Here is a 55,298-nt window from a genome sequence, read left to right as displayed (position 1 = left end):
GGCGATGCAGGCCATGGCGATCAGGAACGCCGGTGACGTCGGCGTCGAGGCGCGGGCGCCGGCGACGACGTAGGCGGCGGTGTTGGGGATCGACCCGAGCCCGGTCGCCAGCAGGAAGGGCAGCAGGCCCATGCGGGAGACGGCCGCGCAGTAGTTGGCGGCGGCGAACGGCACCCCCGGGAACAGCCGCGCCGCCAGCATCGAGCGGAAGCCGTGGCGGCTGAGCTGCCCGTCCGCGGCCTTCAGCCACTTGCCCCGCAGCAGCGGACGCAGCGCCTCCTGGCCCAGCACCCGGCCCAGGCAGAAGGCGAGCCCGGCACCGAGCACCGTCCCCGCCAACGCCGAGGCCAGGCCCAGCTGAGATCCGAACAGGGCGCCGGCGGCCAGGTTCAGCAGCGGACGCGGCACGAAGGCGACGGTGCACAGCCCGTACGCCAGCGCGTAGGCGACCGCTGCGGCGGCTCCCCCGAGCTGTGGCGGCCAGCCGTTCGTCAGCAACCGCTGCGGCTGGAACAGCACGACCGCGGTCGCGGCCGAGGCCAGCAGGGCGACGAGCAGGGAGAATCGGGACCACGGCGAGAGCAGGACTCTCGTGACGCGGGCGGCGAAGCCGGTCGGAGCGGCCGGTGGGACCGGTCCGGCGGCTGTGGCGACGGCGAGCTCCGTCGCGGCGGTCCGGGGAGAGACCGTGGCGGTGCCCCCAGAGCGGGTGGTGGCATCGAGCATCCGGTGACACTAACCGACAAATGTGTGTGATCGCCGTATGGTGCGTCTCATGAGCGTCACGAACACGGGAATTCTGGACGCGCCGCACAGCTCCTTCGCCGACACCGTACTGGAGCGGCTGACCGCCGTGTACACCGCCGCCGCCGATCCCGAACAGGCAGTGGCCATGCGGGCGTACATGAAGGACGTTGCTCCGTTCCTGGGTCTGACCAGGCCCGTTCGCCGTGCTCTGTCCCGCACGGTCCTGGACGGCCTGCCCCGCCCCGGCGAGGCGGACTGCGCCGCGGTCGCGCTGCGCTGCTGGCGGTTGCCCGAGCGCGAGTACCACTACTTCGCCGTCGATCTCCTGCGCCGACATGTGACGCACTGCTCTTCCGGTTTCCTGCCCGTGGTCCGGCATCTGCTCACCACCGTCCCCTGGTGGGACACCGTCGACCTGCTCGCCGCGCACGTGGTCGGAGGGCTGGTCGCGGCCGACCGCGCCCTCACGGCCGACATGGACGCGTGGATCGCGGAGGAGGACCTCTGGCTGGTCCGCACCGCCCTGCTCCACCAACTGCGCCACAAGGAACGCACCGACACCGACCGCCTCTTCGGCTACTGCCTGCGCCGCTGCGGCCACGCCGACTTCTTCGTTCGCAAGGCCATCGGCTGGTGCCTGCGCGAGTACGCCAAGACCGACCCGGACGCCGTGCGCGGCTTCGTGGCCGAACACAGGGAACGACTCGCGCCGCTGTCCGTGCGGGAGGCGCTGCGGAACACCGGCCCGTAGTGGACCGGGGCAACCTTCGAACTCCTGTGCCATAAAAAACCATTCGACGTGGGGCAGGGCGTCGGCAAGGATCGGCGTCATGTTCCGGTACGCCTTCCACCTCGCAGCATCCGCGGTCGCGGATGCCCCGAAGGCTGCCGTCCCCTTCTTCCCGGCCGCCGCCGACGGCGCCCGAAGCTGACCCTCCCCGGATCGTCCGGCGGACCCCGCAGGGGGAGGGTCGGCCGGCCCCCGGGGTCCCCACCACCGCCACGAGGCTTCGAGGTACCGCCATGTCCAAGACGGCGTACGTCCGCACCAAACCACATCTGAACATCGGCACGATGGGCCATGTCGACCACGGCAAGACCACCCTGACCGCCGCCATCACCAAGGTCCTCGCCGAGCGCGGCGCCGGCACGTTCGTGCCGTTCGACCGCATCGACCGTGCCCCGGAGGAGGCGGCGCGCGGCATCACCATCAACCTCGCGCACGTCGAGTACGAGACCGACACCCGGCACTACGCGCACGTGGACATGCCGGGCCACGCCGACTACGTCAAGAACATGGTCACCGGCGCCGCCCAGCTCGACGGGGCGATCCTCGTCGTCTCCGCGCTGGACGGGATCATGCCGCAGACCGCCGAACACGTCCTGCTCGCCCGGCAGGTGGGCGTCGACCACATCGTCGTCGCGCTGAACAAGGCCGACGCGGGTGACGAGGAGCTCACCGACCTCGTCGAGCTGGAGGTCCGCGAGCTGCTCACCGCGCACGGCTACGGCGGAGACACCGTGCCCGTCGTACGGGTCTCGGGGCTGAAGGCCCTGGAGGGCGACCCGCGGTGGACGGCGTCCGTCGAGGCGCTGCTCGACGCCGTGGACACCTATGTGCCCATGCCCGAGCGGTATCTGGACGCGCCGTTCCTGTTGTCCGTGGAGAACGTGCTCACCATCACCGGCCGGGGCACGGTCGTCACCGGCGCCATCGAGCGCGGCACCGTCCGCGTCGGCGACCGGGTCGACGTGCTCGGGGCATCCGTCGAGACGGTCGTCACCGGCCTGGAGACCTTCGGCAAGCCGATGGATCAGGCGCAGGCCGGGGACAACGTGGCGCTGCTGCTGCGCGGTGTCGCCCGCGACACGGTGCGCCGCGGCCACGTGGTCGCCGCGCCCGGCAGTGTCGTGCCCGGGCGGCGCTTCTCCGCCCGGGTGTACGTGCTGTCGGCGCGCGAGGGCGGTCGCTCGACGCCGGTCGCCACCGGATACCGGCCGCAGTTCTACATCCGGACCGCGGACGTGGTCGGGGACGTCGACCTCGGTGCGACGGCCGTCGCCCGGCCCGGGGACACGGTCACGATGACGGTGGAGCTGGGGCGGGACGTGCCGCTGGAGCCCGGTCTCGGGTTCGCCGTCCGTGAGGGCGGGCGGACCGTGGGGGCGGGGACCGTGACCGCCGTCGAATGAGCGGTTCCGGGTAAGGGCAGGGGGAGCGCGGACCGGCCGACGGGGCCGGGCCGCACTCCCTCACCCGGCACAATGGCGGGGTGAACGAAGCCATACCGGTCAGCCGCGTCACCGACCACGGCACCGCCAAGCTCATGCCCGACGTCGACCGGAGGCGGGCCTGGCTGCTCACCGTCGACGGGGCGCCGCAGTCGTACGTCGACCTGGACGAGCCGACGCACCTGGAGTTCGAGTACACGCGCCGGCTCGGCCACGTCCTGGACACGGTGGCCGAGCCGGGGCGCGCGCTGGACGTGCTGCACCTCGGCGGGGGCGCGTTCACCCTGCCGCGTTACCTGGCCGCCACCCGGCCCGGCTCGCGGCAGGACGTCGTGGAGGCCGACCGGGGCCTGCTGGACCTGGTCGCCGAACACCTGCCGCTGCCGGACGGCGCGGGCATCACCGCGCACGGTACCGATGCCCGCGCCTGGCTGGAGGCCGCCCCCGCGGACTCGGCCGACCTGCTGGTCGCCGACGTCTTCGGGGGGTCGCGGGTGCCCGCGCACCTGACCTCCGTGGACTACGTGCGCGAGGCCGCACGGGTCCTGCGGGCCGACGGCGTCTACGTGGCCAACCTGGCCGACGCGGCGCCGTTCCCGTTCCTGCGCCCCCAACTGGCTGGGTTCGCCACGCTCTTCGAGGAGTTGGCGCTGATCGCCGAACCGGGTGTCCTGCGCGGACGCCGCTTCGGCAACGCGGTGCTCGTCGCCGCGCACCGGCCCCTCGACACGGCGGCGCTGGCCCGGCGCACCGCCGCCGACGCCTTCCCGGCCAGGGTCGAGCACGGGCCCGCCCTGCTCGAGCTCATCGGCGACGCGCTGCCGGTGCGGGACGCGGACGCCGTACCGTCGCCCGAGCCTCCCGCGGGGGCGTTCGGCATCGGCTGAGCGGCGCGCGCGGCGCCGCCCGGCGGGGTGCCTACGACTCGGTCGGCGGCTCCTCGGTGAGGCGCACGGTGCTCAGGATCTTCTGGATCGTCGCCTCGGGGAGCTCGTCCTTGACGCCCTTGGCGCCGTAGAGGTTCCAGGTGACGAAGTCGCCCGCGCTGTTCTGGAAGGCGAAGGTGATCGCCTTGCCCTCGGTGTCGCACTTCCCCTTCTGGGGCGTGCCCTGGGAGTACGCCGTGATGACGCTGCCCTGGATGCCGGACGTCGTGGTGTACGGCTTGGGCTTGCCGTACTTCACGCTCTTCTTGTCCGGCTCCGTGTAACCGCCGTAGATCCACCACGGCACCCGCGTCTCGGCCGCCATGTCCGTGTCCTTGGCGCCGCTCTCACCGCGGGTGCCGGTGGTGGCGAGAGCGGTGCTCTCCTTGCGGCCGTCCTTGTTCTCGTCCGAGGTGCACCATTCGGACTTCAGGTAGGCGGGGGCGGTGACGGTGGTGCGCTCGATCTTGCCGTCCTTCTCCTCCCACTCGAAGCCGACGCTGGTGTCGGTGCTGTCGATCTCCCACTCGGCGGGCACGTCGAACAGGGTGCCGAACCGGGGGTTGGCGACGACCTTCCAGCCCTCGACGGTCGCCTTCAGCTCGCCGTCGTCGCGCGGGTTGTCGTCGGAGCCGGACACGCTCGGGTCGGCGGTCGGGGACCCGGACTTGTCCGCGGACGCGCTCGCGGACGGCTTCTTGTCCTTGCCGTCGTCCGCCTGGTCGTCCTTGTCACCGCCCAGGACGAGAAACCCGGTGACACCGGCGGCCACCACCACGGCGAGGGACGCGACGATCGCGACCAGCTTGGTCCGGTTTCCGCCACCGCCACCGCCACCGCCCGAAGCCGGCTGAGGGGCCCCGGGGGGCTGCGGAGTCCCCCACTGCTGCTGCCCATAGGGATTGGGCTGCTGCTGGTAGCCGGGCTGCTGATACGGATTCGGCTGCTGGTACCCCGGCTGCTGGTACGGATTGTCCTGCGGGTTCTGCTCGCCCCCGGGCGGCTGCTGTCCTGGCCACATGAGCAGTCACCCTAATGCCGCCCAGGACACGATTCGGTCACCAGCCTTTGTCAGGGACGTACCGAAGTCGGAAACACGCCGAGCCTGGCCCGTTGATGCTACTCGCGGGTAACCTGCTGCCATGAGCGCAGATCAGATGTCGATCGGCGAGTTGCTCGCCGCCACGGTGCCGATGGTCCGGACCCTGAACCTCGAGTACCTGGAGACCACTCCGGAAAAGGCGGTGCTGGCCCTTCCTGATCAGAGCGAGTACCGCAACCACGTCGGCGGGCCGCACGCCGGAGCCATGTTCACGCTGGGTGAGTCGGCCAGCGGGGCGATCGTGCTGGCCGCCTTCGGGGACCAGCTCTCCCGGGCGGTGCCGCTGCCGGTCACCGCCGAGATCGCCTTCAAGAAGATCGCGCTCGGACCGGTCACGGCCACCGCGACACTCGGCCGCCCCATCGCCGAGGTCGTCGCGGAACTGGACGAGGGCAGCCGCCCCGAGTTCCCGGTGAGCGTCGCCATCCAGCGGGAGGACGGCGCCGTCACCGGCGAGATGACCGTCACGTGGACCCTGCGACCCAGCGGCTGACCGCCGGCGACCCGGTAGGCTTCCCGGTGCGCCTCGGTCGAGGCGCACCGGGAAGCGGCGAGTCCCACCCGGAACGCAGCAGGTACGCGAAGCGGAGGGTGGGCGTTGCACGTCCAGGAATGGCTCGACACGGTGCCCGCGGCGGCCGTCTACGCCGTGGTCGGACTGGTCATCGGTCTGGAAAGCCTGGGCATTCCGTTGCCCGGCGAGATCATCCTGGTGTCGGCGGCCCTGCTGTCGTCACAGCACGGCGGGATCGACCCGCTGGTCCTCGGCGCCTGCGCCAGCGCGGGCGCGGTGATCGGCGACTCCATCGGATACGCCATCGGCCGCAAGGGCGGCCGACCGCTGCTGGCCTGGCTGGGCGGGAAGTTCCCCAAGCACTTCGGCGAGGGACACATCGCCACGGCCGAGCGGTCCTTCCAGAAGTGGGGCATGTGGGCCGTCTTCTTCGGCCGTTTCGTCGCCCTGCTGCGCATCTTCGCGGGACCGCTGGCCGGCGTACTGCGGATGCCGTACTGGAAGTTCCTGATCGCCAACGTCCTCGGCGGCATCGTCTGGGCGGGCGGCACCACCGCCGTCATCTACTACGTCGGTGTCGTCGCCGAGTCCTGGCTCAAGCGCTTCTCGTGGCTGGGCCTGGTGGTGGCGGTCCTGATCGGCATCGCCTCGATGCTGATCGTCAAGCGCAAGGCGGGCAAGGCCCGGACGGAGACCCAGGCGGAGGCCCAGCCGGTGACCGCCGAGGAGTGAGGCGCCCCGCCAAGGGGCGCGGGGCGACGTCGATCCGCGCCTTCGCCGCGCGGGCGCGACCGGACTCGACCGGTGCCCGCCGCTGACCCGAGGACCACAGTCCCCCCCGCTCACCCCCCCCGCTCACCCCCCGAGCCGAGCGTGCTCCACAGCCAGCGCCGCGTACATCGTCCCGTTCAGCGTGACGCCCTGGCGCTCCTCCTCCGTCAGCTCCCGCTTCACCTTCGCCGGGACCCCCGCGACCAGCGAGCCGGGGGGCACCCGCATCCCCTGCGGGACCAGGGCCTGGGCGGCGACGAGCGAGCCGGCACCGATCACCGCGCCGTTGAGCACCGTGGCGCCCATGCCGATCAGGCAGTCGTCCTCGACGGTCGCGCCGTGCACCACGGCGTTGTGGCCGATGGAAACGCGTTCGCCGACGGTGACGGGGAAGCCGGGGTCGGCGTGGAGCGTGCAGTTGTCCTGGACGTTGCTGTCGGCGCCGACGGAGATCCGCTCGACGTCGCCGCGCAGCACCGCCCCGTACCAGACGCTCGCCCCCGCGTGCAGCGTCACGTCCCCGATGACCGAGGACGTCGGTGCCACGAAGGCCTCCACGTCCACCCTCGGGTCCTTGCCGCCGATGCCCGTGATCAGCGCCTTCTGCGTCATCATCGCCTCCTGCTCGGGTGATGTACGGCACCGTACGCCACCCGGTGGGGTGAAGATCACAGGCCTCCGCGGTCATGGCCGCACCGCACGCCGACTACCGTGAGCGGGTGCCGAAGCGCAAGAACACGTTCTCGTCCTGGCGAAGCCGCCTCGCGCAGCGGGCCGTCCACGCGGGCTGGGCCTGGGTGCAGCGCACCGGCTCGGTCACCGCCGCACACCCCGGACGCTTCCGCTTCGGCGCGATGGGCACGGGCACCCGGCTCGCCTTCCCGCTCGGCACGGTCTTCGGCGAGCCCTGGATCCACGTCGGCGACCACTGCATCGTCGGCGAACAGGTCACCCTCACCGCCGGACTCATGCCCGACCTCGACCTCGGACCCGAGCCGATCCTGCGCATCGGCGACGGAGTCGTCCTCGGCCGCGGCAGCCACGTCATCGCGGACACCACGGTCACCATCGGCAGCGACTGCTACTTCGGCCCGTACGTCTACGTCACCTCCACCAATCACTCCTACGACGACCCGCACCAGCCCATCGGCAAGCAGTGGCCCCGGATGGACCCGGTGGAGATCGGTTCCGGCTGCTGGATCGGCACCGGCGCGGTGATCCTGCCCGGAGCACGGATCGGGCGGAACGTGGTGGTGGCCGCCGGTGCCGTGGTCCGGGGCACGGTCCCCGACCACGCCGTGGTGGCCGGCGCGCCGGCCCGTGTCGTACGGCGCTGGACGCCCGCCGAGGGCTGGCAGCCGCCGCTGCGGACCCCGGCCCCGGTGCCGATCCCCGACGGGGTCACGCCGGGGCAGTTGCGGGCGCTGTCCGAGCTGGACGACGATGCGGTGGCCGGGCTCGCCGCACTGGACGACCGGACGGGGCCGGCGGGCAGGCTCGCGGAGCCGGCCGCCGAGGGCTGAGCGTCCGCCGCCTCAGCCCGTGGCCGGCGGCCGCGTACCCGGACAGGGCGCGTGAGCGCGGGTCCGCGCCGGATCGGCACCCGTCGCCGAGGCCGGCGGACTCCGCAGCACGCGGGCGGCAGAGGAGGACAGCGCTGTCACGGCCCGATGCGCGCAGTACAGTTCGGTGGACGTTCAGGTGCAGTAGACGGTGGTTCGGTGAACCCGCACCGCGTCATCCACGACATGGGACAAGCAAGGGACGGAACGTGGCGGACCTCGACCTGCTGACCCGGTCCCTGGCGCGCAACGTCAAACGCCGGCGCGCCGAGCGCGGCTTCACCCTGGACGCGCTCGCCGCACGGGCCGGGGTCAGCCGCGGCATGCTGATCCAGATCGAACAGGCCCGCACCAACCCCAGCATCGGCACCGTCGTCAAGATCGGCGACGCGCTCGGTGTCAGCCTCGCCACCCTGCTCGACCGGGAGCAGGGTCCCGCGGTCCGCGTCGTCCCCGCCGAACAGGCGGTAAGGCTCTGGCACACGGACGCGGGCAGTTTCAGCCGACTGCTCGCCGGGGTGGAGGCGCCCGGCCCGCTGGAGATGTGGGAGTGGCGGCTCATGCCGGGCGAGAGCAGCCCGTCCGACCCGCACCCCACCGGCACGGTGGAACTGGTGCACGTCACGGCCGGGGAACTGACGCTCACCGTCGACGGCGTGACCCACCGCGTCCCGACGGGCGCGAGCGCCTCCTTCGAGGCCGACGCCCCGCACACGTACGGCAACGAGGGCGACGGACCAACGGAGATGATCATGGCGGTCTCGGTGCCGCCCGTCCGCTGAGACGACCGTTCACCGTGCCGCGCGCTGTTGTTAGCGTGCCGCCATGCACGCACCCCTCGGGAACTTCGACAACGCCACCCCCGCCCCGGACTGCCTCGACGCACTGACCCGCCCGGTCGCCGACGCCGTGCGCCACTGGCGCGGCAGCCTCCCCGCCGAGCAGATCGTCTACGTCGACACCGATCCGGAGTGGGCCGACACCGCCACCTTCGTCGAGCACTACGGGCGTGAGCTGCTGGAGCAGTCGGCCAACTGCGTGGTGGTCACCGGCAAGCGGGGCGGCGACACGACGACGGCCGCCTGTGTGGTGCTCTCCACCACCCGGGTCGACGTCAACGGCGTCGTGCGCCGCCACCTCGGCGCCCGGAAGGCGTCGTTCGCCTCGATGGACACCGCCACGAGCGAGACCGGCATGGAGTACGGCGGCATCACCCCGGTCGGCCTGCCCGGCGACTGGCCCGTGCTGGTGGACTCGGCCGTCGTCGACCTGCCGTACGTCCTCGTCGGCAGCGGACGCCGGCGCGGCAAGCTGCTGGTGCCCGGCAAGGCCTTCGCGGAACTGCCCGGGGCGGTGGTCCTGGAGGGGCTCGGCGTCGTCTGACCGCTCACGCCGTGGCGTGAGGGGCCGGCGCCGGCGCCGGGTAGGCGTGGACCAGGGCGGCGGCGCGCCGCGGCACGGCGTGCAGCAGCGCGTGCTCGGCCTCGACGACGATGTGACGGCCCTGACGGACGGTCGGCCTCGCCGTCCACGACCAGGACGACCTCGGCGCGCAGCCGGTGCCCGATCCGGCGCAGCCGCAGCTCACCCGCCCCGCGGACGCCGACCACCTCGCCCAGTACGTGCTTCGCCCGGTCCACCGGCGCCGGAACGACGGCGTCCATCAGCCGCCGGAACACCTCGCGCGCCGCGTTCCGCAGGACCAGGACGATCGCCAGGAGGCAGTAGCGGGCCACCTCGGGGCTGCGCGCCATGTGACCGGCGAGACCGAGCGGAGGCATGCCGAACACGACGCGGTCGCAGGACGGCGGCGCCTCGGCGGGCGACGCCGGCCGGCCGAGGCCGTAGTCGTGGCGGGCGACGCGGGCGCGCCCGGGCGGTGGCGCCGTGCGGGTCACCCCGCGCGCACCGGGTCAGCCGAGCCGCGGTATCTCGATCGCCGGGCAGCGGTCCATCACCATCTCCAGGTCCGCGGCGCGGGTCCGCTCGTACGCCGCCTCGTCGATGACGCCGAGCTGGAACCAGACGGCCCCGGCGCCCTTCGCCACCGCATCTTCGGCGACCGCTCCGGCCAGGTCGCTGTTGACGAAGACGTCGACGACGTCCACGTCGAAGGGGATGTCCGCGAGGGAGGCGTAACCGGGCTCGCCGTGCACCGTCTCCGCCTTGGGGTGCACGGGCACGACGCGCTTGCCGAAGCGCTGCAGCACCTCGGCGACGCCGTACGCCGCGCGCTGCCGATTGGACGACAGGCCGACCACGGCCCAGGTGTCGCCGAGCTCGGTGAGGATCTTGCGGACGGTTGCCTCGTCGCCGTACACCGGCGGCCTCCTTGGACTCCTGGACGACTCGTGTCGCATCTTCCCGGACCGACAACGGACGGCGGCCCGCAGGGATTCCCCGTACGGCGAGGGGCGTGCGGTGAGCGCGCCCCTGTGCACCGTCGCCCCGCCCCGCCTACGCTCACCCCGTGCTGCGCATCATCGACGCCCGGACCGCAGAGCCCGTCCCCGCCGCCCCCGCACGCCGGGGCCCGACCCGTGTCGAGGTGCACGCGCCGGGCCACGACACCACCGGCCTGCGCGTGCTGCTCGTCGCCGACCTGCTGGTCCGAGCCCTGGAGCTCGACGGCACGCCCGCGTGGCCCCTGCTGACCGGCGCGGAGGACCGGGCGCGGCTGAGGGAGGACGCCGCGGCCCTCGGCATCCGGCCCTTCGAGGACGGCCGCGTCGGTGGCGCCGGCCAGGCCGTGCACGTGGTGTGCGAGGGCGGGGCCGCTCCGGACGGTGCAACGGTCGCCGTCGCCCCCGTGACCCCGGCCGAACAGGGCCCCGCCGACCCCGATGCGCTGCGACTCGCCCTGCTGGAGCGTCATCACCACGCGCGCGTGGAGCTCGGCGCGACCGCGTTGGACGAGGCCCGGGACACGCTCGCGCGCTGGCGCCGCGCGGTCGCCGCCTGGGCGCGGCAGCCGTCGCGTCCCGTCCCGGGCGAGGTGCGCGATCGGCTGCGGGCCGCCTGGGAGGACGACCTGGACGCCCCGGGCGTGCTGCGTGTCCTGCGCGACGTGGAGACCGATCCGGGCCTTCCGGACGGGGCCCGGTTCGAGACCTACGCCTACGCCGACCGGTTCCTCGGCCTCGAACTCACCCGCGACCTCGGCTCCCCGGTGTGATCGCGCGCCCGGGGCCCGGTCCGCCGCACCGCCTGGAGGAGCTGATCCTCGCCGCCGGCCGGGACGCGCTGGACGACGCCCTGGACCGGGTCGGGCCGGAGGGCCCCGCCGGCCTGGGTGACCGCGCCGAGGGGCGGATGACGGTGAGCGCATAGGCTGGCCGGATGCAGGACGAGTACCGCACGGTCGCCCGCGCGGGTGTGCACGAGACCGAGATCAACCGCTCCCGTTTCCTGTGCGCCCTCGCCCCGGCGGCCACCGAGCAGGAGGCCCAGGAGTTCATCGCGGGCGTACGCAAGGAGCACGCGGACGCCACCCACAACTGCTGGGCGTACGTCATCGGAGCCGACGCCGCCGTCCAGAAGGCCAGCGACGACGGTGAACCCGGCGGCACCGCCGGCGTCCCGATGCTCCAGATGCTGCTGCGCCGCGACATGCGGTACGTCGTCGCCGTCGTCACCCGTTACTACGGCGGCGTCAAGCTCGGCGCGGGCGGCCTCATCCGCGCCTACGGCGGAGCGGTCGGCGAGGCCCTGGACGACCTCGGCACGCTCACCCGGCGCCGGTTCCGCCTGGCCACGGTGACCGTCGACCACCAGCGCGCCGGCAAGCTCCAGAACGAACTGCGCACCGCGGGACGCGCGGTGCGCGACGTGCGGTACGACGAAGTCGTCACCCTGGAGATCGGCCTGCCGGAGGCCGACGTGGAGGCCTTCCGGTCCTGGCTCGCGGACGCCACCGCCGGGTCGGCCGGGTTCCAGCTGGGCGGGGAGGCGTACGCGGACGCCTGACCGAGCGTGGACGTCCATCATGCTGTCCCGGTCCTCCGCGGTGATGTGCGTGACGGGCTTGTCCGGGTCTCCCTGCCGGTGTCCAGCGTGGTGACGGACGACCTCGTGGCGGAGCGAGGGGCTGCGTGGTCAGCGGTCCGGGCTGTCGGTCCGGTGCCGGATGAGGAGGGTGCCGCCCAGGCCGGCGAGCACGGCGGCGACGATGACGCCGGTACCGAAGCCGTAGCCCGCCAGAGGGTCACCTTGGTTCGCCCGCTGTCCCGCTTCGACGACCGCGGTGACCAGGGCGAGGACGACGGCACCGCCGATCTGCATGAAGGTGTTGAGCAAGGCCCCCGCCAGTCCTTGGTCCCGGTCGGGCACCCGGGCCACCGCGGCCATGTTCAGCGCGGGAAACGTCGCCGCGGTGCCGATCCCGTTGACGACCATGACGGGCAGGACCACCGTGAGGAAGGGGCTGTCGGGGCCGATCCGGAAGAACAGGGCGTAGGACAACGCGAGGAGCAGCATCCCGGCGGCGATCATCCTGTGCACGCCGAACCGGGCGGCGAGCCGTCCCGCGAACGGTGCCAGCGCGCCGTTGGCGAGGCCCAGTGGGACGAAGGCACCGGCGGTCTGCAGCGGTGTCCAGTCCAGCACGTTCTGCAGGTAGAGCGTGGCGAGGAACGCGAACGACGTGTAGGCGCCCCACATGGCGAAGATCGTCAGGTTGGTGCCCGCGGTCGCGCGCCGGGTGAGGAAGGACAGCGGGACCAGGGGCCTGCGCGAGCGGGACTCGACACGGAGGAACAGGACGAGCAGGCCGGCCGCGACGACGAAGAGGACGAGGGTGCGGGCGGAGAGCCAGCCGTGCGACGGAGCCTGCGTGAGGGCGTAGACCAGGAGCACCAGTGCTCCGGTGGCCGTCAGCGCACCCGGGACATCGATCCTCTCGCGGGCGCTGCCCCGGGGGTCCGCCGGGAGCAGGCGCAGCCCTGCGAGCAGTGCCGCCACGGCGATGGGCACGGGGAGCGCGAAGACCAGCCGCCACGACAGCTCGGTCAATACGCCGCCGAGGACCAGCCCTCCGATGAAGCCGCTGGCGCCGGCGGTGGCGTACCACCCGAGAGCACGGCCACGCTGCGGTCCTTCCTGCCAGTTGGTCGTGATCAGGGAGAGGGCCGCCGGGGCCAGGAAGCCCGCGGCGACGCCCTTCACCAGCCGCGCCGCGATCAGCAGGTCACCGGTCGGAGCGAGCGCTCCCAGCACGCTCACCACGCCGAAGACGGCGACCGCGGTCAGGAAGGCGCGTCGTCGGCCGAACAGATCGGCGACCCGGCCCCCCAGCAGGAGAAACCCGCCGTAGCCGAGGGCATAGGCGGACACGACCCACTGCAGGGAGCCCGATGCCATGTCGAGGTCACGCTGGATGGCCGGCAGGGCCACGCCGACGTCGGACAGGTCGATGGCGTCCATGAAATGAGCCGCGCACAACACCAGCAGGGCAGGCGTGCCGGGTGCCGAGGAAACCTCCGCGACGGTCCCGGTTCCGCCGGCGTTGCCGGTGGCGGGTTGGTCGGTCCGCTTCACTGTTCTGCCTTCCTCCAGTGACTTTCGGGCGGGGCAGGGCCCGCGCCGCGACCCGGTGGGGCCCAGATGTCATGCCCGACCGAGTCTGCGCAGGTCAGCGTGGGGGTACCAGGGTGCTCTCCGCCTGGGTGCGGCACACCCAGGTAGTGCGAGCAGCCACCGTCCGGCCATGGAGGCCATGGGCGCCATGGGTGCCGTGGGCACAAGCACCTCGGGGGGCGCAGAGTCGCCGGACTACGCCGCGAGGAGGTCGCCGGGGGTGAAGCCGAAGGGGCCGCCGCAGGCCGGCCTCACCCATCCCGTCGATCAACGAATGGTCGTCTCCTGGTGACGTCCGCCGACGTCCGCTGGGTAGTCGTGCTTCATCGGCCGTTCACAAGTCGTCGCCTGCGGCTGGACGGGCGGCTGCCGCATAGATGAACGCGCACGTGAGCGGGGCCGGGACATGGCAGACGTGAGCACTCGGGCACACGACGACGGGGCCGACGGCCAGAGCACGGGCACTGGCGTGGTGACGTTGTTCCTGTGCGGTGACGTCATGCTCGGGCGCGGTGTCGACCAGATCCTCCCGCATCCCGGCGCTCCGGAGCTACGGGAGGAGTACGTGCGCGACGCGCGGTCCTACGTGGAACTGGCGGAACGGGTCGGCGGCCCGATTCCCGCGCCGGTCGGCTGGGCATGGCCGTGGGGCGAGGCTCTGGACGTGCTGGAGCGGAGCGCCCCGGACGTCCGGATCATGAATCTGGAGACAGCGATCACCGGCGACGGAGAGTTCGCGCACGGCAAGGCGGTGCACTACCGGATGCACCCGGCCAACCTGCCCGCCCTCTTGGTGGCCCGGCCCGATGTCTGCGTGCTGGCCAACAACCACGTCCTGGACTTCGGCCGTCGCGGCCTGGAGGAGACCCTCGACACCTTGGCCCGCTCCGGCCTGCGGGTGGCCGGAGCCGGGCGCGATGCCGCGGCTGCGTACGCGCCGGCCGTGGTTCCCGTGGGGGGCGCCGCCCGCGTTCTGGTGTTCGCCATCGGTATGTCGTCCAGCGGCATCCCACCCAGCTGGGCGGCGACCGCGGAACGGGCCGGGATCGCCTACGTTCCCGAGTCGGTCCCGGCGGCCGAAGCCGTGGTCCGGCGCGTGCAACAGGCCAAACGAGCGGGTGACGTCGCGGTCGTGTCCGTGCACTGGGGCTCCAACTGGGGCTATCACGTGCCGCTGGGCCAGGTCCGGTTCGCGCATGCCCTGGTGGACGGCGGTGTCGACGTCGTCCACGGACACTCCTCGCACCACCCCCGCCCCGTCGAGGTGTACCGGGACCGGCTGATCCTGCACGGCTGCGGCGACTTCATCGACGACTACGAAGGCATCCGGGGGTACGAGGAATACCGTGACGACCTCCGCCTCGCCCACCTCGCCTCTGTGGCGGCCGGTACGGGACGGCTGGCCTCCCTGCGCATGGTGCCCCTGCGGGCCCGGCGGATGCGGCTGGAACACCCGCCGGAGGAGGACTGTGCGTGGCTGAGCGCCACGCTCGCCAGGATCAGCGACGGCGTGGGCGTGGCCCTGGAGCCCACCGGAACACTCGTCCTGTCCCACGGACCGCAGACCGCCCGGTAAGCGCCCCGCGGCCGTGTCAGGGGCGTCGCCGTCGTCAGTCGGTGCGGTCGGCGAACCCCTTGGGCAGATCGTTCGGGCCCACCGCGACGACGCTCTCGTCGTCCTCGCCGACGTACTCGAACAGGGTGATGCGGGCGAATTCCGGGACGACGTAGATCGGGTAGGTGGGGCCGGCGTCCCGGTAGGCGCGCATCTCCTCCAGGTGGTCGTTCTGGTAGAGCACGGTCTTGCTTCCGTCCTGCTCGATCCACTGCGGGAAGAAGATGGTGCCGTGCAGGACGCGCCGGCCGGGCAGCACGTTGACGACGACGCAGGTGCCGGTCGGCTCGGTCCAGGAGACCTTGTAGGTGTCCTCGGCGAGCTGCACCAGGTCGACTTCCTGGTCCTTGACCCAGCGGCCGCCGACCATGCCGCTGTGGATGCGGTAGTCGATGGTCGTGGCGTTCTTCACGTACATCTCGTACTGCCAGCCGTTGGCGTAGGTGTAGATGAACCGGTGCCCGGAGATCGTGGACAGATCCTGCGGTGGGACGGGGTTCTCGACGGTGGTGGGGGTCCCGTGTCCGGTGGCCATGGTGGTGCTCCTTGCTGTGGTGCCGGAGGTGCCGGCCTGTCGCGCACCTCCGACCGGTTCTTCACTTCCCCTCCCGCCGTAAGTTTGCCACAAAATATGTTTGACACAAAAATCTATCCCTCCGGTCACAATGGAGGCATGCCAGGCATACACAGCGGACTCGGTGCGGCGGACACGAACGGGGGCGGTGGACCGCCGGAGCCGGCGGACACGGCTCGGGTGGCTACCGGGTTGGGCGGACTGCTGGGACCCCTGCGGCGCGCCGTGCTGCGCGCCACCCGGAACGCCGACGGGCTTCCGGACCTGCCGGAAGCCCAGATCGAGCTGCTGCGGACCCTGTCCACATCGCCCGAGGGACTGTCCCCCGGCGCGGTGGCCGCCCGGCTGCGGATGGCTCCGTCCACCGTGAGCAACCTCGTCCGCAGCATGTCCGCCGAGCAACTGGTGGAGCGCGTCCGGCCCGCACACGACCAGCGGACCGTGGTCCTCACCGCGTCCCGGGAGGCGCTCGAGCTGCTGGAACGCTACGACCGGGCCAGTACCGCGGCGCTCACCCGGGTCGTCGACGAGCTGCCGGCCGCCGACCGGCTCGCACTCGCCCGGGCGCTGCCCGCACTGGACCGGCTCGTGACCACACTGGAGACCACGGACGACGCCGCAACCGGCGCACCCAGGCCGTGACGCCGTCCGCCCGGCGGAGGACCGCGGCAGACGTGTCGCCGCACACGGGCGAGTCGGCGCGCGTGAATCAGACAGGGGTGGCAGCGGTGAGAGCGCTGCAAGAGCGGGCCGAACAGGAGGTGTTCGGCGTCCGGCTCCATGGCCGGCACCGGGCGTCCGTCCGTCACCTTCGGTAGCGGCACGCCCACCGCGAGCGCCCTTTGCCGGCCGGCCCCGCGGAACGGCTCCGGTGTGCCCCGGGAACATGCCGAGGAAGCGCGGGCGGGAGGGGGTGAGGCGCGCCATCTTCGGCCGCTTCTTCCGAGGTCCGTGGCAGACCAAAGGGCGACAGGCGATAGCGTGATGGGCGGTGGCGGCGAGCCCGTACCGGTTCGTGCTGGTTCATGAGGCGTAATAGGGGTTAAACATGCAGGTCACAGCGGTTTCATGAAATTGCTGCACACGTCCGACTGGCATCTCGGCCGGACGTTCCACCGGGTGAACGTGCTCGGCGCCCAGGCCGGGTTCATCGGCCACCTCGTGGCGACCGTGCGTGAGCACGGCGTCGACGCCGTGGTCGTGTCGGGGGACGTGTACGACCGCGCGGTGCCGCCGCTCGCCGCGGTCGAGCTGTTCGACGACGCCCTGCACCGCCTCGCCGACCTCGGCGTGCCGACGGTGATGATCTCCGGCAACCACGACTCGGCCCGCCGCCTCGGCGTCGGCGCCGGACTCATCGACCGCGCCGGCATCCACCTGCGCACCGACCCGGCCGGGTGCGGAACCCCGGTGGTGCTGGAGGACGCCCACGGAGAGGTTGCCTTCTACGGGCTGCCCTATCTCGAACCCGCCCTGGTGAAGACCGAGTTCGGGGTGGAGAAGGCGGGCCACGAGACCGTGCTGGCCGCCGCCATGGACCGGGTCCGCGCCGACCTCGCCACCCGCGCGCGGGGAACGCGTTCCGTGGTCCTCGCGCACGCCTTCGTCACCGGCGGCGAGCAGAGCGACAGCGAGCGGGACATCACCGTCGGCGGGGTCGCCGCCGTGCCCTCCGGCGTCTTCGACGGCGTCGACTACGTGGCGCTCGGGCATCTGCACGGCTGCCAGACCCTCACCGAGCGCGTCCGCTACTCCGGCTCCCCGCTGCCGTACTCCTTCTCGGAGGCCGCGCACCGCAAGAGCATGTGGCTCGTCGACCTCGACGCCGACGGCTCGGTCACCGCCGAGCGCGTCGACTGCCCGGTGCCGCGCCCGCTGGCCCGGCTGCGGGGCACCCTGGAGGACCTGCTCGCCGACCCCGAGCTGAGCCGGCACGAGGAGGCGTGGGTGGAGGTGACCCTCACCGACCCGGTCCGCCCGGCCGACCCCATGGCCCGGCTCACCGACCGCTTCCCGCACACGCTCAGCCTCGTCTTCGCCCCCGAGCGTGCCCCGGACGACCCGGCCGTCTCCTACGCCCGGCGCGTCGCGGGCCGCAGCGACCAGCAGATAGCGGAGGACTTCGTGACGCACGTGCGCGGCGCCGGTCCCGACGACCACGAACAGATCGTGCTGCGTGACGCCTTCGACGCGGTGCGCGCGGACGAGACCGTGCGAGAGGTGGCCCGGTGAGGCTTCACCGGCTGGTCATCACCGCCTTTGGTCCCTTCGGAGCCGCGCAGAGCGTCGACTTCGACGAGTTGTCGGCGGCCGGACTGTTCCTCCTGCACGGACCGACCGGCGCCGGCAAGACCTCCGTCCTCGACGCCGTCTGCTACGCGCTGTACGGCTCGGTGCCGGGCGCCCGGCAGAGCGGGCAGGGCATGACGCTGCGCAGCGACCACGCGCCCGTCAGCACCCGCACCGAGGTCCGCCTCGAACTCACCGTGGCGGGACGCCGGCTGGAGATCACCCGGCAGCCGCCCTGGGAACGCCCCAAGCTGCGCGGCAAGGGCACGACCGTCGACAAGGCCCAGACCTGGCTGCGCGAGTACGACGCGACGGCCGGTGCCTGGAAGGACCTCAGCCGCTCCCACCAGGAGATCGGCGAGGAGATCACCCAGCTGCTCGGCATGAGCCGCGAGCAGTTCTGCCAGGTCGTGCTGCTGCCCCAGGGCGACTTCGCGCGCTTCCTGCGCGCCGACGCCGAGGCCCGCGGCAAACTGCTCGGCCGGCTCTTCGACACCCGGCGCTTCGCCGAGGCCGAGAAGCGCCTCGCCGAGCGGCGCCGCACGACCGAGGCCCAGGTGCGCGAGGGCGACGCCGCGCTGCTGGCCGACGCCCACCGGATGCAGCAGGCCGCCGGTGACGCCATGGTGCTGCCGGAGCTCGCGCCGGGCGAGCCGGGGCTGGCCGAAGCCGTCCTCGGAGCCGCGGCCGTCGCCCGCAGCACGGCCCGTGAGCTGCTGACCATCGCCGACTGTCGCCTCGCGGCCACCGAGTCCGCCCAGGCCGCCGCCGAACGCGAACTGGCCGAGGCACGGGAACTGGACCGGCTGCAGCGGCGGTTCGCCGAGGCGCGGGAGCGAGCCGGGCGACTGGCCCAGCGGGCCGACGCCCACCGTGCGGCGCAGCACCGCATGGAGCGGGCCCGCAAGGCCGAAGCGGTGGCGCCCGCACTGGAGTTGAGGGACGCCGCCGATACCGAACACCGGCGGGCGGCGGCCTTGGAGGCGCGCGCGCGGGACCTGCTGCCCGACGCCCTCGCGGACGCCGGCGCCGCCGGGCTGGCCGCCGCCGCGCGCCGGGCCGCCGAGGAACTCGGCGGCCTGGCGTCGGCCCGGCGGGCCGAACGGCGCCTCGCCGAACTGGTCGAGGAGCGGGCCGGGCTGGACCGCCAGGAGCGCGCCGACCAGGACGCCCTGCTCGAGGCGGACACCTGGCTCGCCGACTGGGAGGCCACCCGCACCCGGCTGCAGGCCCGCGTCGACTCCGCGCAGGAGGCCGCGACCCGTGCCGAACAGCTCGCCGGACAGCGCGACCCGGCGCAGCGGCGGCTGAGTGCCGCCCGGCAACGGGACCGGTTCGCCATGGACACGCAGGAGGCACAGCGGCAGGCCGTCGCCGCGGCCGAACGCGCCGTCGGGGCCCGCGTCCACTGGCTCGACCTCAAGGAACAGCGGCTGAACGGCATCGCCGCCGAACTCGCCGCGAACCTCACCGACGGCGCACCGTGCGCCGTGTGCGGCGCCACCGAGCACCCCGCCCCCGCCCGCAAGATCGCCGGGCACGTCGACCGAGCGGCGGAGGAGCGCGCCCTCGCCGCCCACCAGGACGCCGACGAGCGGCGCGCCGAAGCGGAACGGCACCTCGCCGCCGTACGGGAGGCACTCTCCGCCGCCACGGCGGAGGCGGGAGAGACGCCCACCGCCCGGCTGGCCGAGGAGGCCGAGGAACTGGAGCGGTCGTACGCCCGGGCCCGATCCGGTGCCTCCGGGCTGCACGCCGCGCAGGAGGAGTTGCGCCGGGCGGAGCAGGAGCGCGAGCGGCGGATCGCCGCTCAGCAGCAGGCAGCCGTCCGGGCCGCCTCCAGGGTCGGCAACCGGGAACGACTGGAGCGCGAACGTGTCGCGCTGGAGGAGGAGTTGACGCGGGCCCGCGGCACCGCGGACAGCGTGGCGGCGCGGGCCGCCCAGCTGGAGCACCGGGCCGCGCTGCTGACGGAGGCCGCCGACGCCGCCCGCGTCGCCGAGGACACCGCCCAGCGGCTCAAGGCCGCCGACGCACGCCTCGCCGACGCCGCCTTCCGCGCCGGCTTCGACACGCCGCGGGACGCGGCCGCCGCGCTGCTCGACGACGCCGCCCACCGCGAACTGCAACGCCGGCTCGACGCATGGGACGTGGAGGAGTCCGCCGTCCGCGCGGTCCTCACCGAGGCCGACACCGCCGCCGCGGCCCAGCGGCCACCCGCCGACCTGGCCACGGCGGAACACACCGCCGCCGACGTGGGCCGCCGGCTGCGCGACGCCTCCTCGGTGCGGGACGCCGCCGCCCGGCGCTGCGCCGAACTCGACCGGCTGTCCGCACACGCCACCACCGCCGTACGGCGGCTCGCCCCGCTGCGCGAGGAGCACGACCGCGTCGCCCGCCTCGCCTCCCTCACCGCGGGCACCTCGGCGGACAACGAACGCAAGATGCGCCTGGAGTCGTACGTGCTCGCGGCCCGCCTCGAACAGGTCGCCGCCGCCGCGACCGCGCGGCTGCAGCGCATGTCCTCCGGCCGCTACACCCTCGTCCACTCCGACGACCGCACCGGACGCGGGCGCAGTGGCCTCGGGCTGCACGTGGTCGACGCCTGGACCGGCCGCGAGCGCGACACGGCGACGCTGTCCGGCGGTGAGACGTTCTTCGCCTCGCTCGCCCTCGCACTCGGCCTCGCCGACGTCGTCACGGACGAGGCCGGCGGCGTCCGCCTGGACACCCTCTTCATCGACGAGGGCTTCGGCAGCCTCGACGACCAGACCCTCGACGAGGTCCTCGACGTCCTCGACTCGCTGCGCGAACGGGACCGCAGCGTCGGCATCGTCAGCCACGTCGCCGACCTGAGGCGGAGGATCCACGCCCAACTGGAGGTGGTGAAGGGACGGACGGGCTCGGTGCTGCGGCAGCGGGGCGCCGGCTGAGAGGCCCCGGCGGCCTCAGCGGCTCAGGGGCCGGCGGGGGAGCGGCGAGGAGTAGACGACGCTCGTCGTGACCGAGCCCAGCGTGCCGATCCGGCCCGACACCTCCTCCAGATGCCGCATCGAACGCGCCGCGACCTTGATGACGAAGCAGTCGTCCCCCGTCACGTGGTGCGCCTCGAGGATCTCGGGCGTGACCGCGACCAGGTCGTGGAACGGCTTGTAGTTGCCCGTCGGATGGCGCAGCCGGACGAAGGCCAGGATCGGCAGCCCCAGCCGGTCCGGTTCGACGACCGCCGCGTACCCCTGGATCACCCCCGCCTCCTCCAGTCGGCGCACCCGCTCGGTCACCGCGCTCGCGGACATGGAGACGGCACGGGCCAGCTCGGCGAAGCTGGCCCGCCCGTCCCGCTGGAGGACATCGAGGATGCGCCAGTCGGTGGCGTCCGGGGAATGCGTGGTCATCCAGGATGGATAGCAGGCAATCCCCGGCGGAACAAGGTCGTGACCGCGGAATCTCCCTTCAGGGGAGGTGCCCGCGGACCGTAGATTTCTGGCTAGAAGATCCACCGAGGAAAGGCCGGACCATGAGCGTCACCACCACGAACCCCGTTCTGCGCGTCGCCCCCGCGGACCCCGCCGAAGCCGCTGCGTACTTCCGGGCGAGCCTCGCCTTCCACGCGGACGTCTCCGACGTCGCGGCCGCGCTCGCGGCCGACGGCGACCCCGGGTTCGTCCTCGTGGACACCCGCTCCACCGAGTCCTGGGACCAGGGCCACGTCCCCGGCGCCGTCCACCTGCCCACCGCGCTCGTCCCCGAACAGGCCGGCCGCCTCCTCGACCCGGCCGTGCCCGTCGTGACGTACTGCTGGGGCCCCGGCTGCAACGGCGCGACCCGGGCGGCCCTGGCCTTGGCCGAACTCGGCTACCGCGTCAAGGAGATGCTCGGCGGCTTCGAGTACTGGGTGCGCGAGGGCTTCGCGTACGAGACCTGGCAGGGCGGCGAACGCCGCGCCGCCGACCCCCTGACCGCCCCGCTGGACGCGGCCGACTGCGGCTGCTGAGGCGCGTGCGGGTTCCGCCGCAGGGTGCGACACGCGGAGCCGGGCGCGGTGGAACGGGCGGAGTCGGGCGGCGGACCGCTCACAGCGGTTCCGGAGACGGTCCTGCCGTTGTGGACCGGCCCGACGGCGAGGAGACGGCCTCCGGCCACGACCGGGGCTGTGAGGCCGACGGCCATGTCGGTCTCCTCCCGGTCGGCGACTCCACGGCCCTGATGCTCGGCGACGAACCCGTCTCCACCGCCTGCCTGTCCGGCCAGGGCACCTTTGTCCGCCCGTGGGCCGCGGACTCGCGGGTGAGGTGTTCGCGGGTGTCCCGGCGGCCCCCGACACGGCCGAGTGGCAGCGCGCGCTGTCCGGGCAGGTGCCCGGCCCCGTGCCGGTGTTCGACGTCGCCCGGCCCGGCTCCGCTCGCGACCGGGACGGGCCACGTGCGGGTCGCCCTCGATCCCGGTCGGTGCACGGTGCACGGTGCACGGTGCGCGCGGCCGAGGCTCGCCTGGGCCCGCGGCCTGGCTGAACGCCGTACGACTGCGGCGGCTCACGGGCCACCGGACCGGCCACCGGGTTAATCGGGTGCGTCGCGGCCGCCGGCCGCCCATCATGGCTGCCCATGCCACGACTTCCGCACCCCGCCCCCGAAGACCTGCGCCGCGACCCCCTGCCCCTGCGCGGCCGGACCGCCCTCGTCACCGGAGCCAGCCGGCGCGGCGGCATCGGCCACGCCGTGGCCCGACGGCTCGCCGCCTACGGGGCGAGCGTCCACCTGCACCACCACGTCCCGCACGACGCCGCCATGCCGTGGGGTGCCGACCGGATCGAGGACGTGGTCGCCTCCGTGCGGGCGGCGCTCGGCGACCCGGACGCCACCGTGACGGCGGGCCCCAAAGACCTCGCCGACCCGGCCGCACCCGGTGAACTCGTCGCCACCGCCCGCGAAGCGCTGGGCGGGCGACTGGACATCCTGGTCGCCAACCACGCCCTCAACGGCTTTGACGGCACCCTCGACACGATCGACGCCGCCATGCTCGACGCGCACTGGCAGGTCGACACCCGCTCGGTCCTGCTGCTCGTCCAGGCGTACGCCCGGCTGCGCGCCGCGCTGCCGCCCCGCACACCCGGCGGACGCGTCGTGCTGATGACCTCCGGCCAGGACATCGCGGGCGGCATGCCCGGCGAGATCGCCTACGCGCTGCAGAAGGGCGCGCTCGCCTCCGTCACGCGCTCCCTGTCGACGACGCTCGCCGAGCACGCCGTCACCGTGAACGCGGTCAACCCCGGCCCCGTGGACACCGGTTACCTGACCGGCGACGCCTACGAGGCCGTCGCCGCGTGCTTCCCCGGCGGACGGTGGGGCATGCCCGACGACCCGGCCCGGCTCATCGCCTGGCTCGCCACGGACGAGGCCGAGTGGGTCACCGGTCAGGTCGTCGACTCGGAGGGCGGCTTCAGGAGGTGACCCGGACTCAGAGCCGGGACAGCTCGTCCACCAGGTCGTCCAGGCCCAGCGAGCCCTGGGAGAGGGCCGCCATGTGCCAGGCCTTCGGGTCGAAGGCGTCACCGTGCCGCGCGCGGGCGTTCTCCCGGCCCAGCAGCCATGCCCGCTCGCCGAGCTTGTAGCCGATCGCCTGGCCCGGGATCGTCAGGTACCGGGTCAGCTCGCTCTCCACGAAGTCCGCCGGGCGGCTGCTGTGGGCGCCGAAGAACTCCTGCGCCAGCTCCGGCGTCCAGCGCTCACCGGGGTGGAACGGGGAGTCCGCGGGGATCTCCAGCTCCAGGTGCATGCCGATGTCCACGATGACCCGGACGGCACGCATCATCTGCGCGTCCAGGTAGCCGAGCCGCTGCTCCGCGTCCGTGAGGAAGCCCAGCTCGTCCATCAGCCGCTCCGCGTACAGCGCCCAGCCCTCGGCGTTGGCGCTGACCATGCCGACCGAGGCCTGGTAGCGGGAGAGGTCCTGAGCGACGTGCGCCCACTGGGCGAGCTGGAGGTGGTGGCCCGGGACACCCTCGTGGTACCAGGTGGAGACCAGGTCGTAGACCGGGAAGCGGGTGAGTCCCATCGTCGGCAGCCAGGTGCGGCCGGGGCGTGAGAAGTCCTCCGACGGGGGCGTGTAGTAGGGGGCCGCCGCGCTGCCGGGCGGGGCGATCCGCGACTCCACCTTCCGCACCCGCTCGGCGAGTTCGAAGTGCGTGCCGTCCAGCGCGTCGATCGCCTGGTCCATCAGGCCCTGCAGCCAGTCGCGGACCTCGTCGACGCCCTCGATGTGCTTGCCGTGCTCGTCCAGGTGCGCCAGCGCCACCCAGGGCGTCTCGGCACCCGGCAGGATCTTCTCCGCCTCCTGCTTCATCTCGCCGAGCAGCCGGTGGTACTCCGCCCAGCCGTACGCGTACGCCTCGTCCAGGTCCAGATCCGTGCCGTTGTAGTAGCGCGACCAGCGGGCGTAGCGCTCCCGGCCCACCGTGTTCGGGGCGCCCTCGATCGTCGGCGCGTACACGTCGCGCAACCACTCCCGCAGCTCCGCCACGGCCGTGGTCGCGCCCCGGGCCGCCTCGTCCAGTTCGGCGCGCAGCGCGTCGGGGCCACCCGACGCGAAGTCCTCGAACCAGCCGCGGCCCTCACCCGTGTCCGCCCACTCGCCGAGTTGTTCGACGAAGGTGGCGGTCGGCCGCGGAGCCGCGTACACCTTCCGGTCCAGACCGAGGGCCAGGGACTGGCGGTAGCCCGCGAGCGCGGCCGGTACCGCGCGCAGCCGCTCGGCGATCCTGGACCAGTCCTCGTCCGTCCGTGCCGGCGTCACCGTGAAGACCTCGCGCACCGAGTGCGCGGCGGTGCCCATGTTGCCGACCGAGCGCAGGCCCTCCGCCGCCTCGTGCACCGCGAGTTCGGCGGTGAGCCGCTCGCGCAGCAGCCGGGCGCAGCGCCGCTCCACGTCGCTGTCCCCGCCGGGCCTGCGCTCCGCCTCGTCGAGCCGGGCGAGCGTGGCCCGCGCCAGCTCCGCGAGGGCCTCCTGACCCGCGGGTGAGAAGTCGGGCAGGCGGCTGGAACTCTCGGCCACGCCGAGGTACGTACCCGTGACCGGGTCGAGGGCGATGAGCTCGTCGACGTAGGCGTCGGCGACCTCGCGGGGCAGCGGGCTCTTGGTCTCTGACATGCGGACATCCTCGTACGGATACCGGTGCCGCGTCAGCCCGGTCGGCGCCGCCCGGTACCGCGTGCGGCCGGATTTCGCTCAGGGCGTGGCCTCGGGTGCCGCGGGCGGGAGCAGGGGCCCGCACTCCCACTGCTGGAAGATCAGCCGTGTCTCGACGCGCGCCACCTCCCGCCGGGACGTGAACTCGTCCAGGACCAGCCGCTGCAGATCCGTCATGTCCGCGACCGCGACATGGACGAGGTAGTCGTCCGGGCCGGTGAGATGGAAGACGGTGCGCGACTCGGCGAGCGCCCGGATCCGCTCCACGAACGGGCCGACCAACTCCCGCCGGTGCGGGCGCACCTGGACCGACAGCAGCGCCTGCAGGCCGCGCCCCAGCTTCGCCGGGTCCAGTTCGAGCCGATGGCCGAGGATCACCCCGGCACGTCGCAGCCGGGTCACCCGGTCCAGGCAGGTCGAGGGGGCGACGCCGACCTGGGCGGCGAGATCGCGGTAGGTGGTCCGGGCGTCGTTCTGCAGCAGCCGCAGCAGATGAAGATCCACCGGATCCAGTACGACAGATGCGGCCATGGGCCGAACGTAACACGGGCCGCGGCCCCGGCGACCCGGTCGGTGTTCACCCTTCGGTCCATGGAACCCGCGCGCACGCCCACGTCACCGTCCGACGACGTACGCACCACCGCACCCACGGGCAGGGCACTGGCCACCGAGGCCGTGCACGCCGGCCGCGACGACCTCGCCGGCCTGGGACTGCACGCCCCGCCCATCGACCTGTCCACGACCTACCCGTCGTACGACAGCCGCGGCGAGGCCGCCCGCATCGACGCGTTCGCCACCACCGGCGCCGACCCGCAGGGCCCGCCGGTCTACGGCCGCCTCGGCAATCCGACCGTCGCCCGCTTCGAGACGGCGCTGGCCCGCCTGGAGGGCACCGAGGCCGCCGTCGCCTTCGCCAGCGGCATGGCCGCACTCAGCGCCGTCCTGCTGGTCCGCGGTTCGGTGGGGCTGCGGCACGTGGTCGCCGTACGGCCCCTGTACGGCTGCAGCGACCATCTGCTGACCGCGGGGCTGCTCGGCTCGGAGGTCACCTGGACCGACCCGGCGGGGATCGCCGACGCGCTGCGCCCGGACACCGGCCTGGTGCTCGTGGAGTCACCGGCCAATCCCACGCTGGCCGAGGTGGACCTGCGGGCCGTCGCCCACGCCTGCGGGTCGGTGCCGCTGCTGGTGGACAACACCTTCGCCACGCCCGTCCTCCAGCGTCCCGCCGGGCAGGGCGCCCGGCTGGTGCTGCACAGCGCCACCAAGTACCTCGGCGGGCACGGGGACGTGCTGGCCGGTGTGGTGGCCTGCGACGAGGAGTTCGCGGGGCGGCTGCGGCAGGTCCGGTTCGCCACGGGCGGCGTGCTGCACCCACTGGCCGGCTATCTCCTGCTGCGCGGGCTGTCGACCCTGCCCGTGCGGGTACGGGCCGCCTCCGCGAACGCCGCTGCACTCGCCGAGCGGCTCGCCGCCGATCCGCGCGTGGCCCGCGTCCACTATCCGCGCATCGGCGGCGCGATGGTCTCCTTCGAGGTCCGCGGCGACCCGCACGAGGTCATAGGCCGCGTCCGTCTGATCACCCCGGCCGTGAGCCTCGGCAGCGTCGACACGCTCATCCAGCACCCGGCGTCCATCAGCCACCGCATCGTGGACGCCGACGACCGCAAGGGCGCCGGCGTCGGCGACCGGCTGCTGCGGCTGTCGGTCGGCCTGGAGGACGTCGACGACCTGTGGGCCGACCTGGACCGGGCGCTGGGGGAGCGGGCGGCCGAGGCGATCCCGCCGCGGGAGGCGCTGTCGCGGGCCGACTGACCGCGACACCGCCCGCCCGCTCACTCCGTGCCGATCCGCTCCCCGTGTGTCAGCCGCGCCGCGGCCCGGGCCGCGGCGTCCAGGCGGGCCGTGATGACCAGGGTCCCCTCCTCGATCTGGTAGTCGAGGGGGAGGCCCAGGCCGCGCATCGCGGCGACCATGCCGGTGTTGGAGGCCTGCGTCACCGCGTACACGCTCTCGCACCCCGTCTCCGCCGCCATCGCGACGAGGCGGCCGAGGAGTTCGCCGCCGATGCCGCGACGCTGCCACGCGTCCTCGACGAGCAGCGCCACCTCCGTCTCGTCCCCGTCCCACATCAGATGACCCAGGCCGACGATCCGCCCGGAGGCGCTCTGCACGGCGAGGGTGCGGCCGAAGCGTGGGCTGAGCAGGTGGTTCAGATACCGGTCGGCGTCCTTGACCGGTCCGTGGTACCGCAGGGCGAGCGTCTGCGCCGAGCACCGCTCGTGCATCGCCTTCGCCGCCGGAACGTCACGGGTGTCGGCCCTGCGGACCGTGATGTCGCTCCCCTCGGGCAGCGTCAGCACGTCCTGGCCGCGGGGGACGCGGGGGCCGAGCCGGGCGTCCAGCTCGACCAGCGCCCGCGCCCTGGCGAACTCGGCCGGGGTGAAGGGCAGATACGGCCGCTCCACGCTGATCACTCCGCCCTCCGGCGCGCGCAGCCGCAGCACGGTGTCCTCCAGGGCGCCCTCCGGCGGCACGTCGTCCGTCGTACGTCCTCGGACCGCCGCGGGCAGTGACCGGATGGTGCACCGGCCCAGCAACTGCCGCAGCACCAGCGGAAGTTCCGCCGGGTCCAGGGCGGTCCGGGTCGCCAGCCCCAGTGCCCGGGTCGGCGCGTCCACCAGATCGTGGGCGTCCGCCCGCTCGGTCCAGGTGTCGGCGCCGCCCGCCGTCGACACCACGTCGGCCAGTTCGGACCCGGTCAGCTCACCCGGGGCGCGGAGCAGGAACTCGTCCACCGTGCCCTCGGCGAGCGGGTGCGTCTGCAGGCTCAGGATGTCGACCCGCCGGTCGGCGAGGGCCGCGCACAGCACGGCCAGCGATCCCGGAGCGTCCCGCACCGTCGTCCGCATCCGCCACAGCGCGCTGTCCCCGGCGTCGGTGCCGGCCGTGGACCCGGCCCCGGCTTCCGCCGCCGTCCCCGGCACTGGCCCGTCGTTCCGGTCGGACGGCCCGGCCCGCTCCCCGGTGGTCGGCGGCCGGGCGCCGGTATCGTCCGCCGGTGGGGCGTGTCCGTGGCGCCGTGACCACCGGGTGTGGAAGCCCGCCGTGGCGATCAGGGCGGCCACCGGGGCCAGCAGCATGGCGGGCACCGCGGGGCCGTGCTCGACGAGGCGCGCCACGGCATCCGTCACATCAGACATGTCTCGACTCATGCGGCCACTGTGAAGGAACGGTGTTGCGTGGTCGCGAACGCTCTGTGACCGATGGGTAAAGAAGGCTTCTGGGACATTTGTTGCTCTTTTTACCAGTGAGGAGGCAGCCGACCGGAGGAGCCGCGCACCGGGGGATGACGCCGGTGCGCGGCCACACCCGACAGGTTACTGAACTACTGGCCGACCCGGCCCGGCCGGAGCACCTTCGTGAAGAGCACCGTGCCGTCCTGCTCCCGCAGCCGCACCGTCATCTCGGCGCTGTCGCCGTCGATCTCGACCTCGCCGAAGAACTGGTAACCCCCCGCGGGAGAGACGTTCGAGGCGGTCGGCGCCTTCACGAACACCCGCTCCGGGCCGAAGGTGCCGTCGAGGGCGCTGGCCGGGAACGCGCCCGCGTTGAGCGGCCCGGAGACGAACTCCCAGAACGGCTCGAAATCGGTGAACGCCGCGCGGGCGGGCTGGTAGTGCTGTGCCGAGGTGTGGTGCACGTCGGCCGTCAGCCACACCGTGCCGGTGATCCGCCGGTGCTTGACGAAGCGCAGCAGCTCGGCGATCTGCAGCTCGCGGCCCAGCGGTGCCCCGGGATCACCCTGCGCCACCGCCTCGACGTTCGCCCTCCCCTCGGTGGTGTCGGGCACGACCAGCCCGATGGGCATGTCGGCGGCGATCACCTTCCACACCGCGCGCGAGCGCGACAACTCCCTCTTGAGCCACTCCAGTTGCTCACGGCCCAGGATGCCCTGCGGGTCCACGGTCTGGTCGCCGGGCGAGTTGGCGTCGCGGTATGTCCGCATGTCCAGCACGAACACGTCCAGCAGCGGGCCCTGGTGGAGGACCCGGTGCACGCGCCCCTCCCGCGCGCCGGGGCGCAGCGTGGAGATCGGGAAGTACTCGCCGAACGCCCGCCGCGCCCGGGCGGCCAGTACGTCCACGCTCTTCTCGGTGTAGCGGCTGTCGGTCTCCGCGATCACCTGGCCCGGGTACCAGTTGTTGCGCACCTCGTGGTCGTCCCACTGGACGACCGACGGGACCTGGGCGTTGAAGCGGCGCAGGTTCTCGTCGAGCAGGTTGTAGCGGAAGTTGCCGCGGAACTCGGCCAGGGTCTCGGCGACCTTGGACTTCTCCTCGGTGGTGATGTTCCGCCACGTGCTGCCGTCGGGCAGGGCGGCCGTCGACGGGATGGGGCCGTCGGCGTAGATGTTGTCGCCGCTGCACAGGAAGAAGTCCGGGTCCAGCGCGCCCATCGCGTCGTAGATGCGGTAGCCGCCGAGGTCGGGGTTGATGCCCCAGCCCTGGCCCGCCAGGTCGCCGGACCACACGAACCGCACGCCGTCGCGCCGGCGGACCGGCACCGTGCGGAAGGTGCCGGGCACCGGTTCGCCGGTGCGGCGCGGATCGTCCGGGTCGGCGAGGAGGACGCGGTAGTGGATCTGCTCGCCCGGGGGCAGGCCGCGCAGCCGGGTGGTGCCGGTGAAGTCCGTGTCCCGGCCGAGCAAGGGGCCGTGCCAGCGGCGCGGGTTGCGGAACGACTCGGTCGCGGACGTCTCGACGATCATCCGGGCCGGCCGGTCGGAGCGCACCCACACCAGACCCGAGTGGGAGGTCACGTCTCCCGTCTGCACGCCCCAGCCCGCTCCCGGCCGCCCGGAGCGGGCGAACGCCGGCGCCGCCCCGAGGGCCGTGGGCATGGTCAGGGCCGCCGACGCGGCGAGGGAGCCGCGCAGCACGCTGCGGCGACCGGGCAACGGATGGTGTGACATGGATGCGCCTCCAGGGACGGGATCCGGCCAGTGGTGCGGCCGGTGTGCAGAGCCAGACCTACTGGCGCGGCGCGGCGGCCACGGAAACACCCGGTGAACAACGGGACGCCCGCGCCCGGGCCACACGTGGTGTGCGGTGGCGAAGCCACGTCCGCCGCCGCCGACAACCGGACGCCCGCGCACGGGGCACCTCACCCGCCCGGTCACACGGCCCGTGCCATCAGCTCCACCCCCGACCGGATCCGCCCCGGCGTCAGGTGCGCGTACCCCAGCACCAGCCGCACCTCCTTCCCCGCCTCCTCGCCGCCCACCGCGTGCCCGTACTCCGCCAGCGAACGCACCGCGACCCCGGCCTCCGCCACGCGCGCCAGGAAGCGCCCCTGGGGGCCGTACCGCTCGGGAAGCGCGGCGATGGCGTGCAGGCCGGCGGCGATGCCGGAGACCTCCGCGCCGGGAAAGTGTTCCTCGAGCGCGGCGACCAGCGCGTCGCGCCGCTCACGGTAGGCGCGCTGGCAGACGCGCAACTGGCGGTCGTAGTCGCCGCGCTCCACGAACCGGGCGAAGAGGGCCTGGTCGAGGGCCGGATGCCCGAGGTCCATGGTGCGTTTGCGCTCGACGACGTCGTCCGCCAGCCACTCCGGTACCAGCAGCCAGCCCAGTCGCAGCCCCGGGGCGAGGGACTTGCTGACCGAACCCGTGTAGGCGACGTGTTCCGGATCGAGCCCCTGGAGCGCGCCCACGGGAGCGCGGTCGTAGCGGAAGTCGCCGTCGTAGTCGTCCTCGAGGAGGAGACCGTCCACGGACCGCGCCCAGTCCAGCAGTTCGGCGCGCCGCCGCGCGGAGTAGGCGATCCCCGTCGGGAACTGGTGCGCGGGCGTCGTCACGACGGCCCGTACCCCCGAGGCGCGCAGCGGGCCGACGGCGAGTCCCTCGGCGTCCAGGGGCAGCGGCACGGTGCTGACGCCCGCCGACGCGTACAGGGCCTCGTGCTGCGGACTGCCGGGGTCCTCCACGCCGACGCGGCGTGTCCCGCGCGCGTGGAGGACGCTTCCGAGCAGCGCCGACGCCTGCGCCACCCCGGAGACCACCACGATCCGCTCCGGGTCCGCCGCCACACCGCGGCGCCGTGCGAGCAGCTCGGCCAGCGCGGTCCGCAGCCGGGGCAGTCCACGCGGGTCGGGATAGCCGAGGCCCTCGTGGGGCAGCTCCGTCAGCACGCCCCGCTGCGCCGCCGCCCACGCCGCACGCGGGAAGAGCGACAGGTCCGGCGTCCCCGGCACGAAGTCGGCCCGGGCGCCCGGGGAGCGCGGGGCGAGGTCACGCGCGCGTGGGCGGGCCGCCCGTACCGCGTCGCCCACCCAGGTCCCCGCGCCCAGCCCGCTGCGCAGGTATCCCTCGGCGGTCAACTGCTCGTACGCATCCGTCACCAGCCCACGCGACACCCCGAGGTCGGCGGCGAGGTCCCGGCTCGACGGCAGGCGCGTGCCCGGCGTCAGCCTGCCCGAGCGGACCGCCTCCCGCAGCGCCGCCTGGAGGGCGCGGCCACGTGCGCGTGCCGGTGCGGAGGCGGCGGGCAGCAGCAGTTCCCACGCGGCACTGCGGTCGGTGGAGCCCGGCGGGCCGCCCGCACCGGTCGGCACGGATGTCATGAAGGCGCCCCCCGAGCGTCGCGTCTGCCCAATCGTCCCCACTTTACGGCGGGTTGGAGGGGGCCGGGCGTCAGTGGGAGTGGCGGACGCCGCGGCCCGGGGTTCCACGGAGGACCCGTGCGCCCTGGAGCAGGTGCAGGGCCGCTACCTGGCCGGCGTCGCCCTGCGGAGCGTCCATCCGGAGACCGTGCGCATGCTTCACCACCCGACCGCGGTGACGGAGGTCCTCAGGGCGCTCGCCTCCTGGGCGCGACTGCCGTCCAGGAGGACGCGGGCGACCAGGGCCGGGTCGTCGTTCATCGGGACGTGGCCGCAGCCGGGCAGCCGCACCAGCCGGGCCCGCGGAATGGTGTGCTTGGCGCGTACCCCCTGCCGGGGCAGGAGCAGCCGGTCCCGGTTGCCCCATGCCACGGTGACGGGGATGCCGGGGACGTCGTCGGTGAACAGCACGCTCCGTCCGGCCCGCAGCGTCTCGTGGAACCCCTCGGCGTGGGCCAGGGCGAGGGTCTCGGCGACCACGGCCTCGGGGGAGCGGCGGCCGGGGCGGGCGTAGATCGTGCTGGTCAGGGCGGTCCGGCCGGCCGCGGTGCGGGAGAGCCGCTCGACCAGCGGGAGGGGCAGTCCGCGCGCGGTCCGGTGCATCCCCCGCAGGACGCCGAAGGCGTAGCGCCGCTCGGCCTGCGTCCAGAACCCGGCCGGAGACAGGGCGGTGACCGACCGCACGAGGTTCCGGCGGCCCAGTTCCAGGGCCAGCAGGCCGCCCAGCGAGTTGCCGGCCACGTGCGGCCGGTCGATTCCCAGCGCCGCGCAGAAGGCGCTCAGCACCTCGGTGGTCGTCGGCAGGTCGTGCGGCAGTCCGCGCGGCAGTGCGGACGACTGTCCGAACCCCGGCAGATCCACCGCGATCACCTCGCGCTCGGTCGCGAGGATGTCGACCACGGGGCCCCAGGCCTGCCAGTGGTGACCTATGCCGTGCAGCAGGAGCAGCGGCTCGCCGGTGCCCACGCGCGTGTGGGCGAGGGTGACGTCCAGCGGACCGTGCCCGGTGGGGGCCGTGAAGGAGAGCGTGGCGGTCATGGGGCTCCTTGTCGGGAACACACGAACGTTTCGGGAACACGCGAACGATGACGTCGTTGCGTAGACAGCCTGTCAGTAAGAGCTACCGACGGGTAGCCCCCGGTCGCTGTTCGTCCCGGGGCGGCCCCGGCGCCCTGTGGGGTCGTGGTGCGGGCCCGGGCGATTCCGCCTGGACACGGCCGGACGCGTCGGCTGGGATGGAGCGGTGGCCACCGAAACCGCGACCGACGTCTTCGAAGAGCACCGTCCCGTCCTCCTGGGTGTCGCCTACCGCATGCTGGGCCGTCTGGCCGACGCGGAGGACGTGGTCCAGGAGGCCTGGCTGCGCTGGTCCGGGGGCGACCGGTCCGGCGTCCGTGAGCCCCGCGGCTACCTGGTGCGCGTCACCACCCGCCTCGCCGTCGACCGGCTGCGCCAGATCAAGTCCCGGGGCGAGACGTACGTCGGCCCGTGGCTGCCCGAGCCCTGTGTCACCGACTTCGGCGACACCGTGCCGGACACGGCCGAGCGGGCCGTGCTCGCCGACACGGTCTCCTTCGCCGTCCTCGTCGTCCTGGAGTCGCTGTCACCGCTGGAGCGGGCGGTGTTCGTCCTCAGGGAGGCGTTCGGCTACCCGTACGCGGAGATCGCCGCCATGCTGGAGCGGGGCGAGGCCGCCGTGCGCCAGCTCGCCGGGCGGGCCCGCAAACACCTCGACGAGCGACGGCCCCGCTTCGACGTCGACCCGGTGCAGCGCCGGGACCTCACCGAACGGTTCCTCGCCGCCGCGACCGACGGCGACCTCGAAGGTCTGATGGCGATGCTCGCGCCCGACGTCCGGCTGGTGGGTGACAGCGGTGGGAAGTCCAGGGCACCGCTGCGCGTGCTGGAGAGCCCCGCCAAGGTGGGCCCCTTCCTGCTCGGCGCCGCGCGCAAGAGCGTCCCGGACCTCTCCTTCCGCTTCCTTGAGGTCAACGGCGGCCCGGCAGTCCTGGTCCTGTCCGGAGGCAAGCCCGACTCCGTCTTCCAGCTGGACGTCGCCGACGGGCGCATCCAGTCGCTCTACATCATCCGCAACCCGGACAAACTGCGATCCCTGGCCGACGCCTGACCGCTCGCCCCTGCTCCCGCCGAAGCCTCCGTCCCGCGACGGGGGCTTCGCCGTCCAGTCACGAAGCCGGTCCCTCGTGGTCCCTCGCGATCACCCGGGGGGTCACCTGGGGGATCGAGGATTGGTCTTGACCAAGGGTGTGGGCCGTTTTATGGTCGCAGAGAACTGCAACAACCTTTAATAAACAAGGGCGTCAAAACGCCGCCGGACCACGGCGATTGCGGAGGACAGGGTGGGGACCACGCAGTTGGACTCGGTGCCGGAACCGAAGTACTGGCACCTCAGGACCGTGCTCAGCGAGGCCCTGGACTCGGAGTTCTCGGTGGGCGAGGTCCTGCCCAACGAGCGCGACCTCGCCGCTCGGTTCGGCGTCGCCCGCGCCACGCTCCGCCAGGCCCTGGAGCAGCTCGAACTGGAAGGCAGGCTCCAACGCCGCCGCGGTGTCGGTACGACCGTCGCCCCGCCGCGCGTGGGCGTGGCCGTCGGCACCCGGCAGCATGCCTGGCCCGGGACGGCCGACGACGCCTGGCAGCCGGCCGACTGCGTCCTCACGGCCCCGCCCGCGGCCGTCGCCGACGCCCTGGAGACCGGGCGGGACGAGCCCGTGCACACCGTCCGCCGCTCCCGCGTGACGCACGGCCGGCCGGTCGCGGCGGAGCTGCTGTACATCCCGTCGGCCTCGGTGCCCGACCTCACCGCCATCGACGCGCCCTCCGGCGCCGCACGCGCGCGTGCCGTGCTGCGCGAACTGCAGCGCGGCGAGCTGGTGGGGCAGGAGAGCGCCGTGGAGCTGGGATCGGCCGGCGCCGAGGACGCGAAGGAGCTGGACCGCCTCCCGGGAGCGCCCGTCCTCGTGGTCACCACCCGGTACCTCGCCGAGGGCCGCACCGCCGCACTCTCCGTCGCCACCTACCGCGCGGACACCTGCCGGCTGACGTTCGGGGACTTCGGCGACGTGGAGATCCACCACGGCCCACAGACCCGGGCCTCCTGAACCGGCCGCCGACCGAGCCTCGCCGGGACCGTCCCGAGACGTGATCGCGCGCATCCCGGGCGCCACCGGCACCCGCGGTATCGAGCCGGCCGGCGCCGTTACCGGTGCGGCGCCGCGGGTGCCGCGAGGTGCTGGACCGTGTCCGGCCGTGCGGTGAGCGAAGTGTGCCGGGCCGGGCCCCGGGGGCGGCTCCGTGGGGTGCGCGGCCGGGGTCGTGAGCCGGTACGGCCGGGACGCACGGGGTGCTGGATCGTTGTGTGGTTCGTGTGGTTCGAGCGGGTCGCGCGCGGGTCGGTGCCCGGGGGGTCCGTGGGCCTCGTGGGGCGTCGTGATGCCGGGCCCTGGGGGGTAGCTCCGTGGGGTGCGCGGCCGGGGTCGGTGCCCGGGGTGGGGCCGTGGGTCGTGGGACACCGTGGTGCCGGGCCCTGCGGCCGGCGTCCTGACGGGGTGGGCGTCGATCCGGGGCCGCGCCGACCGGTCTTCGGCGCCCGGGTCAGCGGCGGGCCGTCGCGCCCTCCACCGCGAACAACTGCTCCTCCACGTGGTCGAGGGCCAGCCGCAGCGAGCCCGTCGCGACGGCGGCCTCGCCGAGGAGCGACAGGGCGACCTTCGGCGGCCGCAGACAGTAGCGGGCCAGCTCCCGCCGCAACGGCTCCAGTACGCCGTCCAGCCCGGCCGCCCAGCCGCCGATGACGACCAGCTCCGGGTCCAGGGCCAGCACCAGCGCCGCCACGTCGTGCACCAGCCGCTGGATGAAGCGCTCGACGGCCGCGCGGGCCCGCCGGTCGCCCTCGCGGGCCTCGGCGAAGACCCTGGCGACCGCCTGCTCGTCCAGCGGGTGCAGGGGCTGGTCCGTGGTGGACAGCAGCGTCTCCGGAGTCACGTCCCGGCCCAGCAGGTGCAGCGCGCCGATCTCACCGGCCGCGCCCCCGTACCCGCGGTGCAGCCGCCCGCCGATCAGCGCCCCGGCCCCCGGGCTCAGCCCGGCCAGCACGAACACGACGTCGTCGGACTCGGTCGCGGCACCCTTCCAGTGCTCGGCGACCGCCGCCGCGTTCGCGTCGTTCTCCACCAGCACCGGGCACTTGAAGGAACGGCTCAGCCGCTCGCCCAGGCGCAACCCCGTCCACTGCGGCAGAGCGGTACTCAGCCGGACCGTGCCGTCCGCCTCGACGATCCCGGGCGTGGCGGCCCCCACGGCCCGCAGTGAGCCACGCGCGACACCGGCCCGGCGCAGCAGCTCGGCGACCGCGGTGCGCAGCCGCTCCAGACGCTCGTCGGCCGGGGCGGACTCGTCGACGTCCTTGGCCTGGGCGCCGATCACCCGGCCGTCCAGGTCGGACAGGAGCGCGGCGACACGGTGCGGCCCGATCTCCAGACCCAGAAGGTGCCCGGCCTCCGCCCGGAACCGGAAACGCCGCGCGGGCCGCCCCTGCCGCCGGGCCGCACCCTCGTCGGCGGCCGTCTCCACGACCAGACCGGCCTCGATCAGCCCCTCGACGACACCCTCGACGGTCGGCCGGGACAGCCCCGTCACCCGGGTGATCTCGGTCAGCGTCGCACAGTCCGTGGCACGCAGCGCGTGCAGCACCACCGCGGAGTTGATCCTCCGCAGCAGCGACGGATCCCCGCCGGTCAGCCCTCCCAACGTCCGTCCTCCCAGCTCGTGCGCGTGTTGGCCGGATCGTACTCGGCCCGCTCCGCCCCGGCGAGAGCCGGTCCGCCCGATCCCGGACCGCAGGGGTGCCTCATCCGGGCGCCACGAACCCCGACTCGTACGCCGTGATCACCGCCTGGGTGCGGTCGCGTGCCCCCAGCTTCGCCAGGACCGCGCTCACGTGCGACTTCACCGTCTCCGTGCCGACCACCAGCCGGGCGGCGATCTCCGCGTTCGACAGCCCGCGCGCCATCAGCCGCAGCACCTCGCCCTCCCGCTCGGTCAGCCGCGCCCGCTCCAACTCGGCGCGGGCCGCGCGGTTCCCGCCACCGTCGCCGTACTCGGCGGCGAGCCGCCGCACCGAGGCGGGGAACAGCAGGGACTCCCCCTCGGCGATCAGCCGTACCGCGTGCACGATCTCGGCCGGCCGGGCCCGCTTCAGCAGGAACCCGTCGGCGCCCGCGCGCAGCGCCTCGTACACGTACTCGTCGTTCTCGAAGGTCGTCACCACGAGGATCTTCGGCGGGTCGGCCACCGTCCGCAGCAGCGCGCGGGTGGCCTCGATGCCGTCCAGCAGCGGCATGCGGACGTCCATGGCGACCACGTCCGGCCGTACCTGACGCACCAGCGGAATGACCGCCGCCCCGTCGGCCGCCTCCCCGACCACCTCGATGTCCGGCTGCGCCTCCAGCACGGCCCGCAGACCGGCGCGTACGAGGGGTTCGTCGTCGACGAGGAGCACTCTGACCGGCATCCGCCCAGCGTAGATCAGCCGAGCGGCAGCTCGACCCGCACCAGCCAGTCACCCGCGCCGTCGGGCCCCGTGTGCGCACGCCCGCCCAGCAGCGCGGCCCGCTCGCGTATGCCGCGCAGCCCGCTGCCGCGCCCGGTCCCGGCCCTCCCGTCCGGCAGCGGATTGCGCACCGTCAGGCTGAGCGCACCGTCCGCCACCTCGACGCGGACCCGCGTCGGCACCGCACCCGCGTGCCGCAGCACGTTGGTCAGCGCCTCCTGGAGAATGCGGTAGCCCTCCCGGGAGACCGGGCCCGGCAGGGTCTCCAACGGACCCGTGACCTCGGCGTCGACCTCGGCCCCGGAGGCGCGGGCGGACTCCAGCAGACGGTCGGCGTCCGTGAGCGTCGGTCTGGCGCTCACGGGCCGCTCCGCCTCCCGCAGCACGCCGAGCACCCGCTCCAGATCCTCCAGGGCGGCCCTGCCGGTCTCCTCGATCGCGGTCAGGGCCCGTTCGGTGAAGTCGGGACTGCCGGCCGCGCGGGCGGCCCCCGCCTGCACGACGGCGACGGTCAGCGCGTGACCGATGGAGTCGTGCAGCTCGCGGGCGATGCGGGTGCGCTCCAGGAGCTGCTCGGTGCGCTCCTCGAGGGCCTCGAGTCGCTCGGCGGCGGACGGGCCGAGGAGCGCGCGGGCCCCCGCCGTCGCGAGGATGCCGAGGCCCACCACGGCGCCGTACAGCGCGAGGAGGGGAAGCAGCGCGAGAAGCGCGTACGCCGAGTGCGGCTCGGCGTCCCGCAGCACCGGTATGTCGGCGATCCGGTGCCCCAGGGCGAGCCGGACCAGCTCGACGGTGAGAACCGGCAGCCAGACGCAGGCGACCGCGGTCAAACCGCCCAGCGCCATGCGCAACTCCAGCCACGCCACCGTGCGCAGCCGGTCGCGCCAGGTCGCCGAGGGTGCGACCGAGAAGGCTGAGTCCTCATGGCCGGGGGAGAGGAGCAGACGGGCCTGCACGCCCTCGCCGGTCCGCACCGCCGGGACGAACCCGAGGGGGATCAGCACTGCCGCGGGCACCCACAGGCTTTCGTCGTCGATGAACACCCACACGCTCACCACGAGCATGGGCACCCACAGGTGCAGCAGCCGTGTGTAGGTCGTCCCCCGGAACAGCGGGCGCAGCAGGCGGGCCATTGCGCCATGGTGCCAGCCGCCACTGACAGCGGGCCTCCCCCGCACGGGGGAGACGATCTCCACCGGCGGGGGAGGACCTGCCCCGTACGAACCGGCACGCTGCTGCCATGACCAGCATCGACGTCCAGAACCTCATCAAGGAGTACGGCACCCGGCGAGCGGTCGACGACCTCACCTTCACCGTGCGCCCCGGCCGCGTCACAGGCTTCCTCGGCCCCAACGGCGCCGGGAAGTCCACCACCATGCGGCTCGTCCTCGGCCTCGACCGGCCCACCTCCGGGACCGCGACGGTCGGCGGCCGCCCCTACACCGCCCTCCACGAGCCGTTGCGGCACGTCGGTGCCCTGCTCGACGCGCACTCGGCCCACGGTTCGCGCACCGCGCGGGACCACCTGCGCGTCCTGGCGGCGAGCAACCGCATTCCGGCGCGCCGGGTCGACGCGGTGATGGAGGAGACGGGCATCGCGTCGGTGGCCCGCCGCCGGGTACGGACGTACTCCCTGGGCATGCGCCAACGCCTGGGGATCGCCGCCGCCCTGCTGGGCGATCCCGAAGTGGTGATGCTGGACGAGCCCTCCAACGGACTGGATCCCGAAGGCATCATCTGGATCCGCGAGCTGCTGCGCCGGCTCGCCGCCGAGGGGCGCACGGTGCTGGTCTCCAGCCACCTGATGAACGAGACCGCGTCCTTCGCCGACCACCTGGTCGTCCTCGGCCGGGGCCGGCTGCTCGCCGACACTCCGATGCGGGAGTTCATCGACGCGCGCGTGCAACCCCGCGTACGGGTCCGCACGTCGGACGCCACCGCGCTGAAGGCCGTCCTCGCCCGGCACGGCCACGACGCCGTGGAACACGACGGGTACTGGACCGTGCACCACGCGCGCGTGGACGACATCGGCCGCGTCATGTCCGACGCGGGCGTACCGGTACTCGAACTCACCGCGGACGAGGGCACCTTGGAACAGGCCTATCTCGACCTGACGGCCGACGAGACCGAGTTCACCGCACAACACCAGGAGGCCTGATCATGCAGTTCACGCCCGTACTCCGCGCGGAGGCGCTCAAGGTCCGCACCCTGCGCTCGCTGTACGGCACCCTGCTGGCCGTGTTCGCCGTCACCACGGCGTTCTCCGCGCTGGCAGGGGTCTCCGAGACCTCCGACCCGGATTTCGACCCGCTGTTCACGGCCCTGTCCGGCGTGCTGCCCGGCCAGATCGCCGCGATCGCCTTCGGGGCCCTGGTCGTGTCGTCCGAGTACCACGGCAACGGGATCCGGCTCTCGCTGGCCGCCGTTCCGCAGCGCGGCCGGTGGTTCGCGGCGAAGCTGACGGTCGTCGCCGTACCGGCCCTCGTCGTGGGGCTGGTCACCGCGTTCGCCGCCCTCGTCGCGGCCCGCTCGGGTCTCGGCCCGGCGGCGGACGGCCTCACCGCCGGCGAGCAGGTGCGCGGCGTCGTGGGCTGCGGGATCTACTTCATGCTGATCGCCCTGTTCGCGGCCGGCCTCACCACCCTGTTCCGCAGCGGTGTGGCCACCCTGTCCACCCTGATCCCGTTCATCCTCGTCGTCTCCTTCGTGATCGGGGACACGGCGGGCGGTGCCGCCGACTTCCTGCCGGACAAGGCAGGGCAGATCGTCCTGTACCAGACGCACGACGGAAGTCTGGGGCCCTGGACGGGGCTCGCGGTGACCGCGCTGTGGGCGGCGGCCGCGCTCCTCGCGGGAGCCTGGCGGCTGCGCCGCCGGGACGCCTGACCGCCGCCGGTCGGCTGACGCCCCGCCAATTGTCAGTGGTGGCCGCTTTACTGGACGGCATGAACATCGCCCAGCACTTCGCCCTCATCGACGAGCTGTGCTTCCGTCCCTTTCCGGCGGAGCACGGCCCGTCGGCCGGGGGCACAGGGGGACCCGGCCACTTCGTGGCGGTGCTGGCGAGCAGCCACGGCCTGCGCGTCGGCGATCCGGCGGAGCGGGCGGTGACGGTGGGGCAGTACGAGAAGTTCCGGGACGCCCTCTACGAGTGCCTCGCCCCGCGCTGGGGGGAGACGGACCCCTGGAACCTGGAGACGGTCCTGCTGCGGACCGAGGGGGAGGACATACCCGAGCCGTGGGCCGGCCTCGGCGCCCGGGCCCGCGTGGCGTACCTCTGGGAGGCGCAGGGCACCGGCCGCTGGGTCGCGGTGGCCGTCGCCGACCGGGACGAGACGGACGAGGTGCAGCTGCTGGCCGTCGTCACGGAGACCGCCCCGCCCTGACCGCCGGCTACGCCTGAGCCGCGACCCGCAGCCGCGCGAACTCCTCCGCCATCGTCTGCGTCGTCCAGTGCGCGTTGAGCCCGCTGGGGTTGGGCAGTACCCACACGCGGGTGTCGCCGATCGTCCGCTCCTGCGGTCCCACCCGGGCACCGCGGTCGTCGAACGCCGACCGGTAGGCGGTGACACCGACCACGGCCAGCCAACGGGGCCGCAAACGCGCCACCTTCAGCGCCAGCAGCCGCCCGCCCTCCCGGTACTCCTCGGCGCTCAGCTCGTCCGCCCGCGCGCTGGCACGCGCGACGACGTTGGTGATGCCGAGCCCGTACGACGGCAACTCGTCCTGCTCCGACGGCTTCAGCAACCGCGGTGTGAACCCGGACAGGTGCAGCACCGGCCAGAAGCGGTTGCCGGGACGGGCGAAGTGGTGCCCCGTCGCCGCCGACAGCAGGCCGGGGTTGATACCGCAGAACAGCACGCTGAGACCGTCCGCGACGACGTCCGGTACGAGACGGTCGCGGGCGGCCTCCAGCTCGGCCCGGGTGAAGCGCGTCAGAGGATCGCTCCCGGGGTGTAGCCCGCGGCCTGCGGGTGCTGCTTGACGATCTCCTCGATCCGGCCGACGACGACGCCGACCTGGTCGGCCGCGGCGCCCGTGAAGGACAGCTTGTCGGCCATCAGCGCGTCCAGTCCGGCGCGGTCGAGCGGGATGCGCTCGTCGGCGGCGAGCTTGTCCAGGAGCTCGTTGCGCTCGGCGCCCTGCTCGCGCATCGCCAGCGCGGAGGCGACGGCGTTCTCCTTGATCGCCTCGTGCGCGACCTCACGGCCGACACCGGCCCGCACCGCGGCCATCAGCACCTTGGTGGTGGCGAGGAACGGCAGGTAGCGGTCCAGCTCCCGGGCCACGACCGCCGGGAAGGCGCCGAACTCGTCGAGCACCGTCAGGAACGTCTCCAGCAGCCCGTCCAGCGCGAAGAACGCGTCCGGCAGAGCGACCCGGCGCACCACCGAGCAGGACACGTCGCCCTCGTTCCACTGGTCGCCCGCCAGCTCACCGGTCATCGAGGCGTAGCCGCGCAGGATCACCATCAGGCCGTTCACACGCTCGCAGGAGCGGGTGTTCATCTTGTGCGGCATCGCGGAGGAGCCGACCTGGCCGGGCTTGAAGCCCTCGGTGACCAGCTCGTGCCCGGCCATCAGCCGGATCGTCTTCGCCAGCGACGACGGCGCCGCCGCCAGCTGCACCAGCGCGGTGACGACCTCGTAGTCCAGGGAGCGCGGGTAGACCTGGCCGACCGAGGTGAACGCCTGCGAGAAGCCGAGGTGCCCCGCGATCCGCTGCTCCAGCTCCGCGAGCTTGCCGGCGTCCCCGCCGAGCAGGTCCAGCATGTCCTGGGCGGTGCCGACCGGGCCCTTGATGCCGCGCAGCGGGTAGCGGCCGAGCAGCTCCTCCACCCGGCCGTACGCGACGAGCAGCTCGTCGGCGGCGGTGGCGAACCGCTTGCCCAGCGTCGTGGCCTGCGCCGCGACGTTGTGCGAACGGCCGGCCATGACCAGCTCGCCGTACTCGCCGGCCAGCTTGCCCAGGCGAACCAGGACCGCCACCGCACGGTCGCGGACCAGCTCCAGCGACAGCCGGATCTGCAGCTGCTCGACGTTCTCCGTCAGGTCGCGGGAGGTCATGCCCTTGTGCACGTGCTCGTGCCCGGCGAGGTCGTTGAACTCCTCGATCCGCGCCTTCACGTCGTGCCGCGTGACCTTCTCGCGCTCGGCGATCGAGGCCAGGTCGACCTGGTCGAGGACGCGCTCGTAGTCGGCGAGCGCGGCGTCGGGCACCTCGATGCCGAGGTCCTTCTGGGCCCGCAGCACGGCGAGCCAGAGCTGCCGCTCCAGCTTCACCTTCTGCTCGGGCGACCAGAGCGTGGCGAGCTCGGCGGAGGCGTAGCGTCCGGCGAGGACGTTCGGGATGCGGGGCTTGGCGGGCGCAGAAGTCACGTGGACAGATTCTACTGGCGATTCCTGCAGGCCAGCGCCACCGGGCTCTTCGTCGGAACCTACGAAGGCCTCGGGGGCCGGGGGATCACGGCGCCAGGTCCTCGTACGGCAGCAGTTGCGGGCGCTTGGGCGGCAGGCCGTCCCCGGACGACCGGCCGGTCAGCCTGCGGCCTATCCAGGGCAGCAGGTGCTGCCGGGCGAACCGGACGTCCGCGGTCCGGCGTGTGATCCAGCCCGGCGGCGGGGCCGCCGGGATCGGCGCGTGCCAGTGCGGGTCCTCGGGTTCGTAGCCGAGCGTCTGCCACACGGCCTCCGCGACCCGGCGGTGCCCCTCGGCGGTCAGATGCAGCCGGTCCACGTCCCACAGGCGCGGGTCGGCCAGCGAGTCCGCCCCGTACAGGTCGACGACCACGGCGCCGTGCCGGGCGGACAGGTCGTCGATGACGGAGAACAGCGCCTCCATCCGGGGCCGGAACCGCTCCAGCACCGGACCCTGGCGGCCCGGGCTGCGCATCAGCACCAGCTGCTTGCAGTTCGGGGCCAGCCGCTCCACGGCCTGCGTCAGCAGATCCCGGACCCGGGCCATGTCGCACTTGGGCCGCAGCGTGTCGTTGAGCCCGCCGACCAGTGTGATCACATCGGCCCCCATGGCCGCCGCCACGTCCACCTGCTCGTCGACGATCTGCCCGATCAGCTTCCCGCGCACCGCGAGGTTCGCGTACCGGAAGCCGGGGGAGCGGGCGGCCATCCGGGCGGCGAGGAGGTCGGCCCAGCCCCGGTAGGAGCCGTCGGGCAGCAGGTCCGACATGCCCTCGGTGAAGGAGTCGCCGACGGCGACAAGGCTGGTGTGGGTGGGGTTCGTCTGCATGGCGACAGAAATGGTAGCCCGTGCACATACCCGCCGGTCGGTCACCCTCGAATCCCGCCGAGCCCTCCCCGCGTCGCCACACGGCGGGCTCCGCACCCTTCGAGCCCGCCGCACCTCGAGCCGCCGCACCTCGAGCCCTCCGCGTCTTCCGCCCCGTCGGCTCAGGTCCGCTGCCCGAACAGCTCCCGCAGCACGTCCTCCATGGTCACCAGCCCCGACAGCCGCCCGTCGGAACCCAGCACGGCCGCCAGATGCGTACGGCTGCCCCGCATGGCCGTCAGCACGTCGTCCAACGGGGTGCTCTCCCGCACCCGCGCGATGGGCCGCATGTCCCGCAGCCGGAACGGCAGGTCGCGCGGGGAGGCGTCCAGGGCGTCCTTCACATGCAGGTAGCCGACGATCCGCCGCCCGTCGTCCACCACCGGGAAGCGAGAGAACCCGGACTCGGCCGACAGCCGCTCCAACTGCTCCGGCGTGACGCCCACGCGCGCGTGGACGACGCGTTCCAGGGGCAGCACCACGTCCCGCACCGGGCGCCGGCCCAGCTCCAGGGCGTCGTGCAGCCGCTCCTGGGCGCGGTCGTCGATCAGCCCGGCTTCGCCGGCGTCCTTGACGATCTCGGCCAGCTCGGCGTCCGTGAAGGTCGCCGACACCTCGTCCTTCGTCTCGACCCGGAGCATCCTCAGCAGCGCGTTCGCGAGGGCGTTGATCGTGAAGATCACCGGGCGCAGCGCCCGGGACAGCGCCACCAGCGGCGGCCCGAGCAGCAGTGCGCTGCGCACCGGCTCGGCGAGCGCGATGTTCTTCGGCACCATCTCGCCGAGCAGCATGTGCAGATACGTCGCCAGGGCCAGCGCGATCACGAAGGACACCGCGTGCCCCGCGCCGGACGGCACACCCACCGCGTGGAACACCGGCTCCAGCAGGTGCGCGATCGCCGGTTCCGCGACCACACCGAGGACCAGTGTGCACAGCGTGATGCCGAGCTGGGCCGCCGCCATCAGCGCCGACACGTGCTCCAGACCCCACAGCACACTCTTCGCGCGCCGGTCGCCCTCCGCACCCGCCGCCCCTGCTTCGACGTGCTGCTCCACCTGGCTGCGGCGTACGGAGATCAGCGCGAACTCGGCGCCGACGAAGAACGCGTTGACGACGAGCGTCGCCAGACCGATCAGCAGCTGTACGGCGGTCACCGCCCGGCCTCCCCCGTGTCGTCGCCGGCGTCCGTGTCACCGGTGGCACCCGCGTCGTCGAGCGGCGCGTGCAGCAGCACCCGGGCCGCCCGGCGCCCCGTGGCGTCCGCCACGTCCAGCCGCCAGCCGGCGACCTCGACGGTGTCGCCGACCGCGGGGATGCGCCCGAGCCCCGCCGCGACGAGCCCGGCGAGCGTCTCGTACGGCCCCTCCGGCACCCGGAGCCCAAGACGCGCGAGCCGGTCCACCCGGGCGGCGCCGTCGGCCCAGTACAGGGCGTGGCCCTGTTCGTCGGTGCCGGCCGGGACCAGTTCGGGCGTCTCGTGCGGATCGTGTTCGTCGCGCACCTCGCCGACGACCTCCTCGACGATGTCCTCCAGCGTGGCCACGCCCGCCGTCCCGCCGTACTCGTCGATGACGACGGCCATCGTGCGCCGCCCGGAGAGCCGGTCCAGGAGCCGGTCGACGGTCAGCGTCTCCGGAACCAGCAGCGGCTCGCGCATCAGCTCGGCGACCGGGATCCCGGGCCGCCGCTCGGCGGGCACCGCCAGTACGTCCTTGACGTGCGCGGTCCCCACCACGGTGTCGAGACTGTCCTGGTAGACGGGGAACCGCGACAGTCCGGTCGCCCGCGTCGCGTTCGCGACGTCCGCGCAGGTCGCGCGGGAGTCCAGGGCGACGACCTGGACGCGCGGGGTCATCACGTTCCCCGCCGACAGGTCGGCCAGGTTCAGGGTCCGCACGAACAACTCGGCGGTGTCGGCCTCCAGGGCGCCCTCCTTGGCCGAGTGCCGGGCGAGCGCCGCCAGCTCCTGCGGCCCGCGCGCGGACGCCAGCTCCTCGGCCGGCTCCACGCCGAAGCGGCGCACGACGCGGTTGGCCGTGTTGTTCAGGTGGGTGATGAAGGGGCGGAAGGCCGCGCTGAACCAGCGCTGCGGACCGCCCACCCGCCTGGCCACGGCCAGTGGCGAGGAGATCGCCCAGTTCTTGGGCACCAGCTCACCGACGATCATCAGGAAGACGGTGGACAGGGCCGTGCCCAGCACCAGCGCCGCCGAGGAGGCCGCCGAACCCGACATACCCGCGTCCTCCAGCGGGCCCGCGATCAGCGCGGCGACCGACGGCTTGGCGAGCATGCCGACCACCAGGTTCGTGACCGTGATGCCGAGCTGCGCCCCGGAGAGCTGGAACGTCAGGTTCCGGACGGCCTTCAGGGCGCTCGCCGCGCCCCGCTCGCCCCGCGCGGCGGCCCGCTCCAGCTCGCCGCGCTCGACGGTGGTCAGGGAGAACTCCGCGGCGACGAAGGCACCGCACAGAAGCGAGAGCAGGATCGCCACCAGCAGCAGGAGCACTTCGGTCATCGGGTCACCTCGGATCCATGATCGGCCAGGAACCGGGGGACCGCGCGATGTCGTGCGCCGGGAGGTGCGCCGATGCGGACTCGCTCATGCGCCGGTGCCCACCGCCTTTCCGTCGGTGTCCCTCAGTCGGTGAGGGGCTTGACCCAGCGTTGCCACTGCTCCTGTGGCGCGTACCCGGCGGCCCGCCACGCATGCTGCGCCCGCTCGTTGCGCACCAGCACCATCGCGTCCCCGCGCCGCCCCCCGAGCCGCACGAACCGCTCCTCGGCGGCGTCCAGCAGAGCCGAGCCGATCCCCCGACGACGGTGGTCCGGGTGCACCGCCAGCCGGTACAGGTGACAGCGCCAGCCGTCGAAGCCCGCGATCACCGTGCCCACCAGCTCCCCGCCGCGCTCGGCCAGGACCAGCGACTCGGGATCACGGGCGACCAGCCGCTCCACGCCGTCCCGGTCGTCGCTGATGCTCGTCCCCTCGGCGGCCACCTTCCAGAAGGCCAGCACGGCGTCCAGGTCCTCGGGCCCCGCGGCCCGTATCCGCAGATCAGTCATGCCGCGATCCCACCACGCGCGACGGGCGCCCGGGCGGGCATTCCGGCATGCGGACCGTCAGGCGGCGCGCAACGCCCGCAGCACCGGCGCGAACGCCTCCATGTACGGCTCCAGCACGACCAGGTAGGTGAACCCGTACCGCTCACGCTGCGCCCTGACCTGCGCGGTGATCTCCTCCAGGGTCCCGGCCAGGAAGATCGGCAGCTCCAGCACCTGGTCGGTGGTCAGGTGCGGCACGTGCTCCAGGACGGGGCGGACGGCGGCCTCGCGGTCCTCGGTGACGACGACCATCTGGATGAGCAGGTTCAGCTCCGCCGGTTCCTTGCGGCCCGCGGCCAGCTCCCGGTACCGGGCCACGCGCTCGTCGAGCTCCTCGGCGGTGAGGGGCACCACCTGCCCCGTCGTGCTGCCCCGCACCGAACGCCCGCCCGTGAACGCGGCGATGGCGGCGTGCCGGGCCGTCAGTTCCAGCATCCGGTCGCCGTTGGCGCCGATCAGCAGCGGCACCCCGGGCCGCTGCACCGGCCGCGGGCGGTGCTCCTCGTCGCCGAGCAGCCGCTCCAGTTCCTCGACGGTGCGCCGCAGGTGGTCCACCCGCTCGCCCGGCGTGCCGAACGGCAGCCCCGCCGCGTCGTGCTCGGCCCGCACGTAGCCGGTGCCGAGGCCGAGCTCCAGGCGCCCGCCCGTCAGGGCGTCCGCGGTCGCCACCTCCCGGGCCAGCAGGGCCGGGTTCCACAAGCCCGCGTTCAGGACGAACGTGCCCAGCCGGGGGCGCTCGGTGGCCCGTGCGGCGGCGACCAGCGCCGGGAACGGCGCGGGCATGCCGAGATGGTCCGGGACCAGGATCACGTCGTAACCGAGCTCCTCGGCGCGCCGGCACTTCGCGCTCCACTCGTCGGCCGGGGCGGAGGTCATCAGGTTGACGCCGAAACGGAAGGGACGGGACATGAACTCTCCTCGCGCGTGGGGGACTTCGGGCCCCGAGGAGTCAATCACCCGGGCGCGGCGGCCGCCAGCACGCCACCGCGCCCTGGCAGGTGCGGGGTCTCACCCCGGTGGTCAGGAGCGCTGAGGCGCCGGTCGAGGACATCGCGTGCGAGCTGCGCCAGTGGAGTGTGTGACACCGTGAGCCGCCCGTCCGACGGCTCCGGCGCGTCCGTACCCGTCGAACCGCGGCTCACTCCTCGGTCCCGGGCTCCCGCCACGCGGTGCCGAGCACGCAGTACGACATGGGCAGCACGGGCCCGTGCTCCGGCATCATCACCCGCCGGTAGGGGCCCAGCGTGAACCCGGCCTCCCGGAGCGCGGCGACCGGTTCCCGGGACAGATGGCAGCCGCCGCCCAACGGCGGCCACAGCGTCCGGTCCAGCGCGCGCTGGGTGAAGGTCATCATCCGGCCGCCGCCCCGGCCGTGCTCGAAGAACCGCACCTCGCCGCCGGGCCGCAGCACGCGCCTCAGCTCCCCGAGCGCCCGCGGCACATCACGGACGCTGCACAGCACGAGCGAGACCACGGCGGCGTCGAAGGCCTCGCTCTTGACGGGCAGCGCCTCCGCCGCACCCGGCGCCACGTCGACCGGCAGCCGCGCGCGCAGTGCCGCCTCCACGGCCAACTTCCGCAGCCCGCGCTCCGGTTCGATGGCGACGACCTCCGAGACGGTGCCGGGGTAGTGGGCGAAGTTCAGGCCGTTGCCGGCACCGATCTCGATCACCCGTCCGGACAGCCCGGCGAGCAGTCGTTCACGCATGCGCGCCATGCCCAGCCGGGTCTCGGCGCTCACGCTGGCCCTGGCGTAGTAGCGGGCGAACAGCGGATGGTGCACGGCGTCCCGCGGCACCCCGCGGGAACGGGAGGATCGCAACGCCATGGGGCCTCCTTCACGAGGCGGTGCCTTAGCGCGATTGTCCCCCGTACGGACATCCCGCACGCTCCGACCACCGGCCCCCTTCGGCCCGCCCCCACCCCGTCGCCCGCCGCCCGCGCCGACGCCACCCCTGGTCACGCCCGGACGCCCCGCGAGGTCACGGCCCTGCTGAGGGCCGTGTACGGGGCGAGCGCCGCGTGCTCCGTCCGGATCGTCCGCGCCGTGCCGTTCTCGTCGGATCAGGGCGCCCCGCGCGTCCTCCGGTCCGGGTGCCGGGCGGGGCCCACGTCGTGCCCGGTGCCGGTGGGCAGGGCACGTCTCTGGGCGTCATCCCCGGTCACGCCCGGACGCCCCGCGCGGCGGCGGCCCTGCTGAGGGGGCGCGCGCCGGGGGTGCTGCCCGGGCCGGTGGCGCGCGCCGTGCCGTTCTCGTCCGGTCAGGGTGCCTCGCGCACCCGGAACGCGTCCGCGTCCCAGGTGCCCTCCAGCCGGGGTGCCAGCCAGTGCGGTGCCGTCGTCCGGAAGGCCGCCGGTGCCAGGGACCCCGCCCCGGCGGGCAGGGCGCCCAGCAGGGGCGCCCCGGCCACGTCGGGGAGGTCCGCGATGTTGCAGCGCGAGGCGAGGTCCGGGTTCGCCGGCCAGCTGCCGATCACGACGCCCGGCAGCTCCAGCCCACGGGAGCGCAGTTCACGCGCCGTCAGCTCCGTCGTGTTCAGCGTGCCCAGCCCCGCCGACACCACCAGCAGCACGGGCGCGCCCAGGAGCCCGGCGACGTCCGCGAGTGTCCCGCCGGCCGCGTCGAAGCGTACGAGCAGTCCGCCCGCGCCCTCGACCAGCACCAGGTCGTGCTCGGTGGCCAGCTTGTCCGCGCTCTCCGCCACCTCCTCCGGGTGCACCGGTGCCCTGCCGGCCCGACGCGCTGCCGTACCCGGCGCCAACGGTTCCGGGAAGCGAGCCACTTCGGCCGCCGTCACGGCGCCCGCGAGGCGCGCGGCCTCCTGGGCGTCCCCGGGCTCGCCCGGCCCCACGCCCGTCTGCGCGGCCTTCAGCACGGCCACCGACCGGCCGGCCGCCAGCGCCGTCGCGGCGACGGCGGCGGTCACCACCGTCTTGCCGACCTCCGTGCCCGTGCCCGTGATCACCAGTACCGGCATGTCATCCCTCCCGTGCCGCCGCGCACACCGCGCGGGCGATCCGCGCGACGTCCGCGTCGCCCGTGACGTACGGCGGCATGGTGTAGACCAGGTCGCGGAACGGTCGCAGCCACACGCCCTCGCGCACCGCCGCCTCCGTCGCCGCCCGCATGTCGACGGCGTGGTCGAGCTGCACCACGCCGATCGCGCCCAGCACCCGTACGTCGCGCACGCCCGGCAGTTCGGCGGCGGGCGCGAGCCCTTCCCGCAGGCCCGCCTCGATCCGCTTGACCTCCGCGAGCCAGTCCTGGCCGAGCAGCAGCCCGATCGAGGCGCAGGCCACGGCCGCCGCCAGCGGATTGCCCATGAACGTCGGCCCGTGCGCGAGCACCGGCACCTCGCCCCGCGAGATGCCGTCGGCCACCCGCGAGGTGCACAGCGTCGCCGCCATCGTCAGGTAACCGCCGGTCAGCGCCTTGCCCACGCACATCACGTCCGGCGTCACCGCCGCGTGCTCCGCCGCGAACAGCGCGCCCGTACGCCCGAAGCCGGTCGCGATCTCGTCGAACACCAGCAGGACGTCGTGCGCGTCGCACGCCTGACGCAGCACCCGCAGATACGCGGGGGAGTGGAACCGCATCCCGCCCGCGCCCTGCACCACCGGCTCGACGATCACCGCGGCCAGTTCGTCCGCGTGGCGTTCGATCAGCGCGCCCAGGTGATCGGCGTACGCCTGTGCGTACTCCGTCGGCGGTGCGTCGGCGAACAACTGGCGGGGCAGCACCCCGCTCCACAGCTCGTGCATCCCGCCCTCGGGATCGCACACCGACATGGGCTGCCAGGTGTCGCCGTGGTAGCCGCCGCGCCAGGTCAGCAGGCGCCGCTTGCCGGGGCGGCCCAGCGAGCGCCAGTACTGCAGGCACATCTTGACGGCGACCTCCACCGACACCGACCCGGAGTCGGCGAGGAACACGTGTTCCAGACCCTCCGGCGACATGTCGACAAGGAGCTTCGCCAGCCGTACGGCGGGCTCGTGGGTGAGCCCGCCGAACATCACGTGGCTCATCCGCTCCAGTTGCTCACGCGCGGCCTCGTTCAGCACCGGGTGGTTGTAGCCGTGGATCGCCGACCACCAGGACGACATCCCGTCGACGAGTTCCCCCGAGCCGTCGGCCGGTCTCAGCCGCACCCCGCTCGCCGACTCCACGACGAGCGGATCCTGCCGGCCGGGCATCGGGCCGTACGGATGCCAGACGTGCCGCCGGTCGAGTGCCAGCAGCTCCTCCACCGTCAGCGCGGGCTCAGGCATTGGGCGCGAGGTCCGTGCCGGCACCGCGGCGGCGTACGGCGACCAGGTCGGTACGGGGTTCGCCGGCCACCGCAGGCCCCGCGGCCGGGGCGGCGTCGCGGCCCCCCGCGGCCGGTTTTGAACCGCAGACCCCGGCGGCCGAACCGCAGTCCCCGGCGGCCGGAGCGGTCCCGCAGACCCCGCCGCCCTCGTGCGACCCGCAGCCGCCCCCCTCGTGCGACCCGCAGCCGCCCCCCTCGTGCGACCCGCAACCCCCGCCCTGGGCCGCCGCCCGGTGCTCCGGCAGGGTCACCTGGCCGGTGCCCTCCACCTCGAACCCGGCGTCCGCGATCATCTCCAGGTCGGCCCGGCCCGCCTGGCCCTCACTGGTGAGGTAGTCGCCGAGGAAGATGGAGTTGGCCAGGTGCAGGGCCAACGGCTGCATCGAGCGCAGGTGCACCTCGCGCCCGCCGGCGATCCGCACCTCTACGTCCGGGCAGACGAACCGCGTCATCGCCAGGATGCGCAGGCACCGCTGCGGGGTGAGGTTCCACTCCTTGGCCAGCGGCGTGCCCTCGAACGGGATCAGGAAGTTGACCGGCACCGAATCCGGATCCAGCTCGCGCAGCGAGAAGACCACGTCGACCAGGTCCTCGTCGCTCTCGCCCATGCCCGCGATCAGCCCCGAGCAGGCGGACAGCCCGGCCGCGTGCGCCTTGCGCACCGTGTCCACGCGGTCGGCGTACGTATGGGTGGTCGTGATGTCGCCGTACGTCGACTCGGACGTGTTGAGGTTGTGGTTGTAGGCGTCGGCGCCCGCCTCGCGCAGCCGCTCCGCCTGCCCGTCGGACAGCAGCCCCAGGCAGGCGCACACCTCGACGGACTCGTTCTGCTCCTTGATGGCCCTGATGGTGTCCGAGACCCGGTCCACGTCCCGGTCGGTCGGACCGCGTCCGCTGGCCACCAGACACACCCGCTTGGCGCCCCCGGACACGCCCGCCGCGGCGGCCTCGGAGGCCTGGTCGGGCTTGAGCCACGTGTACTTGAGGATCTCGGCCTTGGAGCCGAGCCGCTGCGAGCAGTAGGAGCAGTCCTCGGGACACAGGCCCGACTTCAGGTTGACGAGGTAGTTGAGCTTCACCCGTCGGCCGAACCAGTGACGGCGCACCTTGCCTGCCGCGGCCACCACATCGAGCACGTCGTCGTCGGAAGTGGCGAGGACGGCGAGAGCCTCCTCGCGGGTCGGCGACTCGCGCCGAAGCCCCTTGTCCACCAGCGTGTTCAGCAGGTCCATGAGAGCTGATCCTGTCCTAAGGGGCCGCCCGGGGCCAAGGAGGCTTCGCACAACCCTGGCGGATCACCGTGTGGGTATTGCCACACATCGGGCGGCCGACGGTGCCGCTAGTGTCTGTCCACTGCCTACAAAACGAGAGGACCGCCCATGGCGTTCGGCTGGATCGACGAGCAGGCGGAACTGCGCCGCCGGGCCGGGCTCGTGCGGACGCTGCGCCCCCGTCCGGCCGACTCGCCGCTGCTTGACCTGGCGAGCAACGACTACCTCGGGCTGGCCCGGCACCCGGAGGTCGCCGAGGGGGCGGTCCGGGCCGCGCGGACCTGGGGGGCCGGCGCGACCGGCTCCCGGCTGGTGACCGGCACCACCGAGCTGCACGCCGCGCTCGAACGGGAACTGGCCGCCTTCTGCGGTTTCGAGGCGGCACTCGTCTTCTCCTCCGGATACGCGGCCAACCTCGCCGCGGTCACCGCGCTGGCGCCGCACGGCACCCTCGTCGTCTCCGACGCGGGCAACCACGCCTCGCTGATCGACGGCTGCCGGCTGGCCCGCGGCACGACCCAGGTCGTGGCGCACGCCGACCCGGAGGCGGTGCGCAAGGCACTGGCGACGCACGACGGCCCAGCCGTCGCCGTCTCCGACACGGTCTTCTCGGTCGACGGCGACGCGGCGCCGCTGGCCGCGCTCGCCGCCGCCTGCCGGGAGCACGGCGCCGGACTGGTCGTCGACGACGCCCACGGCCTCGGCGTGCTCGGCGAGGGCGGCCGGGGCGCCCCGCACGCGGCGGGGCTCGCGGGCGCCGACGACGTCGTCGCCACGGTCACCCTGTCCAAGTCGCTCGGCAGTCAGGGCGGCGCCGTGCTCGGCCCCGCCCGGGTCGTCGACCACCTGGTCAACGCGGCCCGGACGTTCATCTTCGACACCGGCCTCGCCCCCGCGGCGGCGGGCTCGGCCCTGGCGGCGCTCACCCTGCTGCGCCGCGAGCCGCAGCGGGCGGCGCGGGCCCGGGAGGTGGCGGCCGACCTGTACGCCCGCCTGACCGCCCTGGGGCTGGAAGCGGTACGTCCGCACGCCGCGGTCGTCGCGGTGCGCGCCCCCTCCCCGGAGGGGGCCGTACGCTGGGCGGCCGACTGCCGGGCGGCCGGCCTGTCCGTGGGCTGTTTCCGTCCTCCTTCCGTGCCCGACGGCATCTCACGGCTCAGGCTGACCGCTCGTGCGGACCTCTCCGGGGATCAGATCGAACGCGCTGTACGGGTGATCGGCGAAACGCGACCATGAGTCGGCGTGACACGGCCGTGCGCCGCCCGATGCCCCGTCGGCGTCAGCGGCCGTGGATCCCGGCCGTGAACGACGCCCAGCTCTCGGGGGAGAAGAGCAGCGCGGGTCCGGCCGGGTCCTTGGAGTCGCGCACGGCGAGCAGTCCGGCCCAGGGGCCGGCCGACGGGCGGGCCGCCTCCACACAGTTGTTCGCTCCGGTGCTGTAGCTGCTGCGCAGCCACCGCACCCCGGGCAGTTCGGTACTGGCCCGGATGGTCCGGGGAAGTTCCGACACGGAGCCTGAATTGGTGCCTGACATGGTGCCTCCTTACGCGCCTGCCGCGGTCGCGGCGATGAAGTCCAACGAGTCCTCGGGCGAAAGGGCATGGGTCAAAAGGGCATCGAAGGCCTCGGTGTAGGCCTCCAGGTCTTCTTTCCGTTCGAGATGCAGGCTACTCGTCAAGTGGTCGAGAACAACCACGTCCAGATCAGAAGTGCGCGAAAAAGAGAAGATTACGAAAGGGCCGGTGACACCGATGTGCGCCCCGGCGGCGAACGGCAGTACCTGGAGCCGGACATGGGGGAGAGACGCGGCCTCGACCAGGCGCGCCAGCTGACGGGACATCACCCCGGGCCCGCCCACCTCCCGGCGCAGTACCGCCTCGTCCAGGACCGCGCTCAGTTCCAGGGGCCGCTGCGCCCGCAGCACGTCCTGCCGGGCGAGCCGGACCTCCACCAGCGTGTCCAGCCGCTTCTCGGGCAACCCGTCCACCGCGGCGCGGGTCACCGCGCGGGCGTACTCCGGCGTCTGCAGCAGGCCGGGGACCACCGTGGTCTCCAGCGTGCGCATCGCGCTCGCCTGGGACTCCAGGCTGATGAAGTCCCGGTACGTCGGCGGCAGCACCCCTCGATAGGCGTGCCACCAGTGGTTGCGGCCGCCCGTGTCGTCGGAGCCTGCCAGCATCACCAGTAACTCGCGCAACTGGGCGTCGTCCACCCCGAAGGCGTCCAGCAGTAACCGCACATCGGCCGGTTTCGCGCCGCTGGTCCCGGTCTCGATCCGGCTGACTTTCGACTGGTGCCAGCCCACCAGTCGGGCCGCCTCACCGCTGGTGATCCCCGCCGACGTGCGCAGGGCGCGCAGTTCGGCGCCCAGCTTCCGGCGACGCACCACGGGACCGTGCTGCATGGGCCACTCCCTTACTCCCTATGGTCCGCCCGAATACGCTCTGCCGTCGCAGAGTTCACCGCTTCGAGCGACAGATATATGCATATCTTGGGGGATCGCCGTCCTTCACCGCCCTGGGGTGGCAGTCTGGCGGCGAAGCACCAGTCCGGGACCGTACTCGAACCATCCGCTCCGTGTCGGACCGCGGTCCCGGGGGAAAGGGACGACGTCTCCATGGCAGACCATCTGGAAGCATCCGTCACTCTGCCGAGCGATCCCGCCTCGGTGGCCGCCGCGCGCACCTATGTGGTCGGCACGCTGGCGGAGTGGGGCCTGCCGGCGGACACCGAGGTGTCCGACACCGTCCGGCTCATCGTCTCCGAGCTTGCGACCAACGCGGTCCAGCACACGCTCGGACAGTCCCCCACCTTCACGGTGGACCTCGGGCTCGACCGTCGGTCACGGCTGCGCATCGGCGTCACCGACAGCCATCCCCGCTTCCCCAAGCGCCTGCCCGCCGCCGTCCAGCAGGACAACGGCCGGGGCATGGTGATCATCCGCTGGCTGACCGCGGAGTGCGGCGGCAAGCTGAGAGTCCGGCCCACGCGTGAGGGCGGCAAGACC

The 55,298-nt window shown here is 73.5% G+C and carries 54 protein-coding genes and 2 pseudogenes (2 of these 56 running past the window's edge); 26 read left to right on the top strand and 30 right to left on the bottom strand.

Annotated elements, in window-relative coordinates; translation table 11 throughout:
• Window positions 1-726 carry the 5' portion of a TVP38/TMEM64 family protein gene (locus tag RM812_RS12230; protein ID WP_311572495.1) on the bottom strand. 63 nt of this gene lie to the left of the window's left edge, so 726 of the gene's 789 nt are visible here — the first part of the coding sequence; it begins with the start codon at window positions 724-726; its stop codon lies beyond the left edge, outside the window.
• A gap of 49 nt (window positions 727-775) precedes the next feature.
• On the opposite strand from RM812_RS12230, the gene RM812_RS12225 reads away from it, so the two are divergent.
• From RM812_RS12225 to RM812_RS12215, 3 genes are all read left to right on the top strand, one after another.
• Window positions 776-1,498: a DNA alkylation repair protein gene (locus RM812_RS12225; protein WP_311572494.1), complete on the top strand. Its 723-nt coding sequence runs from the start codon at window positions 776-778 to the stop codon at window positions 1,496-1,498.
• Between the two features lie 272 nt (window positions 1,499-1,770).
• Window positions 1,771-2,940 (top strand): elongation factor Tu, encoded by a 1,170-nt coding sequence (gene tuf, locus RM812_RS12220; RefSeq protein WP_311572493.1) that lies wholly within the window; start codon window positions 1,771-1,773, stop codon window positions 2,938-2,940.
• An 80-nt stretch (window positions 2,941-3,020) separates the two neighbouring features.
• On the top strand, window positions 3,021-3,866 hold the full coding sequence (locus tag RM812_RS12215; RefSeq protein WP_311572492.1) for a spermidine synthase: 846 nt from the start codon (window positions 3,021-3,023) through the stop codon (window positions 3,864-3,866).
• 31 nt (window positions 3,867-3,897) lie between these two features.
• Here RM812_RS12215 and RM812_RS12210 read toward each other — a convergent pair whose 3' ends face one another.
• On the bottom strand, window positions 3,898-4,926 hold the full coding sequence (locus tag RM812_RS12210; protein ID WP_311572491.1) for a hypothetical protein: 1,029 nt from the start codon (window positions 4,924-4,926) through the stop codon (window positions 3,898-3,900).
• 136 nt (window positions 4,927-5,062) lie between these two features.
• Between RM812_RS12210 and RM812_RS12205 the strand changes: the two genes are divergently transcribed.
• Window positions 5,063-5,500, top strand: a complete 438-nt coding sequence (locus RM812_RS12205; protein ID WP_311572538.1) for a DUF4442 domain-containing protein — start codon at window positions 5,063-5,065, stop codon at window positions 5,498-5,500.
• A 105-nt stretch (window positions 5,501-5,605) separates the two neighbouring features.
• Complete coding sequence (locus RM812_RS12200) at window positions 5,606-6,253, top strand: DedA family protein (RefSeq protein ID WP_311572490.1); 648 nt, start codon at window positions 5,606-5,608, stop codon at window positions 6,251-6,253.
• Window positions 6,254-6,376: 123 nt separating this feature from the next.
• On the opposite strand, the gene RM812_RS12195 is transcribed toward RM812_RS12200, so the two are convergent.
• Window positions 6,377-6,904: a gamma carbonic anhydrase family protein gene (locus RM812_RS12195; RefSeq protein WP_311572537.1), complete on the bottom strand. Its 528-nt coding sequence runs from the start codon at window positions 6,902-6,904 to the stop codon at window positions 6,377-6,379.
• A gap of 107 nt (window positions 6,905-7,011) precedes the next feature.
• Here RM812_RS12195 and RM812_RS12190 point away from each other — a divergent pair, with 107 nt between their 5' ends.
• From RM812_RS12190 to RM812_RS12180, 3 genes are all read left to right on the top strand, one after another.
• On the top strand, window positions 7,012-7,815 hold the full coding sequence (locus tag RM812_RS12190) for an acyltransferase (protein WP_311572536.1): 804 nt from the start codon (window positions 7,012-7,014) through the stop codon (window positions 7,813-7,815).
• Between the two features lie 248 nt (window positions 7,816-8,063).
• Window positions 8,064-8,636, top strand: a complete 573-nt coding sequence (locus tag RM812_RS12185) for a helix-turn-helix domain-containing protein (RefSeq protein WP_311572489.1) — start codon at window positions 8,064-8,066, stop codon at window positions 8,634-8,636.
• Between the two features lie 43 nt (window positions 8,637-8,679).
• Window positions 8,680-9,237 carry a YbaK/EbsC family protein gene (locus RM812_RS12180; RefSeq protein WP_311572488.1) on the top strand — a complete coding sequence of 186 codons (558 nt, stop codon included), beginning with the start codon at window positions 8,680-8,682 and terminating at the stop codon, window positions 9,235-9,237.
• Window positions 9,238-9,241: 4 nt separating this feature from the next.
• Here RM812_RS12180 and RM812_RS12175 read toward each other — a convergent pair.
• Window positions 9,242-9,572, bottom strand: a pseudogene (locus RM812_RS12175) (cation transporter dimerization domain-containing protein); the annotation flags it as partial.
• Window positions 9,573-9,767: 195 nt separating this feature from the next.
• A complete protein-coding gene (locus RM812_RS12165; protein WP_311572487.1) occupies window positions 9,768-10,175 on the bottom strand; it encodes a CoA-binding protein in 408 nt (135 codons plus the stop codon).
• Between the two features lie 149 nt (window positions 10,176-10,324).
• Between RM812_RS12165 and RM812_RS12160 the strand changes: the two genes are divergently transcribed.
• Genes RM812_RS12160 through RM812_RS12150 form a run of 3 tightly spaced genes read left to right on the top strand, consistent with a single transcriptional unit; the run spans window position 10,325 to window position 11,820 of the window.
• A complete protein-coding gene (locus RM812_RS12160; protein ID WP_311572486.1) occupies window positions 10,325-11,029 on the top strand; it encodes a hypothetical protein in 705 nt (234 codons plus the stop codon).
• A complete protein-coding gene (locus tag RM812_RS12155) occupies window positions 11,026-11,184 on the top strand; it encodes a hypothetical protein (RefSeq protein WP_311572485.1) in 159 nt (52 codons plus the stop codon). The genes RM812_RS12160 and RM812_RS12155 overlap by 4 nt, the downstream gene beginning before the upstream one ends.
• Before the next feature lie 9 nt (window positions 11,185-11,193).
• Window positions 11,194-11,820, top strand: coding sequence for a YigZ family protein (locus RM812_RS12150; protein ID WP_311572484.1), 627 nt, complete (start codon window positions 11,194-11,196; stop codon window positions 11,818-11,820).
• A gap of 129 nt (window positions 11,821-11,949) precedes the next feature.
• Here the strand turns inward: RM812_RS12150 and RM812_RS12145 are convergent, their stop codons facing one another.
• Window positions 11,950-13,389 (bottom strand): MFS transporter, encoded by a 1,440-nt coding sequence (locus RM812_RS12145; protein WP_311572483.1) that lies wholly within the window; start codon window positions 13,387-13,389, stop codon window positions 11,950-11,952.
• Between the two features lie 454 nt (window positions 13,390-13,843).
• Between RM812_RS12145 and RM812_RS12140 the strand changes: the two genes are divergently transcribed.
• Window positions 13,844-15,004, top strand: coding sequence for a CapA family protein (locus RM812_RS12140; protein ID WP_311572482.1), 1,161 nt, complete (start codon window positions 13,844-13,846; stop codon window positions 15,002-15,004).
• Window positions 15,005-15,038: 34 nt separating this feature from the next.
• Here RM812_RS12140 and RM812_RS12135 read toward each other — a convergent pair whose 3' ends face one another.
• The gene (locus RM812_RS12135) at window positions 15,039-15,578 is read right to left on the bottom strand and encodes a phenolic acid decarboxylase (protein WP_311572481.1); all 540 of its coding nucleotides are present in this window, start codon (window positions 15,576-15,578) and stop codon (window positions 15,039-15,041) included.
• A gap of 138 nt (window positions 15,579-15,716) precedes the next feature.
• Between RM812_RS12135 and RM812_RS12130 the strand changes: the two genes are divergently transcribed.
• From RM812_RS12130 to RM812_RS12120, 3 genes are all read left to right on the top strand, one after another.
• Window positions 15,717-16,259 carry a MarR family winged helix-turn-helix transcriptional regulator gene (locus tag RM812_RS12130; RefSeq protein WP_311572480.1) on the top strand — a complete coding sequence of 181 codons (543 nt, stop codon included), beginning with the start codon at window positions 15,717-15,719 and terminating at the stop codon, window positions 16,257-16,259.
• A gap of 426 nt (window positions 16,260-16,685) precedes the next feature.
• A complete protein-coding gene (locus RM812_RS12125) occupies window positions 16,686-17,849 on the top strand; it encodes an exonuclease SbcCD subunit D (protein ID WP_311572479.1) in 1,164 nt (387 codons plus the stop codon).
• Entirely contained in the window at window positions 17,846-20,839 is a 2,994-nt protein-coding gene (locus tag RM812_RS12120; protein ID WP_311572478.1) for an SMC family ATPase, read from the top strand. Before RM812_RS12125 ends, RM812_RS12120 begins: the two co-directional genes overlap by 4 nt.
• A 15-nt stretch (window positions 20,840-20,854) precedes the next feature.
• Here the strand turns inward: RM812_RS12120 and RM812_RS12115 are convergent, their stop codons facing one another.
• Complete coding sequence (locus RM812_RS12115; RefSeq protein ID WP_311572477.1) at window positions 20,855-21,301, bottom strand: Lrp/AsnC family transcriptional regulator; 447 nt, start codon at window positions 21,299-21,301, stop codon at window positions 20,855-20,857.
• A gap of 122 nt (window positions 21,302-21,423) precedes the next feature.
• Here RM812_RS12115 and RM812_RS12110 point away from each other — a divergent pair, with 122 nt between their 5' ends.
• The 3 genes and pseudogenes from RM812_RS12110 to RM812_RS12100 all read left to right on the top strand — a co-directional run bounded on the left by RM812_RS12110 (window position 21,424) and on the right by RM812_RS12100 (window position 23,356).
• On the top strand, window positions 21,424-21,900 hold the full coding sequence (locus RM812_RS12110; RefSeq protein ID WP_311572476.1) for a rhodanese-like domain-containing protein: 477 nt from the start codon (window positions 21,424-21,426) through the stop codon (window positions 21,898-21,900).
• 24 nt (window positions 21,901-21,924) lie between these two features.
• Window positions 21,925-22,440: pseudogene (locus RM812_RS12105) on the top strand (Imm21 family immunity protein); the annotation flags it as partial.
• Window positions 22,441-22,510: 70 nt separating this feature from the next.
• Window positions 22,511-23,356 carry an SDR family oxidoreductase gene (locus RM812_RS12100; RefSeq protein WP_311572475.1) on the top strand — a complete coding sequence of 282 codons (846 nt, stop codon included), beginning with the start codon at window positions 22,511-22,513 and terminating at the stop codon, window positions 23,354-23,356.
• Between the two features lie 7 nt (window positions 23,357-23,363).
• Here RM812_RS12100 and RM812_RS12095 read toward each other — a convergent pair whose 3' ends face one another.
• Together RM812_RS12095 and RM812_RS12090 are read right to left on the bottom strand one after the other, a co-directional pair.
• Window positions 23,364-25,052 (bottom strand): DUF885 domain-containing protein, encoded by a 1,689-nt coding sequence (locus tag RM812_RS12095; RefSeq protein ID WP_311572474.1) that lies wholly within the window; start codon window positions 25,050-25,052, stop codon window positions 23,364-23,366.
• Window positions 25,053-25,130: 78 nt separating this feature from the next.
• Window positions 25,131-25,622 (bottom strand): Lrp/AsnC family transcriptional regulator, encoded by a 492-nt coding sequence (locus tag RM812_RS12090; RefSeq protein ID WP_311572473.1) that lies wholly within the window; start codon window positions 25,620-25,622, stop codon window positions 25,131-25,133.
• A gap of 60 nt (window positions 25,623-25,682) precedes the next feature.
• Between RM812_RS12090 and RM812_RS12085 the strand changes: the two genes are divergently transcribed.
• The gene (locus RM812_RS12085) at window positions 25,683-26,906 is read left to right on the top strand and encodes a trans-sulfuration enzyme family protein (RefSeq protein WP_311572472.1); all 1,224 of its coding nucleotides are present in this window, start codon (window positions 25,683-25,685) and stop codon (window positions 26,904-26,906) included.
• 20 nt (window positions 26,907-26,926) lie between these two features.
• On the opposite strand, the gene RM812_RS12080 is transcribed toward RM812_RS12085, so the two are convergent.
• The 4 genes from RM812_RS12080 to RM812_RS12065 all read right to left on the bottom strand — a co-directional run bounded on the left by RM812_RS12080 (window position 26,927) and on the right by RM812_RS12065 (window position 32,792).
• Window positions 26,927-28,294: a GNAT family N-acetyltransferase gene (locus RM812_RS12080; protein WP_311572471.1), complete on the bottom strand. Its 1,368-nt coding sequence runs from the start codon at window positions 28,292-28,294 to the stop codon at window positions 26,927-26,929.
• Between the two features lie 185 nt (window positions 28,295-28,479).
• Window positions 28,480-30,066 carry an alkaline phosphatase D family protein gene (locus RM812_RS12075; RefSeq protein WP_311572470.1) on the bottom strand — a complete coding sequence of 529 codons (1,587 nt, stop codon included), beginning with the start codon at window positions 30,064-30,066 and terminating at the stop codon, window positions 28,480-28,482.
• Window positions 30,067-30,269: 203 nt separating this feature from the next.
• Window positions 30,270-31,715 (bottom strand): MocR-like pyridoxine biosynthesis transcription factor PdxR, encoded by a 1,446-nt coding sequence (gene pdxR, locus RM812_RS12070; protein WP_311572469.1) that lies wholly within the window; start codon window positions 31,713-31,715, stop codon window positions 30,270-30,272.
• Window positions 31,716-31,913: 198 nt separating this feature from the next.
• Entirely contained in the window at window positions 31,914-32,792 is an 879-nt protein-coding gene (locus RM812_RS12065) for an alpha/beta fold hydrolase (RefSeq protein WP_311572468.1), read from the bottom strand.
• A 205-nt stretch (window positions 32,793-32,997) separates the two neighbouring features.
• Between RM812_RS12065 and sigJ the strand changes: the two genes are divergently transcribed.
• Together sigJ and RM812_RS12055 are read left to right on the top strand one after the other, a co-directional pair.
• Window positions 32,998-33,882, top strand: a complete 885-nt coding sequence (gene sigJ, locus RM812_RS12060; RefSeq protein WP_311572467.1) for an RNA polymerase sigma factor SigJ — start codon at window positions 32,998-33,000, stop codon at window positions 33,880-33,882.
• Window positions 33,883-34,114: 232 nt separating this feature from the next.
• Complete coding sequence (locus RM812_RS12055; RefSeq protein WP_311572466.1) at window positions 34,115-34,876, top strand: GntR family transcriptional regulator; 762 nt, start codon at window positions 34,115-34,117, stop codon at window positions 34,874-34,876.
• Between the two features lie 493 nt (window positions 34,877-35,369).
• On the opposite strand, the gene RM812_RS12050 is transcribed toward RM812_RS12055, so the two are convergent.
• From RM812_RS12050 to RM812_RS12040, 3 genes are all read right to left on the bottom strand, one after another.
• Window positions 35,370-36,524 carry an ROK family transcriptional regulator gene (locus RM812_RS12050; RefSeq protein ID WP_311572465.1) on the bottom strand — a complete coding sequence of 385 codons (1,155 nt, stop codon included), beginning with the start codon at window positions 36,522-36,524 and terminating at the stop codon, window positions 35,370-35,372.
• Between the two features lie 100 nt (window positions 36,525-36,624).
• Window positions 36,625-37,287: a response regulator transcription factor gene (locus RM812_RS12045; protein ID WP_311572464.1), complete on the bottom strand. Its 663-nt coding sequence runs from the start codon at window positions 37,285-37,287 to the stop codon at window positions 36,625-36,627.
• 14 nt (window positions 37,288-37,301) lie between these two features.
• Complete coding sequence (locus tag RM812_RS12040) at window positions 37,302-38,459, bottom strand: sensor histidine kinase (RefSeq protein WP_311572463.1); 1,158 nt, start codon at window positions 38,457-38,459, stop codon at window positions 37,302-37,304.
• 107 nt (window positions 38,460-38,566) lie between these two features.
• Here RM812_RS12040 and RM812_RS12035 point away from each other — a divergent pair, with 107 nt between their 5' ends.
• Genes RM812_RS12035 through RM812_RS12025 form a run of 3 tightly spaced genes read left to right on the top strand, consistent with a single transcriptional unit; the run spans window position 38,567 to window position 40,712 of the window.
• On the top strand, window positions 38,567-39,484 hold the full coding sequence (locus RM812_RS12035) for an ABC transporter ATP-binding protein (RefSeq protein WP_311572462.1): 918 nt from the start codon (window positions 38,567-38,569) through the stop codon (window positions 39,482-39,484).
• A gap of 2 nt (window positions 39,485-39,486) precedes the next feature.
• Complete coding sequence (locus RM812_RS12030; RefSeq protein WP_311572461.1) at window positions 39,487-40,212, top strand: ABC transporter permease; 726 nt, start codon at window positions 39,487-39,489, stop codon at window positions 40,210-40,212.
• 59 nt (window positions 40,213-40,271) lie between these two features.
• Complete coding sequence (locus RM812_RS12025; RefSeq protein ID WP_311572460.1) at window positions 40,272-40,712, top strand: hypothetical protein; 441 nt, start codon at window positions 40,272-40,274, stop codon at window positions 40,710-40,712.
• 7 nt (window positions 40,713-40,719) lie between these two features.
• Here RM812_RS12025 and mug read toward each other — a convergent pair whose 3' ends face one another.
• From mug to bioB, 11 genes are all read right to left on the bottom strand, one after another.
• Entirely contained in the window at window positions 40,720-41,265 is a 546-nt protein-coding gene (gene mug / locus RM812_RS12020) for a G/U mismatch-specific DNA glycosylase (protein ID WP_311572535.1), read from the bottom strand.
• Window positions 41,262-42,704, bottom strand: coding sequence for an adenylosuccinate lyase (purB, locus tag RM812_RS12015; RefSeq protein ID WP_311572459.1), 1,443 nt, complete (start codon window positions 42,702-42,704; stop codon window positions 41,262-41,264). Before purB ends, mug begins: the two co-directional genes overlap by 4 nt.
• A gap of 85 nt (window positions 42,705-42,789) precedes the next feature.
• Complete coding sequence (locus RM812_RS12010; RefSeq protein ID WP_311572458.1) at window positions 42,790-43,572, bottom strand: SGNH/GDSL hydrolase family protein; 783 nt, start codon at window positions 43,570-43,572, stop codon at window positions 42,790-42,792.
• 161 nt (window positions 43,573-43,733) lie between these two features.
• Complete coding sequence (locus RM812_RS12005) at window positions 43,734-44,765, bottom strand: hemolysin family protein (RefSeq protein WP_311572457.1); 1,032 nt, start codon at window positions 44,763-44,765, stop codon at window positions 43,734-43,736.
• Window positions 44,762-46,126: a hemolysin family protein gene (locus RM812_RS12000; protein ID WP_311572456.1), complete on the bottom strand. Its 1,365-nt coding sequence runs from the start codon at window positions 46,124-46,126 to the stop codon at window positions 44,762-44,764. Before RM812_RS12000 ends, RM812_RS12005 begins: the two co-directional genes overlap by 4 nt.
• A 122-nt stretch (window positions 46,127-46,248) precedes the next feature.
• Window positions 46,249-46,674 (bottom strand): GNAT family N-acetyltransferase, encoded by a 426-nt coding sequence (locus RM812_RS11995; RefSeq protein ID WP_394816445.1) that lies wholly within the window; start codon window positions 46,672-46,674, stop codon window positions 46,249-46,251.
• Window positions 46,675-46,731: 57 nt separating this feature from the next.
• Window positions 46,732-47,622 (bottom strand): LLM class F420-dependent oxidoreductase, encoded by an 891-nt coding sequence (locus tag RM812_RS11990; protein ID WP_311572455.1) that lies wholly within the window; start codon window positions 47,620-47,622, stop codon window positions 46,732-46,734.
• A 229-nt stretch (window positions 47,623-47,851) separates the two neighbouring features.
• The gene (locus RM812_RS11985; RefSeq protein WP_311572454.1) at window positions 47,852-48,541 is read right to left on the bottom strand and encodes a class I SAM-dependent methyltransferase; all 690 of its coding nucleotides are present in this window, start codon (window positions 48,539-48,541) and stop codon (window positions 47,852-47,854) included.
• Between the two features lie 433 nt (window positions 48,542-48,974).
• Window positions 48,975-49,691: a dethiobiotin synthase gene (bioD, locus tag RM812_RS11980; RefSeq protein WP_311572453.1), complete on the bottom strand. Its 717-nt coding sequence runs from the start codon at window positions 49,689-49,691 to the stop codon at window positions 48,975-48,977.
• A gap of 1 nt (window position 49,692) precedes the next feature.
• Window positions 49,693-50,979: an adenosylmethionine--8-amino-7-oxononanoate transaminase gene (locus tag RM812_RS11975; protein ID WP_311572452.1), complete on the bottom strand. Its 1,287-nt coding sequence runs from the start codon at window positions 50,977-50,979 to the stop codon at window positions 49,693-49,695.
• A complete protein-coding gene (bioB, locus tag RM812_RS11970) occupies window positions 50,972-52,252 on the bottom strand; it encodes a biotin synthase BioB (protein WP_311572451.1) in 1,281 nt (426 codons plus the stop codon). Before bioB ends, RM812_RS11975 begins: the two co-directional genes overlap by 8 nt.
• 147 nt (window positions 52,253-52,399) lie before the next feature.
• Here bioB and RM812_RS11965 point away from each other — a divergent pair, with 147 nt between their 5' ends.
• A complete protein-coding gene (locus RM812_RS11965; RefSeq protein WP_311572450.1) occupies window positions 52,400-53,527 on the top strand; it encodes an 8-amino-7-oxononanoate synthase in 1,128 nt (375 codons plus the stop codon).
• Between the two features lie 43 nt (window positions 53,528-53,570).
• On the opposite strand, the gene RM812_RS11960 is transcribed toward RM812_RS11965, so the two are convergent.
• Entirely contained in the window at window positions 53,571-53,801 is a 231-nt protein-coding gene (locus RM812_RS11960) for a DUF397 domain-containing protein (protein WP_311572534.1), read from the bottom strand.
• Between the two features lie 33 nt (window positions 53,802-53,834).
• Window positions 53,835-54,695: a helix-turn-helix domain-containing protein gene (locus RM812_RS11955; protein ID WP_311572449.1), complete on the bottom strand. Its 861-nt coding sequence runs from the start codon at window positions 54,693-54,695 to the stop codon at window positions 53,835-53,837.
• Window positions 54,696-54,908: 213 nt separating this feature from the next.
• Between RM812_RS11955 and RM812_RS11950 the strand changes: the two genes are divergently transcribed.
• Window positions 54,909-55,298: the 5' portion of an ATP-binding protein gene (locus tag RM812_RS11950; RefSeq protein ID WP_311572448.1), read on the top strand. The gene runs 102 nt beyond the window's last position; the window shows 390 of its 492 coding nt (coding positions 1-390); it begins with the start codon at window positions 54,909-54,911; the stop codon falls past the right edge of the window.

It is taken from the genome of Streptomyces lancefieldiae, assembly GCF_031845825.1.
Taxonomy (GTDB): Bacteria; Actinomycetota; Actinomycetes; order Streptomycetales; family Streptomycetaceae; genus Streptomyces; species Streptomyces lancefieldiae.
Note: the sequence above shows the minus strand (reverse complement) of the source record. Positions and strands in the feature narration are given on the sequence as shown.

What these genes read in the sequence shown, in the direction of transcription:
- RM812_RS12195 (WP_311572537.1), bottom strand. Translation starts at nt 6,904, where the DNA reads ATGACGCAGAAGGCGCTGATCACGGGCATCGGCGGCAAGGACCCGAGG.
- RM812_RS12225 (WP_311572494.1), top strand. Translation starts at nt 776, where the DNA reads ATGAGCGTCACGAACACGGGAATTCTGGACGCGCCGCACAGCTCCTTC.
- RM812_RS12090 (WP_311572473.1), bottom strand. Translation starts at nt 25,622, where the DNA reads ATGGCCGCATCTGTCGTACTGGATCCGGTGGATCTTCATCTGCTGCGG.
- pdxR (WP_311572469.1), bottom strand. Translation starts at nt 31,715, where the DNA reads ATGACATCCGTGCCGACCGGTGCGGGCGGCCCGCCGGGCTCCACCGAC.
- RM812_RS12180 (WP_311572488.1), top strand. Translation starts at nt 8,680, where the DNA reads ATGCACGCACCCCTCGGGAACTTCGACAACGCCACCCCCGCCCCGGAC.
- bioD (WP_311572453.1), bottom strand. Translation starts at nt 49,691, where the DNA reads ATGCCGGTACTGGTGATCACGGGCACGGGCACGGAGGTCGGCAAGACG.
- RM812_RS12135 (WP_311572481.1), bottom strand. Translation starts at nt 15,578, where the DNA reads ATGGCCACCGGACACGGGACCCCCACCACCGTCGAGAACCCCGTCCCA.
- RM812_RS11985 (WP_311572454.1), bottom strand. Translation starts at nt 48,541, where the DNA reads ATGGCGTTGCGATCCTCCCGTTCCCGCGGGGTGCCGCGGGACGCCGTG.
- RM812_RS12110 (WP_311572476.1), top strand. Translation starts at nt 21,424, where the DNA reads ATGAGCGTCACCACCACGAACCCCGTTCTGCGCGTCGCCCCCGCGGAC.
- RM812_RS12085 (WP_311572472.1), top strand. Translation starts at nt 25,683, where the DNA reads ATGGAACCCGCGCGCACGCCCACGTCACCGTCCGACGACGTACGCACC.
- RM812_RS12115 (WP_311572477.1), bottom strand. Translation starts at nt 21,301, where the DNA reads ATGACCACGCATTCCCCGGACGCCACCGACTGGCGCATCCTCGATGTC.
- RM812_RS12100 (WP_311572475.1), top strand. Translation starts at nt 22,511, where the DNA reads ATGCCACGACTTCCGCACCCCGCCCCCGAAGACCTGCGCCGCGACCCC.
- RM812_RS12080 (WP_311572471.1), bottom strand. Translation starts at nt 28,294, where the DNA reads ATGTCTGATGTGACGGATGCCGTGGCGCGCCTCGTCGAGCACGGCCCC.
- RM812_RS12150 (WP_311572484.1), top strand. Translation starts at nt 11,194, where the DNA reads ATGCAGGACGAGTACCGCACGGTCGCCCGCGCGGGTGTGCACGAGACC.
- bioB (WP_311572451.1), bottom strand. Translation starts at nt 52,252, where the DNA reads ATGGACCTGCTGAACACGCTGGTGGACAAGGGGCTTCGGCGCGAGTCG.
- RM812_RS12030 (WP_311572461.1), top strand. Translation starts at nt 39,487, where the DNA reads ATGCAGTTCACGCCCGTACTCCGCGCGGAGGCGCTCAAGGTCCGCACC.
- RM812_RS11955 (WP_311572449.1), bottom strand. Translation starts at nt 54,695, where the DNA reads ATGCAGCACGGTCCCGTGGTGCGTCGCCGGAAGCTGGGCGCCGAACTG.
- RM812_RS12035 (WP_311572462.1), top strand. Translation starts at nt 38,567, where the DNA reads ATGACCAGCATCGACGTCCAGAACCTCATCAAGGAGTACGGCACCCGG.
- RM812_RS12010 (WP_311572458.1), bottom strand. Translation starts at nt 43,572, where the DNA reads ATGCAGACGAACCCCACCCACACCAGCCTTGTCGCCGTCGGCGACTCC.
- RM812_RS12040 (WP_311572463.1), bottom strand. Translation starts at nt 38,459, where the DNA reads ATGGCCCGCCTGCTGCGCCCGCTGTTCCGGGGGACGACCTACACACGG.
- RM812_RS12125 (WP_311572479.1), top strand. Translation starts at nt 16,686, where the DNA reads ATGAAATTGCTGCACACGTCCGACTGGCATCTCGGCCGGACGTTCCAC.
- RM812_RS12000 (WP_311572456.1), bottom strand. Translation starts at nt 46,126, where the DNA reads ATGACCGAAGTGCTCCTGCTGCTGGTGGCGATCCTGCTCTCGCTTCTG.
- RM812_RS12095 (WP_311572474.1), bottom strand. Translation starts at nt 25,052, where the DNA reads ATGTCAGAGACCAAGAGCCCGCTGCCCCGCGAGGTCGCCGACGCCTAC.
- tuf (WP_311572493.1), top strand. Translation starts at nt 1,771, where the DNA reads ATGTCCAAGACGGCGTACGTCCGCACCAAACCACATCTGAACATCGGC.
- RM812_RS12130 (WP_311572480.1), top strand. Translation starts at nt 15,717, where the DNA reads ATGCCAGGCATACACAGCGGACTCGGTGCGGCGGACACGAACGGGGGC.
- RM812_RS12075 (WP_311572470.1), bottom strand. Translation starts at nt 30,066, where the DNA reads ATGTCACACCATCCGTTGCCCGGTCGCCGCAGCGTGCTGCGCGGCTCC.
- RM812_RS11990 (WP_311572455.1), bottom strand. Translation starts at nt 47,622, where the DNA reads ATGTCCCGTCCCTTCCGTTTCGGCGTCAACCTGATGACCTCCGCCCCG.
- RM812_RS11965 (WP_311572450.1), top strand. Translation starts at nt 52,400, where the DNA reads ATGGCGTTCGGCTGGATCGACGAGCAGGCGGAACTGCGCCGCCGGGCC.
- RM812_RS11995 (WP_394816445.1), bottom strand. Translation starts at nt 46,674, where the DNA reads ATGACTGATCTGCGGATACGGGCCGCGGGGCCCGAGGACCTGGACGCC.
- RM812_RS12205 (WP_311572538.1), top strand. Translation starts at nt 5,063, where the DNA reads ATGTCGATCGGCGAGTTGCTCGCCGCCACGGTGCCGATGGTCCGGACC.
- RM812_RS11975 (WP_311572452.1), bottom strand. Translation starts at nt 50,979, where the DNA reads ATGCCTGAGCCCGCGCTGACGGTGGAGGAGCTGCTGGCACTCGACCGG.
- RM812_RS12065 (WP_311572468.1), bottom strand. Translation starts at nt 32,792, where the DNA reads ATGACCGCCACGCTCTCCTTCACGGCCCCCACCGGGCACGGTCCGCTG.
- RM812_RS12025 (WP_311572460.1), top strand. Translation starts at nt 40,272, where the DNA reads ATGAACATCGCCCAGCACTTCGCCCTCATCGACGAGCTGTGCTTCCGT.
- RM812_RS12210 (WP_311572491.1), bottom strand. Translation starts at nt 4,926, where the DNA reads ATGTGGCCAGGACAGCAGCCGCCCGGGGGCGAGCAGAACCCGCAGGAC.
- RM812_RS12045 (WP_311572464.1), bottom strand. Translation starts at nt 37,287, where the DNA reads ATGCCGGTCAGAGTGCTCCTCGTCGACGACGAACCCCTCGTACGCGCC.